The sequence below is a fragment of the Streptomyces sp. NPDC020875 genome, from assembly GCF_040641415.1.
Classification (GTDB): domain Bacteria; phylum Actinomycetota; class Actinomycetes; order Streptomycetales; family Streptomycetaceae; genus Streptomyces.
Window position 1 is genome coordinate 1 of record NZ_JBFADP010000044.1, and the last position, 57,671, is coordinate 57,671.

A 57,671-nucleotide genomic window follows, 5' to 3' on the forward strand; every position below is an offset into this window, starting at 1 on the left:
CTCGGCCGACTCGGCGTCGTCGGGGTCGTACGCCGCCCCGCCCCGCCGGGGGCGGGGGGGGGTGCCCCCCCCGCCCGGGGGGGCGGGCCCCCCCCGGCGCGTTCCGTTTCCCGGCCGGGGCCCGGGTTACCGGATCGCCGGTCCCGCCAGCCGGGCCGCGGCCGTTCCCAGCCCGGTGGGCCGGCCCGGCCGTACGGTCCCCGCGCCGCGCGCGATGTCCTCGGGGCCGTAGCGGCGGACCGACCGGTGCCAGTGCAGTACGCCCGCCAGCCAGTCCTCCAGCTCCCCGACATAGGCGGAGAGCGCCGCCCGCTCCGCCGCCCCGAGGCCGAAGTCGTCGCAGACCAGCGGCAGCTCCTCCGCCTTGACGTGCAGGAACTGCCGCAGCCGCCCCCGCATCAGATCCGCCACGATCCCCACGGCCTGCGGACAGTCGCAGCCGAAGAAGGTCTCCACGACCAGCACCGCGTTGTGCAGATCGCCCTCGGTCTCGATCTCCTTCTGGTACGAGAACAGATCGTTCAGCAGGCTTGCGTAGCTGACGGCCGCGGCCACCAGGCTCGTCACCGGGCCGCTGCGGAGCACCGCCGCCGGTACGCCGCGTTCGTGCCGCAGCCGGCTGAGCAGCATCGTCAGATCGGAGCCGAAGGTGGCCCGGCGCATCTCCAGATAGTCCACCGGGTCGGGGACGCGGTGCTGGGTCAGATTCCCCAGCTCCCAGAGCCAGCTGTCCAGCATCGCCCCGATCGCGGTCCGCAGCTCGTCCCGCGCCCCGGGTGGCATCGGCCCGGCGGTACGGCCCCAGAGCTCGGCCAGCGCGCGTTCCATCGGGCTCACCGCGAACGCCGGGGCGGCGGCCGGGTCGTCGAGCGGCAGACAGGCCATCAGCCGTTCGTTGGTGAGCCGGACGCCCGCCGGGTCGCGGGGGCGGCCGAAGACGACGGAGTAGTAGTCGTCGGCATAGGTGCCCCAGGTCAGCCAGAGGGCGCTCAGCTCCAGCTCCTCCGGGGTGGCGTCCGGGTCGATCCCCGCCGAGCAGAGCGCGAAGTCGAAGCCGCGCAGCATCCGGGCGTCCCAGATGTCGCCGAGCAGCCCCATCCGTTCCGCCCAGGCGATCGACGCCTCCAGGGCCCGTCCGTGGTGCGGATTGAGCCGCAGGGGGAACGGCAGGGCCAGTTCGGGCAGGAGCGAGGGGCCGGTCCGCCGGTACGGGGTGTGCGAGAGGGCCCGCAGTCTGGCCTCGGCGGGGCGGCCGAAGAGGTTGCGGACGTCGAACGCCGAACCGCCGAGCGGGCCGCCGGAGCGGGAGCCGGTCCCGGCCCGCTCGTTCATATAGCGGCTCGACCGCAGATGCCAGGCGTGGCCGCCGGACTGCCAGTCCTGGAGCCCCTTGACGTAGCGGGCGACCGCCGTGACCTCGTCCGGGGTCAGGCCCCGCTCCAGACAGAGCGCCGGGACCTCCGTCACCGCGGTGTTCTCGAACTGGTGGAGCCGTGAGGTGAGCAGATCGTTCACCGCCTCGGCCGCCTCCTGCGTCGGACAGCCGAGAAACGTCTCCAGGACCAGGACGCCATTGCTCAGCTCACCCTCCTCCTCGACCTCCCGCTGGTAGGAGAAGAGGTCGTTGCGGAGATGGACGGCGTCGGCGAAGCACTCGGTGAGCACCCGCAGCGGACGGGACCGGGCCGCGGACGCGGGCAGTTCGGCTCCCGCCGCGAACTCCACCAACTGGGCCGACCAGGGGGCGCCGCCCACCTTGCGGCGCATCTCGATGTACTCGACCGGATTGGCCACCCGGCCCTCGTTGATATTGGCCAGCTCCCAGTCGGACTCGTTGAGCAGATCGCGGGTGGACTCGGTGAACCGGGCCAGCCACCCCGGCCCCATGGCGGGCACGGTCCGCCGCCACAGATCGGCGAGCCCCGCCTCCACCGGATTGACCGGCTCCGGCGGCTCCGTACCGGGCTCCACGGGCATGAACGCGGCCAGCCGGTCGAGATGGACCCGGCCGCCCCGGCGGTCCCGGGGCCGCTTGAACATCTCCAGGAAGTGGTCGTCGAAGAAGAAGACCCAGACGTACCAGTCGGTGACCAGGGCGAGGGTCTCCGGGTCGCAGTCGGGGTGGGTGTAGGCGCAGAGCCCGGCGTAGTCGTGCGCCTCCAGGTCCGGCTCCTCCCAGACGCCCGACCCCTCCAGCATCCCCATGGACCGGGCCCAGGCCCGGGTATGGGTCCGGGCCGACTCCACGGCCGGGTTGAGCCGGGCCGGCCAGGGCAGATAGAAATCGGGCAGGACAAAGGGCTGAGCCATGCGTGCCGGGCCTTTCGGATCGGGCGGGACGTTCTCGCCGCCAGTGTCTGCCCGTCCCCCGGACGGAGCACGCCCCGAACCGATTAGTCATATCAACGTACGAACGCATCGCCGGGGCGCACGGGTCGGCCCCGACGCGCCCCTGGATGCCGCGCACGCCCCCTCCCAGCAGCCATCGGACCCCCGGCCCGGCCCCCGCCCGGCCGGACTGCCCGCTGTCACGTATCACCCCTGGGCCCGATCCCTCGAACGCCCTTGCGAAATGCCCGTATCCGTCCGGTCGTACGGCTCCCCGGCCCGGCCGGACCGTCCACCGGGCGGCCCTGTCGGGGGAACCGCCGCCGCCTTGCCTCCCCGGGCTGGCCGACGCCCCGTCATACGTCGCTGACCGGCTGGAAGTCGAAGATCGGTTCCCAGTACAGGTGTTCGTCGGTCCGTGTACGATCTGCCGGGTCGTCCGTACACCACCACCCGTGCAGCGCCGCACCGGGGAACGGCAGTGGGGGAGCAGATGCAGAGAGTCAGAGTCCCGCACGACGTCACCGAACTCCTCGCCGGCGCCGTCCGCGACCGCGGCTGGACGGGCCCCGCCCACCACGCCGTCGGCGGACGGGAACGCAACGGATCCTGGCGCCAGGCGGCCGCCATCGGCGCCGTCGCCCTGCTGGTCGGCACCCTGACGACCTGGGGCCTGATCCAGGTCCGGGACGAACTCGACGGCCGGGTCGCGCTCGGACTCGGCTTCGGCTATCTCATCACCCTCATCGTCGGTCTCGCCGCCGTCGCCCACCGGCCGGGACCCGAGCGCCCCGCCGTCTGGATCCAGCTCTACGAGGACGGGCTCGCCCACTACCGCCAGGGCGCCCACCGGCCCACCGTCCTCGCCTGGGACGAGATCCAACGGGCCGACCACCACATCACCCGGATCGAGGACTCCTCCGGCCGGGAGGTCCGCCGCGTCCACTCCCTCAGCGTGACCCCCGTACCGGACCCGGTCCGGCGGGTCCGGCGCGGCACCGTCGCCCTGCCGCCCGGCTTCCCCGACGCCGAGGTACTGGCCAGGTACATCACCGGCCGCACCCGCTGACCGGCGGAACCACCCCGCCTTCCGCACCGCCCCCGGCCCGCACGCCGCGGGCCCGGTACCGAGGTACCGGGCCCGTCGCGCCGATCGTCCACCCGGCCCGGGGAAGCGCCCCGGCCGGTGCCCTACCGCGTGCCGACCGCCGCCCGGACCGCCCGGCGGGCCATCGCGCAGTCGTCGTGCAGCCGCCGCAGCAGCAGCCGCTGCACCTCACCCGCCGAAGGACCGCCGGACCCGCCGGCCGCCGCCCCGCTCACCGACGGGGCCTCCCGCATGGTCCGCTGGACCGCCGTCTCGTAGGTACGGATCTCCCGGGTCAGTACCAGCATCAGATTGACCAGGAACGCGTCCCGGGCCGCGGGCCCCTTGCGGCCCGCGAGCTGACTGATCCGCCGCCGCTCGCCCGGCGCGTCCCCGAGCACCGCCCACAGCGTCGCCAGGTCGTATCCGGGCAGATACCAGCCCGCGTGCTCCCAGTCCACCAGCACCGGACCGGTGGGGGAGAGCAGGATGTTGGAGAGCAGCGCGTCACCGTGGCAGAACTCGGCCACCGGACCCCGCCCGCCGGTGGACCACGGGCCGCGCAGCAGCTTCTGCAGATCGCCCAGATCACGATCGGTGAAGAGACCGAGTTCATGGTGGCGGGTGATCCGGGACGCGTAGTCCAGCGGCGCGTCGAAGAGACCGGCGGGCGGGCGCCAGTCGTTGAGCCGGACGATCGCGCCCACCGCGGCCCGGACGTCCGGCCTCGGCGGAGCCTCCGCCGGATGCCTGCTCAGCGCCGCCGCCCGGCCCGGCATCCGCTCGATCACCAGGGTGCAGTTCTCCGGATCGGCGGCCACCAGCCGCGGTACCCGGACGTCCTGGGGGCGGTGCCGGACGAAGGTGCGGTATGCCGCTATTTCATGCCGGAACCTTTCGGTCCACACCGGCGAGTGGTCCAGCAGGCACTTGGCGACGGCGGTGGTCCGCCCGGTCGTTCCGACGATGAGTACGGAACGCCCGCTGCGCCGCAGCACCTGCACCGGATGGAACTCCGGGCAGATCCGGTGCACCGACGCCACCGCCATCCGCAACTGCGCGCCCTGCGGGCCGGAGAGATCGATTCTGCCGCTGAGCGGCTGGCCCACCGAGGGAACCGGGCGCCGCAACCGGCCCGCGGCGGGCTTGGGATCGAGATACGGTCCGGTACCGACCGGCACGGCGGGGCGCTGCGGCCGGATCGGGGCGGACACGGAGGACGATGCTGTGTACATGGGGAGAGCAGATCCCTTCGTGCGCCGACGGATTGCGCGCACCGCCCCGGCCCGTCGGCCCCGCACCCTGGGGAGTGCGGCCGAGGGAAGGACCGGGGTGGCGCGTTCCTACGTCACACCAGCGCACGGGTGGCACACCATGTGGCGGACCCTGGCGAACCCTGGCGAATAGTCGCCACCCCCTCGGGCGAGCACTACCGTTGAAGCAGCCGAGAACCTGGGGGCTTACGTGTCCGGAGGACCCAACACCCGTCTGAGCGACCTGTTCGGCATGGCCGGCTGGTCCAAGGGCGAGCTCGCGAGGCTGGTGAACCGGCAGGCGGCGGCCATGGGCCATCCGCAGCTGGCCACCGACACCTCACGGGTGCGGCGGTGGATCGACATGGGGGAGACCCCGCGCGATCCGGTGCCGAGGGTGCTGGCCGCCCTCTTCACCGAGCGGCTCGGCCGTGTCGTGACCACCGAGGACCTGGGCTTCGTCCGGAACGGCAGAGCGGGCAGGCGCAAGGGCGCACGGGCCGCGGAGCACGCGGCGAACCCCGACGGCCTTCCCTGGGCGCCGGACCGGACGGCGTCGGTCCTCACAGAATTCACGGGAATGGACCTCATGCTCAACCGACGCGGGCTGGTGGGCGCGGGCGCGGCGCTCGCCGCGGGCTCCGCTCTCACCGGCGCCATGTACGACGTGTTGCACAATGAACCCGCACTCGTGACCGACTCCTTCACCACGACCGCCGCCTACGCCGATACCGCCGGATACGACCGCTACGAGGCGGCGCCCATCGGATCGCAGGAGATCGCGGCCCTCGAACGGTCCGTCGAGGTCTTCCGGGCCTGGGACGCCTCCCGCGGCGGCGGACTCCAGCGCAAGGCCGTCGTCGGCCAGCTCAACGAGGTGGGCGGCATCCTCGCCTACCACCATCCCGAGCACATCCGGACCCGGCTGTGGGGCGTGGCCGCCAATCTCGCCGTACTCGCCGGATGGATGTCGCACGACGTCGGCCTCGAACCCACCGCCCAGAAGTACTTCGTGATCGCCGCGCACGCCGCGCGGGAGGGCGGCGACCGGCCCCGGGCCGGTGAGGCGCTGTCCCGGGCGGCCCGGCAGATGGTCCATCTGGGCCGCCCCGACGAGGCCCTCGATCTGATGAAACTCGCCCAGTCGGGTTCGGGCCTGCAGACCCTGCCGAGAACCCGCGCGATGTTCTGCACCATCGAGGCATGGGCCCAGGCGGCCATGGGCCAGGGCCAGGCCATGCGCCGCAAACTGGGCGAGGCGGAGCAGCTCTTCGTCTCGGACCGGACCGATGTGCCGCCGCCGAGCTGGATGCAGATGTTCGACGAGGCGGATCTGCACGGGATGGAGGCGCTTGCCTACCGCACCCTGGCCGAACACGATCCCTCGGCCGCCCCCGTCGCCCAGGGCCATGCCCGTAAGGCGCTGCGACTGAGGGAGGGCGGACGCCAGCGGTCGAAGATCTTCGACTACATCTCCATGGCGTCGTCCTGCTTCATCTCCGACGACCCGGAGGAGGCCGACCGGTACGCCCGGCTGGCCCTGGTGTCGATGGGGGAGACCTCCTCGCACCGGACCTGGGACCGGCTGCGGGAGATGTACCGGCTGACCGGGCGGTACGCGGAACACGCCGGTATCGGCGCGCTCCGGGAGGAGCTGGAACGGGCCCTGCCGAACAGTCCGTCCCGGAGGGCCGGGCTCGCCGTGACCTGACCCGGCCCGCCGCCGGAGCGGGGGTCAGGCACCGACCCGGGCCACCAGGACACAGGCGTCGTCCTGCCGTCCGGCGCCGCCGAACGCCTCGGCGACCAGCCGTACCCCGTCCTGGGCGTCCCGGGCCCCGGACAGCACGGGGGCCAGCCCCAGCAGCCGGGCGGTGCCGGACTCCTCGGCGGCGCCGTTCCTGGTCAGCCCGTCGGTATGCAGCACCAGCAGATCACCGGGGAGCAGCTGGACGTCGTTCTGTTCGTACTCGGGGGCCGAGGTCGCCCCCAGCAGTACGCCGTCCGGGGGCGTCAGCGGCCACCCCGTCCCGTCGCGGAAGAGCAGCGGGGCCGGGTGGCCCGCCTGCGCCCAGGTGAGGGTCCGCCGGGCCGGGTCGATCCGGCAGCAGACGGCGCTGCCGAGGGTCGGCTGGACGGAGGTCTCCAGCAGATGGTTGAGATGGCCCATCACCGCCCCGGGGGCCACCCCCGCGACCGCCATGCCGCGCAGCGCGCCCAGCAGCATCGCCATGGAGGACGTGGCGGCCACGCCGTGGCCGGTGAGATCGCCGACGCTCAGGACGTAGGCGCCGGTCGGCAGCTCCAGCGCGTCGTACCAGTCGCCGCCGATCAGATCCGCGTTGCCGGACGGGAAGTAGCGGGCCGCGACATCGAGTTCGGCGGGTCCGCCGACGGGGAAGGTGAGCGAGCCGCGCCAGGGCGGGAGGACCGCCTCCTGCATCTCGACCGCCATCCGGCGCTCGGCCCGCTCGGCGTGGAGTCGCCGCCGCAGGGTCTCCTGGCTCTCGCGGACCGCCCGCTCGCTCCGGCGTAACTCGCTGACGTCGCGGAACACCGCCCACATCGAGGCGGTGGAGCCGTCGGGGCCTAGTACCGGTTCGCCCATCATATGAACGGTCCGCGTCCGGCGGTCTGGGCGGACGACCCGGAACTCCCCGTCGATGGGGCGCCCGTCGACCAGACAGCCCGTCACCAGGGTCGTGAGCAGCGCCTGGTCGTCGGGGTGGACCACGGACGGCAGTTCGTCCAGGGTCATGGCGCCGCTGCCGACGGGCCGCCCGAGGATGGTGTACAGCTCGTCGGACCAGCTCACCGCGTCCGTCAGCAGATTCCACTCGGCGCTGCCGACCCGGCTGAGCAGGGTTCCCGAACTCTGGGCGTGATCGGCCTCGTGCCCGGCGAGTGCGGGCGCGTCGTCCGGCGGTCCGGGTAAGGCCCGTTCGAGGATTCCGGCGTACGGTACCGGGGCCGTACCCCGGTCCTCGCCGAAGAGCTCGGGGCAGTCCGTGTGGGTCCTGTCGGCCGTGTCCTCGGAGATGCCCCGGCGCAACTGGCCGAGCTGGGCGCCCAGATCGTCGAGCTGATGGACCGCCAGCTCGCACAGGGCCCGCTGCCAGCGGCCCGCCGGATGGCTCTCGTCGGCGACGGTGTCACGGCGGACCCGGTCCACCGCGCCCCGGAGCCGGCGTGTCCGGTGGATCAGCGCGTCGACGGCGACGGAACCCGTGCCGGATCCGTCCTCCGGCAGTTCCCCGGAACGGTCCTCGAACACGTGGGACGGCATGTCGTACTCCGATGCAGGCGTGGCCTCGGGCCGGTCTGGGGCACGGTCGGAACAAGGGTCGCTACGACTGTCGCACAGGGAGCGAGAGCTCGTAAGGCATTTGGCAACACTCGACCAGCCGATGCTGTTGGCATATGCCAACAGCTGGCGCGTCGTGTGCCGCCGAGGGGTGATCAGCATCCTGTGTACCCTGCCGGGCGCGCCGTACGGAAGGGGCGCAGGAGTGAAGACACCCGTGCGATCGATGCGCTCCGCACGAACTTTCGGATGCCGGGTGGCTGTCCGGTCCGGGCCCGGAACGGGGCCCGCGCGCCGGGCCGCCGAGCCGGGCCCGGGACCGGGCCAGCGGTCCGGCGCGCGGGCCGGGCGGGGGAGTACGCGAAGGCCGCGCCCGTCCCCTCCGCGGGCGCGGCCTCCTCCGGCGGGCGGGGTCAGCCGCCCGCGGCCTCCCAGCGCTCCCGGCGCAGAAACGCCAGCCTGGCCCGCTTCTCCGGCTTCTCGATCTCCGGGCCCGCCTCGAAGCCCGCCGCCAGCATCCGGGCGATCGCCTTCTCGTTGCGGGCGTCCGGCTCGACCACGACCCGGCGGTGCGCCGGGTCCGCGAAGACCAGACCGAACAGCGCCGTCATCAGCCCGGCCGTGAAGCCCCGTTCACCGGCGGCGCCGCCGGACGCCGGGCCGATCAGCAGATGGACGCCCACATCTCCGGGGAGGACGTCGTAGCACTCGCCGAGCGGGTCGGCGGCCGGTTCGTACGTCTGGAACAGCGCCACCGGGTCGCCGTCCCGCTCGACCACGAAGGCGTGGTGGGTGGTGAGGGAGTCCACATACGCGTAGATCTCCCGGACCTGCTCCCGGCTATGGCCGACCATGCCCCAGAACCGGGCCCGGTCCGCCGTCACCCAGCCGTGGACGAGGTCGAGGTCGGCGACCGGGTCGAGCGCGACCACGCGTACGGTCCCGAAGCCGGACACCTTCTCCTCGTGGACGGTCGCGCGGTCGGCGCGCGGGACCGGCGGCGCGGTCGGCGCGGCGGCGGGGGATTCAGCGGTCATCGTGCGGGGTCTCCTCGGTGAGCTTGTGCCAGTCGGTGACGACGGGGGCGAGCGCCCCCGTCAGCCACAGGGGGAGCTGGTCGCGCTGGTGCGGATCGCCCGGGGTCCCCGAGGCGCCCAGCGGCACGATCCAGCGGCTGTTCTCCCGGCGGGCCAGATCCCAGACATAGCGCGCGGAGGGCCCGCGCCAGCTGAGATCCGTGACGCCGGGGACACTCGTGGTGGCGAGTACGCAGTCGTGGTCGCCCGAGAGGCCCGGCCAGCCGCCCTCGGGCGCGGTGTCGTACCGCCCGCCCGGCAGCGCGTGCCAGGGGGCGAGCCGGTGCCGGTCGCCCCAGACGGGTTCGCGGCGTCCACTGCCCGCCCGCTCCGCGGCGACCTCCTCCAGGGCGCCGCGGACCGCCGCGGTCACATCACCCGGCGGCAGGAACGCCGAACCGAGCAGCTTCTCCAGGGCGAACCCCACCCGGGGCGTGAACGCCGTCCACGGCAGCAGCTCGTCGGGCCAGTCCCCGTCGGCGACGGCCTTCGCGAGCCCGTCGAAGAAGGGGTGCGCGGCGAGCCGACGGACCACGGCGGCCCGGAGCTCGGCGTAGAGCGCGGCCTCGGCGCTGTTGGCGTCCATCCGCCGGTCCCACTCCGCCAGCCGGGACCGGACCCCGGCCGCGGCCTCGCCGAGACCGTCGAGCCGGTCCACCGCGGCCAGCAGGGGTCGGACCGAGTCGAGCCGGGTGTCCATATGGACCGACGCCATCCCCTCGGCGGTCCACATCCGCCGCGCCCCGAGCAGCTCCCGGATCCGCGCGGCCCGGTGCGGAGCGGCGAACTCCACCCCCAGGGGCTCCGCCACCCCCCGCTCGTTCGCCATCACGGCGACCGCGCCGACGGCGGCCCGGGGCAGGGCCCGCCAGCCCCGCCAGACGTACGCCGCCTCCCACGCGGGCACGGTCCGCAGCAGGTTCTCGCGGGGGCGCCGGGGCACCCGGCCCGCGACCCGGTGCAGCAGTCCGCCCGCGGTGTCGGCGGCCAGCACCACGTTCACCGGCTCCGCCCAGCCGTCCAGCGCCCGGTCGACATCGCCGGTGGTACGCGCCCGCAGCAGCGCGGGCAGCGCCGCGAAGCCGAGATCCGAGGTGACCCGGGGCGGGGTGCGCAGACTGAGCACCTCCACATCGCCGCGCCCGCCGACGACGACCGGACCCCGGTCGGTCTCGAGTACCTCGATCTCCTGCGGGTCCTCCCCGGCGACCTCGACGGTCTCGGTATGGGCCCGGACGGGCCGCCAGCCCTCCGGGCCGAGGGCCTCCAGCCCGCCCCCGGGGGTCTCGCGCAGCCGCTCCCGGTACAGATCCTGGTAGTCGGCCATGGCGTTGGTGATGGCCCAGGCGACGGATCCGGCGTGACCGAAGTGCGCGATCCCGGGAACTCCCGGCACGGCGAGACCCAGTACGTCGAACTCGTCACAGGCCAGCCGGATCTGCTGATAGACCCCGGGGTCCTCGACCGGCCGGTGCGGATCCCCGGCGATCAGCGGGGCGCCGTGCGCGGTCCGGTCCGCGCCGACCAGCCAGCCGTTGCTCCCCGAGCCGTTCGCGCCCTCCGCCGAGAACAGCTCGACGGCGTCGTCGCCGAGGGCGCGGGCCACCTCCTCGCGCCAGATCTTGGTGGGGAACCCGGCGAAGAGGACATGGGCCCCGAGCCAGATCCCCAGCGGCACCCACGGCTCCCACGGACGGGGTACGAGCCCGGTCTCGGCGAACTGGGGCGCGCGCCGGACCCCCTCGGACATCCCCTCGTTCACCCCGGCCACGTAGTGGCGGACCCAGGTCGCGGTGGACTCGTCCAGCGCCTCGAAGCAGCGCCGCGCCGTGTCGTCGAGACGGGCCTGCCGGGCGAACCGGTCCCAGCCGGCGGCGGAAGCGCCCAGGAAGGACGCGGACGTGCCCTGGAAGCGGTTCCGCTCCACCTCGATCTGCCAGGCCCGGTCGACGGCGGCGTTCCACCCCTGTGCGCGGGCGAGCGCGTCGGCGCTCCCGGCCCGCAGATGCGGAATCCCCCAGTCGTCCCGGTAGACCTTGAAGTTCACCCGTCCCCCTCGCTGACAACGGCCCACCTCGTTTAGGTTAGGCTGGCCTAAGTTACTGCACGGGCGTTCGGATGAACAAACGCCATTGAAGGGGAAGGAGTCGGGCGTGGGGCATGGCTGGGAAGGTGTGGTCCTCAAGCTGATGCGGGGGAAGGACTTCCGGTTCACCGTCACCGGAACCGAGGCGGTCGGAGACCGCTTCCACCGCGTCCACTTCACCGACGGCGGCATGCTCGCCCAGACCGGAGCCCACCCCACCATGTGGGTCCGGGTCTGGTTCGACAACGCGGGCAAGCCCCACCAGCGCGCCTACACCCTGGTCGACCCCGACCCCGCGAACGGCACCTTCAGCCTGGAATTCGCCCTCCACGAAGGACCCGCCTGCGACTGGGCGCGCGCCGCCCGCACCGGCGACACCATCGAGGCCACCCTCCAGGGCACCGGCTTCACCACCCCCGAACCCGCCCCCGGACGCATCGTCGCCGTCGGCGACCCCGCCTCCCTCCCGGCGATCAACTCCCTGCTCGACGCCCTCCCCGGCGTCCCCGCCACCGTCTTCTTCGAGACCGGCCACCCCTCCGACGCCGAACTCCCGTTCCGGCTCGACCCCGACCACCACGAACTGCGCGCGATCCCCCGCGAGAACGGCGGCGCCCGGCTCGTCGCCGAGGTCAAGGCCGCCCTGCCCGCCCTGATCGGCGACCCCACCACCGCCTACGTCTGGATCGCCTGCGACACCGCCACCACCCGTACCCTCGCCTCGTACGCCCGCAAGGAACTCGCCCTCGCCAAGGACCGGGTCAACGCGCTCGGCTACTGGCGCGCCACGGCCTGACCCCGACCGGCCGGGGGCCGACCACCGGAGGCCATGCCGTGACCCCGTACCCCCGGCCCGTACTCGCCACCGTCGTCCTCGACTGCGCCGACGCGCCCCGGCTCGCGGAGTTCTACCGGCACCTCCTCGGCTGGGAGACCCGGGCCGCCGAACCCGACTGGATCCTCCTCCAGCCCCCCGGCGGCACCGGTGTCCGGCTAGGGCGTGTTGCGAAAGTCCCGCCTGGCCCGCGACGCCCGGCACGCGCATTCTCCCCCGTAGCCCTTCGGGCACGGGGGTGCCCCCAGCGTTGTCGGGATTTCCCGAGTACGTCCAGTACGAGGGAAACCGCCCCCTGGCTCCGCCGGGGGGACCCCCACCGCCATCGCGGACTGCACGCACCGGACGCCGCGGGCCCCGCCCTTCGGGCGGACGGCGCCACTTTCGCAACACGCCCTCGCCCTCCAGGGCGAACCGGGATACGAACCCCCGGTCTGGCCCGAGCGGCCCGGCGCCCAGCAGAAGATGCTCCACCTCGACCTCCATGTCGAGGACCTCGCCGCCGCCGCCGCCCGCGCGCTCTCCCTCGGCGTCCGCGAGCCGGACCACCAGCCGCAGGACGACGTCCGGGTCCTCCTCGACCCCGCCGGGCACCCCTTCTGTCTCTTTCTGCGCGACTGACCCACATGTAATACTCACTACATGAGTTCACCCATGACGGCAGCGGCCCCGGAGCCCCGTGCCGACGGCATCCGGATCCGGCGCGCGACCGGCGCCGACTCCCGCCGCCTCACCGCGATGGCCCGCCGCTCACGCGCCTACGAGGGCCACTACGCCGCCATGGTCGCCGGGCTCACCGTCGGACCCGTCTACATCGAGACCCACCGCGTCCATGTCGCCACCGACGCCGACGGCACCCCGCTCGGCTTCTACGCCCTGCTGCTCGACGCCGCCGAACTGGACCTGATGTTCGTCGCCGACCGCGCCCAGGGCCTCGGCATCGGACGCCTGCTGATCGACCATATGACCGCCGAGGCCCGCGAACACGGCCTCGATACCGTCCGGGTCGTCTCGCACCCGCCCGCCGAGGGCTTCTACCGCGCCGTCGGCGCGGCACGCACCGGCACCGTACCCGCCGACCCCCCGGTCGTCGGCTGGCCCCGCCCCGAACTCCACTTCCGGCTGACCCCGGAGGGCTGACCCCGCCGGGGCCGCCGCCCGGCGACGGCGAGCCACCGGTTCCCGGGCCGTTCCGGCCGTCGGTGCACTTTCTCGACAGGTACGGCCCCGATCCCGCCGACGGCCGCCCGTGGCGGCGGGCCCGGAGGACGGCCCGGCCCCGTACCCGGTCGGTGCCGCCCGCGACCGCCTCGTACGGACCGGACGGCCCTACGACCCCACCACCGTGAGGCACCCGCCCCGGTGCCGCGGCCGGACCCGAACGACCCGGCCGCGCCCCGGGGCCCCGGCTCAGACCACCGCCCCCGAGGGGTTCCGGTCCCGCGGCTTCACCGGCGCCGGACGGGCCCGGTCGCGGCGCCGGGAGGTCAGGATCACCGCCAGCGGCATCGCGGTGAAGACCGTCGACGCCACCCCCGTCACCACCCCCGCCAGCAGCGCCACCGAGAAGTCCGTCAGCGAGTCGCCGCCCAGTACCGCCAGCGCCATCAGGACGAACAACGCGCCCATCCCCGTATTGACGGTCCTCGGCAGCGTCTGCGCCACCGCCAGATCCGCCAGATCGGACCAGGCCGCGCGCGGCGCCGACCGCCGCAGCTCCCGCAGCCGGTCCAGGACGACGACCGAGTCGTTCACGGAGTAGCCGACCACCGTCAGCAGCGCCGCCAGGAAGACACTGTCCACCGGCTTGCCCAGCCAGGCGAACAACCCCACCACCAGCAGCACGTCCTGTGCCATCGCCACGACCGCCGCCACCGCGAAGGTCCAGCGGAACCGGAACGCCAGATAGGCCAGCTGCGCCGCGATCGCCACCGCCAGCGCGATCAGCGCCTGGGACCGCAGCTCCGACCCCAGACTCGGCCCGATCCGCTCGTCCCGCTCCACCCGGGCACCGCCCGCCGCCTCGCCCAGCGCCTCCCGGATCCGGTTCTGCTCGGCGTCGCTCAGCTCACCGGTCCGTACGGTGATGCCGCCCTCGCCGGACTCCTGGACCACGGCCCGGGGGAACCCGGCGTCCGAGACCGCCCGGCGCGCGGTGTCCGCGTCGACGACGCGCCCGGTGACGTACTCCGTCTGACGGCCGCCGGTGAACTCCACCCCGAAGTCGAGCCCCCGCACCCCGATCCCGGCGACCGCCGCCAGCAGCAGCCCGCCGCAGATTCCCAGCCAGAGCTTTCGGCGCCGCATCAGCCGGGGCGGGCGCTTCTCCAGCCGGGTCCGCAGCCGACCCTTGGCCGCGATACCCGTCAGTCCCGGCCGGGCCCGGACCCACGAGCGGCTCAGCGCCCACTCGGCGAACAGCCGGGTGATGATCATCGCGGACACCAGCGACGCCAGGACCCCGATCGCCAGCACCACCCCGAAGCCCTTCACCGGGCCGGTGGCGAAGGCGAACAGCAGGCCCGCCGCCAGCAGGGTGGTGATATGCGAGTCGGCGACCGCGCTCCACGCCTTGTCGAAGCCGATCCGGAGCGGACGCCGGGGATCCACCGGATCCCGCCCGGTCCGCGGGAACTCCTCCCGGGCCCGCTCGAACACCAGCACATTCGCGTCGACGGCGATCCCGATCGCCAGCACGAACCCGGCCAGCCCCGGCAGCGTCAGTGTCGCGCCGAGCGCCACCACGGCGGCGTACGAGATCAGCCCGTACAGCGCCAGCGCGACCGTCGCGAGCAGCCCCAGCAGCCGGTACACCAGCACGATAAACGTACCGGTGCACACCAGTCCGATGATCGCGGCCCAGAAGCTGGCCCGGATGGCGTCGGCGCCCAGGGTGGGGCCGACGGTGCTCTGGTGCACGGTCTCCACCGGCACCGGCAGCGCCCCGCCCTTGACCAGAGCCGCCAGCTCCCGCGCCCCGTCCCGGTCGAAACCGCCGGTGATCTGCGCCGAACCACCGGTGATCCCCGAGCCGCAGGTCACCGTGCGCTCCATCCCGGGCGCCGAGACGATCCGGTCGTCGAGCACGATCGCGACCCGCCGGGCCGGATCGCCCGGCGCGGCACACGCCGCCTCACCGGTCATCCGCGCCCAGTCCTTCCCGGCGTCGCCCCGGAACGCGAGATCCACGATCCAGCCCCGGCCCGACGAACTGTCGAGCACGGCCTCGGCGTCCTTCACCCCGTTACCGGTCAACGCGGGCGGCGCCAGGGCCAGAAAGCTGCCCGGCGCGTCAGGGTCGGGCAGCACACGGGCACCGTCGCCGCCCTTCTCCGGCGCGGTCGCCGGACCGGCCGAAGCTCCGGTCACCGGATGGAAGGTGAGCTGCGCGGTCCGGCCGATGGCGGCGGCGGCCTCCCGGGGATCGCGCACCCCCGGCAGCTCGACCACGATCCGCCGCTCCCCGGAGCGGGCCAGCGACGCCTCGGCGACGCCGAGCGCGTCGACCCGCTGCCGCAGCACCTCCAGCGCCCGGTCGGTGGCGGCGGCGTCCGCCTTCACGGTGGGGGAGTCCCGGGTCTCCAGGACGATCCGGGTGCCGCCGCGCAGATCGAGCCCGAGCCGGGGCTCGATGTTCAGGGCGACGAGTACGGATACGGCGACGACCACCAGGGACGCGATCGCGCGCCACCAGGTGCCTCGGGATTTACGGGGCCTGCCCGCGGAACGGCGGGCGGGCGACGGACGGGAAGGCATGGGTGCTCCACGGCTGGGACGCGGACGCCAAGCGCCCGCGCACAGTAAAAGGGGGCCGGTCCGGGGCCGCCGCCACCAGGGCGGACGAGAGCGCGACCGGTACCGGAGGGCACACGTCCGGCGCCCGGCCCGCCGTCACCCGGATACGGATCCGGGTACGGCTGCGGGCGGCGCGTACGGACGCGGCACACCGAGGCGTCCCGCCGCAGGGGCGGTCGCCGGGGGTTCAGCTGCCGAGGAGGTAAGGGGGAGCGCGGGTACGGGTGGAGTCACCGTCCCGGCACGGCGGCGCGCGCTCCTGCCGGGGGTCGGCGGGCTCGTGCCCGGCCGGCGGGGCGGGGCATCCGGCGCGTACGGGCCCCGGGGCCGCGAACGGCGGTCCGGCGGGGCGCTCACCGGTATCCGTGGCCACCACGGACGCGACGGCGGTCACCGCCGTACGGCGGGGGTCGGGCCGGGCCGCCGATTGGCGCTGCCCCTCGTAACGGACGGGGGAGGCCGGGGTGGCCGCCACGCCCGTAGCGACGGGCGGTCCGGAGACCGGAGTACCGCCGGTGAACACGGTCAGCAGGGCCCAGACTCCGAGCAGGACCGCCGAGAGCAGAGCCGGGAACACCGCGCGTACCCGCTGCCGCATGCCGACCCCCTCCCGGTCGTGGACCCTCCGCCGGGGACAGCCTAGCCCGTGCTCCCGCGACCCGGTCCGGAACCGGGGTCGCCGATCGGGCCGGTGGTCCCCCGCCGACGGAGGACCACCAGCCGGGCCCGGGCGGCGGCGGTGGCGGACCGGTCGGACACCGGGCCGGAACGGCGGGGCGGGGACGGGCCGGCCGTCCCCGCCCGGACCGGTACCGGCGGCGGAAGCGATGAGTGCCGTCACGGACACCGTGCCCGGGGCACGGCCTGGGCCGTACGGGCCGGGAGGCGCCGCTGTGGGGGGACGGACACTCGGGTCGGCGTGCTTCCCGCCGGTGGGGTCAGGGCCCGTTGGGGGGCGGGCCCTCGGTGCGCGCCGACGGACGGGAACCCGGGGACTCATCCGGGTCATGCTCCTGTCAATCGGGGTGCGTAGGAAGCCTGCCCTCAGTGCCGCCACCGGAACAAGAACATCTTTAGGCCGGGTCCGGGGTGCCGGGGAGACGTTCCGCGCGGGTCCCTGCGGGCGCGGCGGGGGAGCCGGCGGGGCCGCGCTCCGGCCGGACGGCCGCGCCCGGCGGCGGAAGGCGTTCCGCTGATCGCCCGTTCAGTGTCGTCCGGGCTCCGTCGCGGATCGCGGCCGGAAGGATTGTTCGAGCGGCGGCGCCGGATCTCGCCCCTGTACGGCCCGGGGGAATCGAACAGAATTCGACGTACGGTGAATTGACGGTGCCTCGCGTTTTTCCGGGCCGTTTCGGCGGGGCGCGGCCGGACGGGCGCGGCTCCGGCGGTCGGTGGCGCCCGTCCGACCTGGTACTACCCAGTAGTGCGTGGTTCCGCCGCGGGCTCCGGCGGGTGGCGTGCGTCTCACTCCGCTACGGCCCGCCCCAGGGATATCGCCGGATTCACTCCATATAAGAGTCTGGCCGAAAAGCATCGCCATGCGGGTGACGGACGGGAACCGGAAGGCGTCGAACGGGACCGGCCGGGCGGAACCCCGGCCGTACGACCCGGCTCCGGTGCCCGGTATTCGGTGTCCCCTGTTCGGTCAACTCCGGCCCCGGCCGGCCTGGTCGGTGCGTACGGCCCGTCCCGGCGGCGGCCCGGGGCGTAACGAAAATATGTTTGCCGCCTCTCCCGGCGGTCGGATAATGTCACGGCCGTGACTACCGGGTCGGCCATGCGCCATGATCACAAGGGTTGCCCGGCCTCCGAGTGAGGCCGTGGCGGGCACGCGCCCCGCCCTCAGCTCTTCTTCCTCCTGTATCCCCACCGCCCCCGCGACGGGCGCGGACCGGCCGTGCCCGGTCCGTGCGGACCGCCGGGGCGTCCCGCACCGCACACGGAAGAAGCGCATGCCCAACGAGTTCAATACGAAGATCATCGAAGAGTTCCGGGCCAACCGGGGCAGGGTCGGCGGCCCCTTCGAAGGCGCCCGCCTGCTGCTGCTGACCACCACCGGGGCCCGCAGCGGCAACCGGCACACCACGCCCGTCGCCTATCTGCCCGACGGCGACGGCCGGGTACTGGTCATCGCCTCGGCCGCCGGAGCCGCCCGCCATCCGGCCTGGTACCACAATCTCGTCGCCAACCCCCGGGTCACCGTGGAGAACGGCGTCTTCACCTATGACGCCGAGGCCGCCGTCCTGCGCGGCGAGGAACACGACCTGGCCTGGGCCCGCGCGACGGAGACCGACGACGGCTGGGCCGAATACCAGGCCCGGACCGCCCGGAAGATCCCCGTCGTCGCCCTCGACGCGATCGAGGACGGCCCGCCGAACGTCTCCGGCGAGACCGACTTCGGCGGCGTCCTCACCCGGATCCACGACGGACTGCGGCGTGAGATCGGCCTGATCCGCGAGGAGGTCGCCGCCTCGGGCAGCAGCCTCGGCGTCCAGCTGAGGACCAACTGCCTGACCCTCTGCGCCGGACTGCACAACCATCACACCGGCGAGGACCAGGGCATGTTCCCGATGATCGCCGACCAGTTCCCGGAGATGGCCCCGGTCGTCGCCCGGCTCGCCGCCGAGCACGAGAAGATCGCCGCCCTGCTGGAGGAGCTGCGGCGGACCGTCACCGCCGAGAACCCCGACCCCGGGGCCACCCTCGCCGAGGTCGACCGGCTCGCCGCCGAGCTGGACGCCCATCTGGTCTACGAGGAAGAGCAGTTGATCCCCCTCTTCACCCAGTAGCCCGCCGACCGGTACGCACCCCCGCCCCGGGGGGTGCCGTACGCGGACGGGGCGCCGAGGCGCGCGGGGAACCGCGCGCCCGGGCCCGTACGGCAGGAGGCCGGCTCCCGGGCCGTGCCCCGTACGCCACCGGGTCAACGGCCCGGTACGCCACCGTCCTCCGCGTACGCCTCCAGCGCCTCCAGCACCGGCCGGACCCCGTCCTCCCGGGCCAGCAGGGCCGCGAGGGACCGGGCGCGGATCCGCGGCCCCTCGTCGCCCGTGGCCCGGCGCAGCGCCGAGGCGAGCGCCGGAACCGTCAGCCGCCGCAGCGGTACGGGCGCGGGCGCGACCCCCAGCGCCGTCAACCGGGCCGCCCAGAACGACTGGTCGAACTGGACCGGCACCGGCACGGCGGGCACCCCCGCCCGCAGCCCGGCCGCCGTCGTCCCGGCACCGCAGGCATGGACCACCGCCGCCATCCGCGGGAACAGCGCTTCATGCGGCATCTCGCCGATGGTCAGCATGTCGTCGCCGTCGGCCCGCAGGCCCGCCCAGCCGGACTGGATCACCCCGCGCAGCCCCGCCGCCCGCAGCGCCCCGGTCACGATCGCGCTCACCCGGGCGGGATCGGCCACGGTCGCGCTCCCCAGCCCCACGTAGACCGGTGCGGGGCCCGCCGCCAGAAAGCCGGTCAGCCCGGTCGGCAAGGCGTACCCGGGAGGGCCGTACGGCCACCAGTAGCCCGCGACCCGCAGGCCGGGCCGCCAGTCAGCGGGCCGCGGCACGACCCGCTCGCTGAAGCCGTGCAGCACCGGCCAGTCGCCGTCCTCCCGGGCCCGCCGGGCACCCCGGTCACAGGTCGGCGGCAGCCCGAGCCGGGCCCGCGCGTCCCGTACGGCGCCGGTGAAGACGGCGTCCACGGCCGCGTTCACCGCCCGCGCCGCCAGCCGGTTCACCGGCCGCCCCCAGGACCCCGGCCCGGCCATCGGCGGCGCGAACTCCCCGGTGACCGCGTGCGGCTGGAGATAGACCCCGAGGGACGGCAGCCGCAGCCCCTCGGCGATCGCCAGACCCAGCGGGGCGACCGCCGCCGACAGCAGCAGTACGTCGCTCTCCTCGGCCGCCGCGATCAGACCGTCCGTCAGATCCCCGGCGACCGAACGCGCCAGGGCCACCATCCGCAGCAGCTTCCCGGCATGCGTACCACTGCGGTGCAGCCCCCGCCCGGCCACGGAATCCAGCTCGGCCCGGGGATCGACGGGAAGCGCGTGGAACCCCAGCCCGGCGGCGTCCGCCAGCGGAGCGAACCGCCCGTGCGTCACCAGGGTCACCCGGTGCCCGGCCTCCGCCAGTCCGTGTCCGAGCCCGGTATAGGGGGCCACATCACCCCGTGATCCCGCCGTCATCACCGCCACGCGCATGATCGGCAGTATGCCGCCCGGTACGAAGCCCGGGGCCGCGGCGCGGCGGGATCCGGCCGCCACCCGGCCCCCGGCACCCTGTTCGAACACACCGGGACCCCGCCGACGGCGATCCGGCCCCCCGGCCGGACCGCCCCGTCCGCTGAACGGCGCCGCAACGGTACAGCGGCCCGGGCCGCCCCCGTACCGTCGTGGACGCCTTCAGGCCAACGGCCGGTACGCCCCCGGCGGCCGCCGCTCACTCCGGGACGGCGCCGCGCCCACCGGCCCGCCCGCGTACCGCGAAACCGGCCGCCGTCACCGCGTACACCGACGCGAAGAGCGCGAACAGCACACCGTGGCCGGTGAATCCGGCCGCCGCGCCGTACACCCCGTACACGACCAGCGTCGACGCCTCGGCCCCCAGCCCCGCCAGCGATGTCACCGTCGCCCTGGCCGAACCGGGGAGCGCGTCCTGGAGCCGGGCGTCCGCGACCACGTCGATCAGCTGGAACACCAGGAACGCCGGGGCCAGCAGGACGAATCCGGCGGGTGTACCCGACAGTCCGCCCGCCGCGAGGAGTACCGACGCCGCCCCCAGCAGGGCCGCCGCCCGGACCGGCGCGATGCCCCCGGCGCGCGAGGCCAGCACCCCGCCGAGCGCCACCCCCGCGTAGACGCAGAGCACCAGCAGCGGTACGTCCCGGATCGCCGCCCCGGTCGCCGCCGCCAGCAGCGGCACGTACTCGTCGAGCGCCCCCCAGACGCTGGTCACCACCACCACCGTCAGCAGCGCTGACCGGACGGCGGGCACCCGCCGCACCTCCCCGAGCCCGGACCGCAGCGTCGCCTTGTAGCCGCGGCCGTCCCCCTCGTCCCCGGCCGCCGCCCGGCTCTCCCGGTGCTCGGGCAGCACCGCCGCGGCCAGCGCGCACAGCACGCACACCGCCGTACTCGCCAACCCCAGCGCCAGGAAGCCGCCCACCGCGAACACCGGCGTCGCCAGGGCGGTCGCCACCGCCGTCGCCAGCGTCAGGGCGGCGGCGGTACGACCCATCAGCCCCGGGTAGCGCGCGGTCTCGCCCAGCCGCTCCAACTCCTCGTACACCAAAGCCTCCAGCGCGCCCGAACCCAGCGCGCCGCCCAGACCCCATAGCACGAAACCCACCGCGAACGCCGGATACGACGGCAGCAGCGTCCACAGCGCGAACCCGGCGCCCGTCATCAGCGCCCCCACCACCAGTGGCAGCCGCCGCGACACCGTGTCCGCCCACACCCCCGACGGCACCTCCGCCAGCAGCCCGGTGAGCGACCAGAGGACGAAGAGGGACGAGATCTCGGCGGTTTCCAGACCGTGTTCGGCGAAGAGCAGGGCATAGACGGGATAGAGCAGCACCAGGTCCTTCAGCCCGGCATAGGCGTACAGCCGCAGTTCCAGGCGCCGCACCGCGCGCGAGGGCGGCGGAGCGGCACCGGGGCGGCCGGGAACGGACCCGACGGTGGAGAAGAAGGGCAGGAAGAAGCGCATACGGAGACTCCGGAGGCGTGTGACGGGTGTCGGACGGCACGGGCACGCCCCGCGGGTGGTCCGCGGTCACACACTCCGGCCGCCGCACCGGCACGCCCCGGTCCGGACGGAGGACCCTCAGTGGAGGATCAATGTCGTCGTCTCACCCCGCCACCCTACGGCCCGGCGGTACGACCGGGCACGCGCGAAGGACCCCGATCGCCGCCGAAGAGGTCGGATCATATGACCGGACGGCACGCTCCCCGGCTCGTACGGCCGGTCATACGAACGGCCGTCAGCCGGGGGAGACCGCCCCCGCGACCGCCTCGGCCCCGGCCCGCTCCACCGTCGTCTCCGCCCAGACCCGCTTGCCCCCGGCGAACGGCAGCGACCCCGAATCCGACGCCAGCGCCCCCACGATCAGCAGCCCCCGGCCGCCCGTCGCCTCCAGATCGAGCGACGCCGACCGCACCGGCCCGCGCGGCGACGCGTCGTTCACCGCGATCCGCAGCCGCTCCCCGCTCAGCGTCAGATCCAGCCGGATCCGCCCCCGGGTATGCGTCACGGCATTGGTCACCAGCTCGGAGACGATCAGCAGCGGGACATCCACCTCACCCGTGACACCCCACGACCGCAGCGTCCGCTCGGTGAAACGCCGGGCGTGCACCACCGCGTCCGGCAGCCGCCACACCGGCCAGCGGGCCCGCAACGGCCGCCCGGCGGTGCCGTCGTACCGCAGCAGCAACAGCGCCACATCGTCGTCCCGGCGCTCCGCGTTCGCCAGCAACTCGTCGGCCGTCCGCCCCAGATCCACCGGATCCGCCGCCGACAGCAGCGCCCGCAGCCGCGCCATCCCGTCGTCCAGCGGCAGCCGCGCCGACTCCACCAGACCGTCCGTCAGCAGCGTGAGCACCGTGCCCGGCTCCAGAACGGCCTCCGTCATCGGATACCGCGCCTCCGGCAGCACCCCCAACGGCGGCCCGCCCCGGACCTCGACCTCCTCCGCGGCCCCGTCCGGCCGCCGCAGCACCGGCGACGTATGCCCGGCCCGGACCAGCAGAGCCGACCCCTGCTCCAGATCGAGATCCACATAGCAACAGGTGGCGAAGAGATCGGTCTCCATGCCGGTGAGCAGCCGGTTCGCCAGCCCCAGCACCACATCGGGCGGATGCCCCTCGACCGCGTACGCCCGGATCGCCGTCCGCATCTGCCCCATGATCGTGGCGGCCTCCGCGCTGTGCCCCTGCACATCGCCGATGACCAGCGCCACCCGGTGATCCGGCAGCGGTATCACGTCGTACCAGTCACCACCGACCTCCAGCCCCACCGTGGCCGGCAGATAGCGCGCCACGGCACTCCCGCCGGGCAGATCGGGCAGCTTCCTCGGCAGCAGACTCCGCTGCAGGGTGCGCGCCAGCTCGGCCCGCGCGTCGAGGGCGTGCGCCCGCGTCAGCGCCCGGCCCACCAGACTCGCCGTCGCCGTCAGCAGAGACCTTTCCTCCGGGACGAAACGATGCTCCTCGTCCCACCCCACCAGACACACCCCGACCACCCGGCCGTCGGCCTGCAACGGCAGTACGGCGAGACCACCGGGCCCGATGTCCAGCAGCCCCGGCTCCAGATCGGCGCCCGGCAGCCAGGCCGTGACCGTACCGTCGCGCAGCGCCCGCCGCAGCGTCGGCAGCTCGTTACTGGGGGCGTCGGGCCACTCCGAACGCCACTCCGAGCGCCACAGATCGGGCCAGGCGTCCGGCTCCGGCGGATCGAGCAGGGTGACGATCAGCCGCTCCGCCTCCACCTCCGCCACCGCGACCCGGGTCGCCCCCAGCGGATCACGGAGCGCCGCCGCCACGGTCTCACTGACCTCCCGGACCGTCGTCGCCCCCGCCAGCTCCGCCGACAGCCGCTGCACCCGCGACACCTCGTCGGCGCTGGGCCGCAGATAGGAGGCGTCCGCCACCACACCCAGCATCCGGCCCGGGGCGCCGTCGCCCGCCGGAACGATCCGGCAGCGCAGCCCCAGCCACCGCAGCTCACCGCTGAGACAGCGGACCCGGAAGGCGAGCTGATGCTCCGACGACGCCCCCTGCCCCGGCTCCACCACCGACATCAGCGCCGGTACGTCGTCGGGCACGGCACAGGCCACCAGGGTCGTCGCCCGCCCGTCGAACTCCCCGGGCGGTAGCCCCAGCAGATCGAGCATCTGCCCGTCCGCGGTCATCGCCCCGGTGTCCAGCTCGACGCAGAAAGAGCCGCTGCGCGGCGGCACCAGACCCCTGCCCCCGTCCGGTACCGGCTCGCCCCGGCGCAGCAGCCGCGACTGGGACGCCTCCACCCGGGCCGAGACCTGGTCCGCGTACAGCTCCAGCAGTAATCGCCGGTCGGCGTCGAACCCCTCGGGAACCACCCCCGCCACGACCAGGCAGCCGCGCCGCCCGGCGTGCCCGCCGAGCGGCAGCACCGCCAGAGCCGTCCCGTCCGGCCACAGCTTGACCCGGTCCCGCAGCCCGTCACCGGACGTCTCCGATAAGGAGGAGTCCGGACCGCCGTCCCCGGCGGAGTCGTCGGCGGTACGGGCCGCGAGCGCGGCGGGGCCGAGCCAGTCGGGTCTGCCGGTCCGGAACGCCTCGGCCACGGGCGAACGTCCGGCCAGCGGAAACACCGAGGGCATCCCGTACCCGGCACCCGCCGCCTCGGCGGACTCGGCGAGCACCAGTCGGTCCCCGTCCTCGCCCAGCAGATAGACGGCCGCGCACCCGGCCTCGCAGAACGCAAAGTCTTGCCTGGTCAAGGCCCGTATCGCCCCCAAAGCCACGGCCTGCACAGTGCCACGGCCCCCGCCGTGGCCGCCCACTCTATGGTGCCCGCCCCACCCTGGGGGAGTGTTGTCCTGGTGAATCCCGGCCACCGCGACCAGCCGTGCGGTTCCCGGGTCGCGGGGCGGCCCCCAGGCGAGCCGGGGCGCCAAGGAGATAGGGAGTCCCTCCCCGTCGCCGAAGGCACAGGGGGCGGGGAACCCCGCGGTCGACCCGCTACGACCCGCGGACGGCGGACGCGGCACCCCCGGCACCGCCCCCGACACCCCGAGTCAGAGCCGACCCCGCCGCCGTTCCCCCAGGATGAGCAGCCCGAGATACGCGCCGCCGATCGCCATCGTGTAGATCCCGACCGGCAGATTCTCGAACAGCGGCAGCTGCTGCGCGCACAGATCGGCGACCACCAGCAGCAGCGCCCCCGTCACCCCGGACAGCAGCAGATGCGGCCCCGGCAGCCGGGTCAGCCGCTTGGCGACCTGGGGCGCGGTCAGGGCGATGAACGCGATCGGCCCCGCCACGGCGACCGCCCCCGCCGCGAGCACGATCGCCAGGACCACGGCGCAGGTCTTGGTGCGCCGTGGTTCGGCCCCGAGACCCTGGGCGATGTCGTCGCCCATCTCACCCGCGCCCAGCGGCCGGGCGAGCAGCAGCAGCGGCACCGCCGCCACCAGCAGGACCAGCCCGATGGTCGTCGCGTCCTCCCAGGAGCGGGACGACAGACTGCCGTTGATGTACGCCGTCAGCGCCGACGCGTTGTCGCGCTCCATCGCGTAGACGACGTACTGCGTCGTGGCCTGGCAGATCGCTGCGACCCCGATACCCGCGACGACCAGCCGCCCCGGATTGCGGAACCCGGTACCCGTCGACAGATAGACCAGCACCATCGCGAGTACGGCCCCGACGAGCGCCCCGACCGGAACCGGCACGGTCCCGGTGAGGAAGAGCGCGGCGGCCGAGGCGCCCGCCCCCGCCCCCGCGGCCACACCGATCACATCCGGGCTGCCCAGCGGGTTACGGGTCGCGGACTGGAACAGCGCCCCGGAGAGCCCGAGGGCGCAGCCGGTGCCGAGGGCGACCACGAGGCGGGGCCCCCGCAGCCGCTCCAGGACGAACGCGTCCCGGCCCTCGGCGCCGCCGGAGAGCGCCGTACCGAGTTCGGCGAGCGGAATCCCGAGCCGTCCCAGGGTCAGGGTCGCCACCGACGCCACCACGGTCAGCGCCAGCAGCCCGAGGGCCACCACGACGGCGCGCGGCCGGACCGCCACGGCCACCGGCCCCAGCCGTACCAGCCCCTTCGGCCGCCCGGCCCGCCCCCGAGGACCGCCGGGGCCCGCGGGCGAGGGCCCGTCCGCCGTACCGGCGTCCCGGACCGGAAGCTCCCGTACGGTCATGCGTTCCCCCTCATCCGCCGGACCGCGACGAGCAGCGCGGGCGCGCCGATGAACGCGGTCACGACGCCCACCATCAGCTCCTGCGGCCGCATCACGACCCGCCCCACCACATCCGCGAAGAGCAGCAGCGTCGGCCCCGCGACACAGGCGAAGACGATCTGGTGCCGGAAGTCGACCCCGACCACGGCCCGGACGACATGCGGCACGGCGAGCCCGATGAATCCGATCGGCCCGACGGCCGCGGTCGCCGACGCGCTGAGCAGCGTCGCCGCGATCAGCCCGCCGGAGCGCACCAGCCACGGACGGGCCCCGAGGGCCGCCGCCGTGGCGTCGCCGAGGGCGAGCGCGTTCAGCCCGCGCGCCAGGATCACCGCCAGCAGCAGCCCGACGGCCGCGAACGGCACCATCGCCCGGAAGACGTCGAAGTCCCGGCCGCCCAGCGCGCCGACCACCCAGTAGCGGTAGCTGTCGAAGACCTGCGGCTCGGTCAGGGTCACGGCCTGGATATAGGCCATCAGTACGGCGGTGAGCACCGCGCCCGCCAGGACCAGCCGGACCTGGCTCCGCCCGGAGCCCCCCGATCCGATGACCAGGACCAGCACCCCGGCCACGAGCGCCCCGGGCAGCGCCCACCACATGGCGGCCGTGCTGCCGGTCGCGCCCAGGAACGCGGTCGCGGTGACGATACTCGCCGACGCGCCCGCGTTGATACCGAGCAGTCCGGGCTCGGCGAGGGCGTTCCGGGTGACGCCCTGCATCAGGGTGCCCGCGACGGCGAGCGCGAGACCCGCCAGGACGGCGAGCGCCGTCCGCGGATAGCGGCTCTCGACGACCGCGGTGACCTGAGCGTCGGCCGTGCCCGACAAGACGTCGACGACCTCCCCGAAGGAGGTCGTACGGCTGCCGAACATCACACTGGCGAAGAGCGCGAGGGCGAGCAGCACCAGCCCCGCGGACATACCGGCAACGACCCGCCGGGCGGCGCCCCCCTCTCGGGAGGCACCGCCCGGCGGGGCCGATGAGATCGTGGCCATGGTGGTGGCGCGGCCCTACTTCTTCGCGGCGGCGACGGCCTTGTCGATCAGCGGCAGATACCGGTCGATCGTCCAGGGCACGGTCAGCGGGTTGATGATGGAGGAGGCCGTCACGAAGGAGTTGTCGTTACCGACGACGACCGCGCCCTTCTTGACCGCGGGGATGCCCGCGTACAGCGGCTGCTTCTCGATCTCCTGGCGGTTCTTCTCGTCCGTGTAGAAGGTGAAGAGCAGATCGCTGTCCTTCAGCTTGCCCGCGTTCTCCAGACCGATCAGCGCCGAGTCGGTGCCCTTGGTCTCCGGGAACTGGTTCACCACCGGGTCGACGGTCAGACCGAGCGACGAGACCATCTTGACCCGCTGCTCCTCCGGCTTGAACACACCGAGGGTGCCGGGGCCCGTGTTGTAGACGTACGAGAACTTCAGGTCCTTGTACTGAGGACGGGTGGCCGCCGCGTCGGCGAGCTGCTTCTCGATCGTGGAGATCAGCTTCTTCGACTCCTCCGGCTTGCCCATCGCCTTGGAGATCGTCTCGATCTGCTGGTCCCAGTTGGTGCTCCACGGCAGGTCCGGGTAGGCGACCGTGGGCGCGATGTCCTTGAGGACGTCGTACTGCTTCTGCGTGATACCCGACCAGGGGGCCAGGATCAGGTCGGGGTCCAGCTCCAGGATGGCCTCGGTGTCCAGCTCCTCGCCGCCCGTGAACTGCTTGGGCAGCTTGTCGCCCTGCTTCGTCACGGCCTCGTGGATCCAGGGGAGGTAGCCGGTCTTGTCGCTGCCCCACGGGTAGCCCTCGATGCCGACCGGGGTGGTGCCGAGGGCGATCGCGGTCTCCGCCGAACCCTGGCCGAGGGTGACGATCCGCTTCGGCTCCTTCTTGATCTCCGCCGTGCCGAGCGCGCTCTTGATCGAGACGGGGAACGCGCCGCCGCCCTTCTCCGAGGAAGCGGCGGAGTCCTTCTTCTCGCCGTCGCTGTCCTTGGAGCAGCCGCCGACGGTGAGGACGACGGCGGCGGCCGTGGCCGCGGCGGCGAGCGCGCGGCGGCGCACGCGGATGAACCCGAGCATGGATGTTCCTCAAGAGTTGACTGTGGAGCGTGAAGCGCGAACGGCGCCGGTCCGACAGGAGGCGGGTTCGAGTTAGGCAAGCCTAAGCTAAGGCTGTCTTGATGTTCAACTCTGGCCGGAAATCGCTGTCGCCGCCCCCTGTTCGTCCGGTCGCCGTCTCGCCGGCCGACGGCCCGGCCGACCGGTTCCGGAACCCCGTCTCACCGGCCCGGACGGGTCCTGTACGGGCCTCGAACGGGCCCCGCCCGGCTTCGCGCCGCCCGCGTGGGGGAGGGGCCCGGGGCGGGGGGATCATTCGACCGCGCCGCCCCCGCCCGGTCCCTACGATGGTCGCCGACCGCTCATGCTCTCGAAGGACGCGGGTGAGTTCTGGATGCAGACCACGTCGTGGCGGCCGGACGCCATCGACACCACGGTGCCGAGCGTGGCCCGGATGTACGACTACTACCTGGGAGGCAGCGACAACTACGAGGCGGACCGGATCGCCAGTGAGGAGTTGTTGAAGCAGGTGCCCAGTACGCGGGTGCTCGCGGTCAACAACCGGCACTTCCTCCGCCGGGTGGTGAAGATCCTCGCCCGTGACTACGGCATCCGCCAGTTCGTCGACCACGGCTCTGGGCTGCCCACCCAGGACAACGTCCACCAGATCGCCCAGGCCGTCGACCCCGCCAGCCGGGTCGTCTACGTCGACAACGACCCCATCGTCCTCGCGCACGGCCGGGCGCTGCTCGACGAGAACGAGTACACCGCCGTCGTCCAGGCCGATATGCGGGACACCGAGGGGATCCTCGGCCACGAGGAGACCCGGCGGCTGATCGACTTCGACCGGCCCGTCGCGGCCCTCTTCGTCTCCGTACTGCACTGTCTGCCGGACCGCAGCGACCCGGCCGCCCTGCTGCGGCGGGTCGCGCGGCGCCTGGCGCCCGGCAGCTTCCTCGTCGTCTGCCAGCTGGTCAGCGACCGGGCCGAGATCCGCGGGTTCGTCACCGACTTCATGGCCGACATCACCGGCGGCACCTGGGGCCGGGTCCGCGAGGCACACGAGGTCCGGGCCTTCCTCGACGGCTACGAGATCCTCGAACCCGGTCTCGTGGAGGTGTCCACCTGGCGCCCCGACAACGAGCTGGCCCCGGTCCAGCAGACCGACGAATGGATCGAATGGGGCGGGGTCGCCCGGATCTCCTGACCGCCGACCGTCCTGTCGACCGCCGACCGCCGACCGCCGACCGCCGATTGCCAACCGCCCGCCGTCCGGCCCCGTCACCGGGGCCGGGCGGCGGTTGCGGCCGGTGGTCGCTCAGCGCGCGCCGAGGACGTCGATTTGCCGGCGCAGGACCCGCGCGGACTCCACCGGGGTCAGCGCGCACGCCCCCAGCCGGTCCAGCATGGTCCGGTACTCCTCGACCACCGCCGGCTTCTGGCTGAAGGTCGAATCCGTCAGATGCTCGATGTACACCGCGTCCTTCAGATCGCTCAGCGCGAACCGGAGAAACGTCACCCCCGTACCGATCCCGATCGTCGCCGACACGTCCAGCGGAGCGATCTGGAGGGTGATCCGGGGCCGCTCCATCAGCGCCAGCAGATGTTCCAGCTGGTCCCGCATCACCGAAGGCCCGCCCACGGTCCGCAGCAGGACCGACTCGTCCACGATCGCCCACAGCCGGGGCGCGTCCGGCAGTTCGAGCTGCCGCTGCCGCTCCTGCCGCAGCTCCACCCGGCGAGCCGTCTCCCGGGCCGGGCGACGGCCGGGCCCCGCCTTGATCACGGCCTGGGTGTACGCCGGGGTCTGCAGCAGCCCCGGGACGTAGAAGGGTTCGTACGTCCGGATCCGCTCGGCCGCGCCCTCCAGGGCGACCAGCGGGGTGAAGAAGTCCGAGAGCACATCGCTGAACGAGCGCCACCAGTCCGGCCGGTGCGACTGCTCCACGAGCCGGATGAACTCCCCGACCCGCTCCTCGCCCTCGACCTCGTACAGCCGGAGCAGCGCCAGGGCGTCCGCCCGCTTGCAGCCGTGCCGGCCCAGTTCGATCCGGCTGGTCTTCGAACGGGAGAAACCGAGCCGGGCGTCCACGTCGGCCGGGTCGAACCCGGCGGCCAGCCGCAGTTCGCGCAGTTTCCCGCCGAGGATCAGCTTGAGCGCCGTGGAGTTCTTCTCGACCGTGCCCAGGGGCCTGAGGAACCACGACTCGTGCGGATCTGCTGATGCCATGGTGTGCTCCTGCGGCGCGAGAAAGTCCTGAACGGTGGAGAAGGGTGGAGAAGGTTGGATAAATGAGGTCGGAACGGCGGCGGCGGAAAAGGAAAACGGCGAATGGGATTCACGCGGCGACCGGGAAACCGGTGGCCGGAGGCGAAGGAAAGAATCCCAGTATCCACCATCACCGCCCGCCCGGGCAGGGCCCCCGCACTCCTGCCCGGGGTTCGTTCAGCCGATGAACGCGTCGAACTCGCCGTCCCGGGCGCCGGCCACGAACGCGGCCAACTCGTCCCGGGTGTAGATCAACGCGGGTCCGTGGGGGTCGCGGGAGTTGCGGACCGCGACCGTGCCCCCGGGGAGAACGGCCAGCTCCACACAGTTGCCCGTGGCGTTGCTATGGCTGCTCTTCGTCCAGGTGACCGAAGGCAGTGCGTCAGTCCGCATGCCGTTGAAGATCCGTTCCACTGCAAGAGCCCCTCTTCGTACGGGTGTTCTGTCGTCCCACTCTCCAATGCCGGGAATCCTGGATGCAATCCCATCTGCAATTGCATTCGGGGGTACGGCCCGGACATACTCGTCCCCCGTATGGCTGTTGACGCCAAGTCGACGAACCGGTGTTCAGGGGGACATGACCCGTGCCGAACCAGCCGTCCGCACCGGCCGGGGGAGGGGGAGCGGACCCGGTACGCCCCGGCCACCCGGGACACCCCACCGGGGACCCCGGGCCCCGGCTCGCGGGATTCGCCGCCTGCGGCCTCGACGGCAAGCCCCCGAACGCCGCCCAGGCCCGCCGTTTCGTCGCCGCCACCCTCGGCGACTGGTCCCTGGACGCCCTGATCCCCGATGCCCGGCTGATCGTCGGAGAACTCGTCGGCAACGCCGTCCGGCACGCCGTCGGCCCCGGGTCGCCCGCCGACGGCGAGTACCCGGTCTGGCTCGGAGTCTTCCTCCGCTCCACCGAACTGGTCTGCGCGGTCGCCGACCCCAGCTCTCAGCCGCCCCGCCCCGCTTCCGCCTGCCACCCCGGCGCAGGCCGGGGACTCGCCCTGGTCGCCGAGGTCAGCGCCGACTGGTCCTGGGAACCGACACCACCCCGCGGCAAAACGGTCTGGGCGTCCCTGCCCCTCGCTCCCGCCGGTCCCGGCCGCGTCCGCCCGGCCGCCGCGCTCAGGACATCACCGGCAGCACCACCACGGTGACATTGTCCTGACCGCCCGCGTCGAGCGCGTACCGCACCAGCGCCCGCGCCTCGCCCAGTGGCGTCCCCGCCTCCCGGACCCGGGGCAGACGGGCCGCCGCCAACCGGGGCGAGTGGCGCCACAACCCGTCCGTGCACAGCACCAGCCGCCCCGCCTCCCGGGCCCGCCGCCCCACCACCTCCGGCTCGCCACCCGGGGCATCCGCCCCCAGCCAGGCCGTCAGCGCCTCGTGCCGTCCGCTGTCGTCCCGGGTCAGCGCCACGACCGGGCCCGTGTCGGGAACCCAGTAGGCCCTGCTGTCGCCGACGGAGGCGGCGAAGAGCCCCTCGGGCCCCACGGCCCCGACGACACAGGTGGTGGCGGGGGCGGGGCCGGGACCGGACGCCAGGGCCGTCACGGCACGGCCCGCCCTCAGCAACGCCTCCCGGAGCGCGAACTCCGGCAGTTCGCCGCCCGTCAGACGGCGTACCGCTACGGCGACGGCGGTGTCGGCGGCCAGCCGGGCCGCGCGTTCCGCGTACGGCGCCATCGACACCCCGTCGGCGACGACACCCACGGTCCACTCCCCGGCCGTCCCCGCCGTCGCCAGCGCCAGGGCGTCGGCGTTGATCTCCCGCCGGAGCCCCCGGTCGCCGACGCCCGCGGCCCCCGACGCGGTGGTGGTCTCCAGCCGGGCGCGGAAGGCCGGCCGGGCGTGACCGCAGTCCCAGCAACGGCCGTCCGGGGCGACCGTGCCGCCGCAACGCGGACACGGCCCCCTGAAGGAGCAGACGAAGCAGACGAGCCGGAAGAGGGGGACGGGGACGGGGTATCGGCCGGAGACGGCGGGGGAGGAGTCATCGACGGGACATGATGCCCGGCCGCGGCCCCGGCCGCCCGGTGTTTTCCCCGGTGCGCCGGGCCCTCCCCGCCCCGCCGTGCGGGCTCACCCGAACGGGCCTAAATTGGGGGAAGCCGTCCCCCTTTCGGCAGGAGGGCCGTCGTGCACCGTTCGTCCTTGCGATTCCGTACCGCCTGTGTCACCGCTGTCGCGGCCGGACTGCTGGCCGTACCCGCGTCCACCGGGCTCGCCCACGCGGCGCCCGGGCCCGCGGCCGTCTCCACGGCCTTCGCCCCGGCCCCGTACGCGACCACGCCACCGCCGTCCCCCGACGGCTTCCCCGTCCTCGACGCGTCGGTCGCCGAGCAGCTGGACGACGCGATCGGCGACGTACTGCGCGAGACATCGGTACCCGGTGTCACGGTCGGCCTCTGGGCGCCGGGCAAGGGCAGTTACGTCCGCTCCTTCGGTATCGCCGACAAGGCCGACCGCACTCCCATGGAGCCCGATCTGTTCACCCGTATCGGCAGCCTGACGAAGACGTTCACCGTCACCGCCCTGCTCGAACTCGTGGACCGGGGCGACGTCGGACTCGACGACCCGATCGGGAAGTACGTCGACGGGGTCCCCAACGGCGACACCATCACCCTCCGCCAGCTCGCGGGCATGCGCAGCGGCCTCTTCAACTACTCCATGGACGACGGCTTCTTCAAGGCCCTGACCACCGACCCGTACCGGCACTTCGGGCCGCAGGAACTGCTGGACTACTCGTTCCGGCATCCGGTGCTGTTCCCGCCGGGGGAGAAGTTCGACTACTCCAACACCAATCTCATCCTGCTCGGCCTGGTGATCGAGAAGGTGGGCGGCCAGCCGCTGAACCGCTTCATCCAGCAGAACGTGATCGACCCGGCCGGACTGGACGACACCGTCTTCCCCGTCGGCGCGGAGTTCCCCTCCCCGCATTCCCACGGCTACACCAACCAGACCGCGACCGGGAAGGTCGAGGACGCCACGAACTGGAACCCCTCCTGGGGCTGGGCCGCCGGAGCGATGATCTCGACCCTGGAGGATCTGCGGAGCTGGGCCCACACCCTGGCCACCGGCACTCTGCTCACCCCCGAGACCCAGGACGAGCGACTCGACTACCAGAGCACCGGTATCGAGGGCACCGGCTACGGGCTCGGCGTCTTCGAAACCGGCGGCTGGGTCGGGCACAACGGATCCCTCCCGGGATACGAGGCGGTCGCCGTCTATCTGCCCGACGCCAGGGCGACCATGGTGATCACCCTCAATACGGACATCCTCCACGACAACGCCGAACCCTCGACGCTCTTCGCCACCGCGATCACCGAGATCGTCACCCCGGACCACGTCTACGCCCTGCCCAAGACCGGGGACACCGGCTCCTCCTCGTCCCCGGCCGGTGAGTCCCCGTCGAAGTCGCCGTCCGAGTCCGCCCCCGAGTCGCCGTCGGAGACGCCCGAGTCGCCCGAGCCGCCGTCCGCGACGGACTGACCCGGCGGACTGATCGACCGGACCGGCCCGGCGGACCGATCCGGTCGCCGCCACGAGACCGAAGCCCCCACCGCCGTACGAAACCCCTCCGGCCCCGGATCACCCGCCCGGCCGCCCGGCCCGCTCCGTCCGCACCCGCATTCGAGCGATCCCGCCCCCGGTACCGGCGTGTGCCGGGGCCCGGCACCCGGCCCCGCCCCACAGTACGGACATGTCATACGAGACCCCGGCCGTGGGCCGCCGCAGACTGCTCCTGATGGCGCCCGCCGCCGCGGCCGCCGCGACCACCGCCGACCCCGCCGGGGCCGCCCCGCTCCCCATCGCCCGTACCACCGGCCACCCCGGCGCCGACGCCCGCGCCGCCCGGATCGACGTACACCACCACTACACGGCCCCCGCCTGGCTCGCCTGGGCCGAACGCGCCGGACTCGTCGACCCCGCGCAACTGCCCTGGTGGACCCGGTGGGACCTCGACACGACCCTCGCCCTGATGGACCGCGCGGGTATCGCCAAGGCCGTCGTCAGCCCCGCGATGCCGGTTCGCGGCTTCACCTCCCCGGCCCAGCGCCGGGAGAGCGTCGCCGTCGCCCTCGACGCCGCCGCCGAACTCACCGCCGCCCACCCCGACCGGTTCGCCTTCTTCACCCCGGTCTTCCCCGACGACCCGGAGACCTCCCGCTGGTCCATCGCCCGCGGCCTGGACGAACTCGGCGCCGTCGGCGTCCAGACCCGCGCCAACACCCGCGGCGTCTATCTCGGCGACCCCTCGCACGACCGGCTCCTCGCCGAACTGGACGAACGCTCGGCCGTGATCAACACCCACCCCCATGAACTCCCCGGCAGCGACCCCGCCAAGCCCGCCGTCCCCGGCATCCCCGCCTTCTACTGCGACTTCCCCCTCGACACCACCCGCGCCGCCGTCAACCTCATCCTCAACGGCACACTCGACCGCTACCCCCGGCTCTCCTTCGTCCTCCCGCACGGCGGCGGCTTCCTCCCCTTCATCGCCACGCGCATGGAGGCATTCGCCCACTTCCTCACCCCGAAGACCGACGCCGCCCGGGTCCGCGCCTATCTGCACCGCTTCTACTACGACACCGCGGCACCCCTCGGCGAACCCGCCGCCTCCGCCCTGCTCGCCGTCGCCGACCCCACCCGGATCCTCTACGGCAGCGACTGGCCCGCCAGCCCGGCCGCCACCATCACCGACATCGCCGGACCGGCCCTCGACCGGGACAGCGGACTCACCCTCCTCCAGCGCCGCCGGATCAACCGCGACAACGCCCTGCGGCTGATGCCCGCCCTCGCCGACCGCCCCCGTACCCCCGGCCGCTGAACCCGCCGCCCGCTCCCTCAGACCTCCGGCCGCGGGGGAGCGGCGGGCGGCGGCCCCAGCGTCGTCGTCCCCGGTGCCGCCCGGTAACCGAGCCCCGTGCGGTACGCGTCCATCGCCGCCTCCACCCGGCCCGTGCGGCGCAGCAGATCCCCCAGCAACCGGCAGAGATCCGCCAGATCACCACTGGCACCGCTGCGCTCCAGCAGCGCCAGCGCCTTCACATAGTGCTCCTCCGCCGCCTCGGCGTCACCGCGTTCCTCCGCGATCAGCCCCAGCAGCCGGTGCGCCCCGCCCGCGTGCACCGCGCCGTGCCGGTCGTCCAGCCGCAGCAGCGTCCCCGCGACCTCGGCCGCCTGCTCGTAACGGCCCATCCGCCGCAGCACATCGGCCAGCTCGACCTCCACCTGCGCCGTGAACAGCGCCGCCCGCCGCGCGCTGAGCATGTCCCGGGCCGTCCGCAGCTCCCGCTCCGCCAGCGCCAGTTCCCCGCCCTGCGCGTGCACATAGCCGCGCATCCAGTGGCAGTGCGCCAGATCCGTACCCAGCCGCAACTGCCGGTAGATCGTCTGCGCCTTCGCCAGCGACGCGTCCGCGTCCGCGATCCGGCCCTCGGCGAGAAACGTCCGCGCCACCTGCCGGTGCATCCCCGCCACCAGCGCCGGATCGCTCACCCTCGGCGCCAGCGACAGCGCCAGCTCCGCCGCGTGCGCGGCCCGGGCGTGCGCCCCCATGTCGATATAGGGCCCGATGACCGCCGCGTACAGCAGAACCAGCGCCTCCGGATCCGCGAGCCCGCTCTTGCCCAGCTCCTCGATCGCCGACTCCAGCAGATAGCAGGCGTACCGCAGCTCCCCGGCGAGCAGATGCGCCACCGCGCGCCCCCGGACCGCGCGCGCCCGCCGGGGCAGCGGCGCGTCGGCCAGCAGCCCCTCGGCCTCCTCGAAACATCCGAGGGCCCGCTCCAGATCACCGGTCTCCAGCGCGCAGTCACCACGCCCCAGCAGCGCCTCGGCCCGCTCAGCCGCCAGCTCCAGCCGCCCGGCCTCCGCCGCCAGCCGCTCGAACAGCTCCGCCGCCTCCACCGCCGAGCCGGTGGCCAACTCCCGCTGGGCGTCGGTGAGCGCGAGCCTCAGTTCCGTCGCCAGCCGCGCGGGCCGCCCGGTCGTCAGCTCCTCGACCGAGGTCCCCAGCCGCCCGGCCAGAAACCGCAGCGCCGCCTCGGACGGCCTGACCCGACCCGCCTCGACGGTGGAGATATACGCCGGGGTGTACGAGGGCTCGGCCAACTGGCGCTGCGTCAGACCCAATTGTTTGCGGAGCCGCTGTACCCGGCGGCCGATCCCGTCCTGGTCGTCCATCGAACCGCCCTGCACGTCGAACCCCCCCTGATCGCTCGGACTCCCAGTATCCGTCGTCGGCGACCATTGCGCGGGCCGTCAGCGGAGCCCTAGCTTAAGCGTGCCGATCATCGGATTTAACGCGTTGCTTAATTTCCTCAGGGGAGGGGCCCCATGCCCTCGTTCATCAGACGCGGAGCCATGACGGCGGCCGGAGTCGCCGCCGCCGTCACCGCCGCCCTCGCCATCGCGCCGGGCGGCGCCGTCGCGGCCGACGGACCGACCGTACCCCCGCAGGTGGAAGTGGAGATACCCGGCCCGGAGCAGGGCACCGCCGCCGGTTCCGGCCACACCCTCGTCCCGGCCGAGGGCCGCGACCGCCCCGCCCCCCGGCTCTCGGCCGCCGAGACCGCCGCCGACGGCCGGGTCACCCGGCTCGCCGGAACCGGCTCCACCGACGACCGGCTCGACATCGTCGTCCTCGGCGACGGCTACACCGCCGCCGAACTGCCCCGATTCCACGAAGACGCCCGCAAGATCTGGGAACAGACCGCCGCCGTCGAGCCGTACACCACCTACCGCGGCCTCTTCAACGTCTGGGCCGTCGACGCCGTCTCCAACGAATCGGGCGTCACCGGCGACCCGGACCGCGCCACCGTCCGCGACACCGCCATCGGCTCCTACTTCTGGTGCGCCGACATCGAACGGCTCCTCTGCGTCGACCAGACCAAGGTCGACCGCTACGCCGCCAAGGCACCCGAGGCCGACCTCGTCGTCGTCCTCGCCAACAGCGCCAAGTACGGCGGCGCCGGTTACAACGAGCCCAGCCAGAGCCTCGGCTACGAGGGCATCGCCACCGCCTCCGCGGGCAACCCGCGGTCCGGACTGGTCGCCATCCACGAGACCGGGCACTCCCTCGGCAAACTCGCCGACGAGTACTTCTACCCCGGCTACCCCGGCTACGAGCAGTACACCGGATCCGAACTCCCCGATGTCAACATCTCCACCCTCGGCGCCGACGCCATCGCCGCCCAGCGCGTCAAATGGCACCGCTGGCTGGGCGAGCCGTCCCCCGACGGCGGCACCGTCGGCGCCTACGAAGGCGGCGGATACTTCGTCAAGGGCATCAACCGCCCCACCGACAACTCGATGATGCGCTCGGTCGACAAGCCGTTCAACCTGCCCGGCACCGAGGCGATGATCGCGGGCTTCTACCGCCACGCCGAGCCCGTCACCGCCGTCACCCCCACCGACCGCGTCCTCCGGCTCCGCCACACCGCCGAGGCCGCCCCGGTCGAACTCGCCCCCGCCGACGGCCGCCAGCTGACCGTCCGCTGGTACCTCGACGGCAAGGAACTGCGCCGCTTCGCCGGCCGCGACCAGGTCAGGATCGCCTCACTGACGCCCCGCCTGCTCGATCTGCGGGCCCACAAGCTGACCGTGAGCGTCGAGGACCGTACGCCCTCGGTCCGCGACCCGAAGATCGCCGCCACCATGAAGGCGTCCATCACCTGGACCGTCCGCCTCTGACGGCGTGCCGGGACCGGTGATCCCCGACCCGGGCCCGCCCGGCCGGACTTCCCCTACCGGCCCTTCCCCACTGGTGTTCCGTCCCGCGCCGCCCGCCGCCCGGGGCGGGACGGAACACCAGTCCATTCCCGGGCAGGCATACGCGCCCGTCCCCACCCCCGGGTAGCGCCGCGCCGTTTCCCCTCCCCGGCCCGCCCCGCTTCCGTACCGTGACCCCCAGTGGGAACGCGGCGGACCGCGTCGCGCACACACGGGGAGGACCGCGTGGACAGGGAAACCCGCCGGGAGCTGGCCGCCGAGATCCACACCGAGCGCGAACGGCTGCTGCCGCTGCGCGCCAGGGCGACCAGAACGACGATCGCCCTGGTCAGACAGAACACCGAACAGCCACCCGAACTGGTGCCCTACCTCAATCTCGCCTTCCTCCTCGGCGTCCGCCGCACCCAGGGCCCCGACGCCGTCCTGGCCTTCGCGCTCTCCCTCGCCAACTGGGCCGTCGCCACCGTCGACGAGGTGGCCCGCTGTACGGGACGCACCGCCGAGCAGGTCATCGACCAGTACGAGACCGACATCATGGCCGTCCACGCCGAACCCGACGACGGCTGAGACCCGGGGACGGCACGGACGCGACCCGGGCGGGCTTGACTTCGAGCGCACTCCAGCAGGAAAGCTCCATGACGAGCCCGTGGGAACACCGCACGGGCCGGGGCCGCGCCCGGTCGCGCCCCCGCAGAGCCCACCGGAAGCGAAGGCCCCATGGAGTACCGCCAGATCGGCACCGACCCCGCGACCCGCCGCACCGTGAGCGTGCTCAGCCTGGGCGCGATGCTGTTCGGCACCCGTACCGACGAGAAGACCGCGTTCGCCGTCCTGGACCGCTACGTGGAAGCGGGCGGCACGTTCATCGACACCTCCAACAACTACGCCTACTGGCTCGACGGCAGCCAGGGCGGCGCCAGCGAGCGACTTCTGGGCCGCTGGCGGCGCAGCCGGGGCGTCGGCGACGAGATCACCATCGCCACCAAGCTCGGCGCCCGCCCCCTCGCCCCGGGCACGGGCTGGATCGACAACGGCGAGGGACTCTCCGCCGAAACCATCAGGACCGCCGCCGAACAGAGCCGCGAACGCCTCGGTATGGAGCGGCTGCCCCTCCTCTACGCCCATGTCGACGACCGGGTCACCCCCGTCACCGAGACCGTCGAGGCGTTCGCCGCCCTCGTCGCCGAAGGCACCGTCGGACTCCTCGGCGTCAGCAACCACTGGTCGTGGAAGGTCGAGCGGGCCCGCGCCGTCGCCGCAGCGAAGGGACTGCCCGGCTACGAGGTCCTCCAGTACAGCCACAGCTATCTCCGCCGCCGTACCGACATCCCCGACGCCGCCTCCCAGGACGGCCCGTTCGGCGTGGTCGCCGGAGACTTCCTCAGCTACCTCCGCGCCGAGCCGGATCTCGCCATGGTCGCCTACAGCCCGCTCCTCGGCGGCGCCTACAGCCGGGACGACCGCCCCTTCGGCGACGATCTGAACCACCCCGGCACCCCGGCCCGGCTCGCGGCCCTCGACGCGGTGGCCGCCGAGACCGGCGCCACCCGCAACCAGGTCGTCCTGTCCTGGCTGATCGGCGGCGAGATCCCGTTCATCCCCCTGGTCGGCGCGTCGTCCGTGGCGCAGCTCGACGAGAGCCTGGCGGCGGTCGACCTCACCCTCACCCCCGACCAGCGCACCCGCCTCGACACGGCCTTCTGACCCGGGGAGCGGGGGAGCGGGGGGAACCGTACGATCAGCCGGCCGAGGCGGTTGCCCGGCGCCCCTGCCTCACCCGCATACGTCACCCGATCGCACCCAGCCGCCCAGATTCTCGTCGTCCGTGCCCAGCACGGCCGTGGACGCGTCCGCCCCGCAGGCCACCGCCTCCACCTTGTGACCGCCGAACACCCCCAGCCGGACCGGTCGCTCGCGGAGGTACGGCGACGGCTCCCCGTCCGTACCCACCCGCACCCGGCCGAGGTCGTACACGGCGCTGCGGAACGGCCCGTCGTCACCCGGGTCGGAAGCCGCGGCCGTCACCAGCCGCCCCGTGACGGTGATATCCGCGTCGCTGATGTGCCGTACCCGCTCCGACGGGTACGGCACCGTCACCTGCACCGAACGCGGAACTCCGAAGCGCAGCCCCGGCCACTCCAGCCGGGCCAGCCGGAGCCCCGCCGGATCTGCGTCCTGACCCCGGTGCGCCCAGACGGCGATCAGCCGACCGCCCTGCCGCACCAGGGCGAAGGACTCGTAGTTCTCCCCCTTCTCCCCGGTCTCCCCGGCGGCGACCCCGGGCACGGTGAACTCCCGCACCACCCGGACCGAGCGGGGCCGCAGCCGCAGGTGATAGCCCCGGCCCGAACTCTCCAGCGCGACGAACTCGCCGGGACGGCCCGGGACATCGCTCAACGCCTCCAGATCGACCGGGAGCCGGGGTCCGTCCCACCGCAGCCGCCGGACCTCGGCGGCCCCGGCCGCTCCGATCCGCAACCGCGACACCCGGGGCTCACCCGCGTGCTTGTTGTCGTGTACGGCGAGCAGCTCACCGGATCCTCTCCCCGGGTCCACCTCCGCGATACCGCTGATCCCGGAGGTGATCCCCGGGCCCGTGACCACCCATCCGTCGTCGGCCGCGGCCGGACCGGGGGCCGCGCAGGCCACGGCGACGACGGCGGCGACGGCACACCGGCCGAAGAACTGAAGGCGTGTCATACGCCGCACCGTAGGGCGGACCAACTCCTTCCGGGCCGCGACAGCCCGCCCGGTCCTCCCAACGGCCCCGACCCGTCACCCGCCCCGCGCAGCCGACGGAGCCGTACGGGATCACCGGGGCGATGCCGTCACACCGGACGGTGCTGCGGACGGCTCTCCGCCGGGGCCGCCCCGGTCCGCCGGGCCGCCACCGTCCGTGCCGCCCCGGCCACCACGAGCGCCAGCGCCACCAGCGCCGCGCTGGACCACGGGGCCGACCGGTAGCCCAGCCCGGCACCGATCGCGGCACCCGCGACCCCGGGACCGATCGCGGCACCCGCGTTCAGCGCCGCCGTGGCGTACGAACCGCCCAGCGTCGGCGCCTCGGGCGCCGCGTACACGGCCAGGGTGATCAGCGTCGACCCGACCGCGAACGACAGCAGCCCCAATACCAGGACCAGGACCAGCGCCGCCGGCCCGTACCCGGCCGACAGGGCGAAGACGGACCAGCCCGCGAGGAGCCCCGCGCCCCCGGGCACCAGCAGCCGCATCGGACGGCGGTCGGCCGTCCGGCCGCTGACGGTGACCCCGGCGAACGCGCCGACACCGAACGCCACCAGCACGACCGGCATCCAGTGCTCGGCGAACCCGGCGACATCCGTCATCACCGGCGCCAGATAGGCGAAGGTGGCGAAGGTGGCCGCGTTCATCAAGGCCGCCACCGCCAGGGTCACCAGCAGCCGGGGCCGCCGCAGCGCACGCAGCTCGCGCCGGGCGCTCGGCACCCCGGCACCGCCGACGGCACCCACCGCGCCCCCGGTCCCGGCCGGGCTCTCCGCCGAGCCGTCCGTACCCGGCCTCCCGCCCGGGATCGACCGGACGATCGCCAGGACCACGGGCAGACAGATCAGCGCCACCGCCCAGAATGCCGCACGCCAGCCCCACAGCTGACCGAGTACCGCGCCCGCGGGCACACCTGCGACGATGGAGAGGGTGATCCCGGAGACCAGGACCGACACGGCCCGCCCCTTGGCATCGGCGGGCACCAGACCCGTCGCGGTGGCCATACCGACCGCGATGAAGCCCGCGTTGGCCAGCGCGCCGACCACCCGGGTGGCCAGCAGGACCCCGAAGTCCGAGGTCAGCGCGCCCACGACATGGGCGGCGACGAAGACCGCGAGAAAGACCAGCAGCGCCCGCCGCCGGGGCCAGCGCAGACTCAGGACCGCCATCAGCGGTGCGCCCGCGATCATTCCCATGGCGAAGGCCGAGGTCAGCGCCCCGGTCGCGGCCACCGACACATCAAGGTCGGCGGCGATGTCCGGGGCGAGCCCCGAGAGCATGAACTCGGACGTGCCCTGCGCGAACACGGCGAGCCCCAGCATGTAGACAGCGAATGGCACAGCACACTCCACAACCCGGACCGGGTCGTCGACAGGCCGCGGCGCACCGCGCGGCCACCCCGGGCCGGACCGGACGGGGGCCGCCATGACGACAACCGTCCGCCGCGCCCACTCGGACGCGCGCGGTGTCACCACGGGAAGGGAACCGGCGACGGCACGGCGGCACCGCCCGTACCCGTGGGCACGGCGACACCCGGACGGCCGTCGTCCGGTAAGAGGGAAGCCCGGGACTCCGGAAGAGATCCGGGACACCGGGGGAGAAGCCCGTGGCGAGGGGCGCTCCGAGGCCGGCCCGACCGGTACGCCGGCACACCGTCCGGATAAAACAGGGGACGGCGGGGTCACACGGCGGGGCGAAAGGCCACCGGAGAGCCGGTGGCTAGCGTCTGGACGCCTCGGGGCTGGACATGCGGCCCACCCTAGTGAGCGGCGTTGCGATACGTCCACCGAATAAAACGACGGGAGGGGGTACGGCCCGAGCCGTACCCCCTCCCGCGCGCTTCCGGCCGGGCGACCGCACCGGATCAGCGCAGATTGTCTCCCCAGCCGCCCTGGATCATGGTCTGGAAAGCCCACTTCCCGCCCTGCCTGACCAAGATGTCGGCATACCGCAGCCGCTGGGTGGCGCCCTGCGCGGTCATGGTCGAGTCGGTGAAGACGACGGCCATGGCGGCGCTGAGGAAGACGGGCGTACGGACCGACTCGAAGCTGATGTCCTCCGAACCGTCCCCCATGACGTAGGTCATGGTCTCGATGAACTGGCGCCGGTCCCACTGGGCGGTGGCGGCCTCACCGGCTTCGTCGTCGCTGACGAGATTGAGAGGGAAGACCGCCCGGTCGGCCATCGCCTCGACATCCCGCCGGGCGGCGGCCGCGTCGTAATCGGCGAACCAGGCGTCGATCGAGGCGAGGTCGTCGGCGGTCGGGGTGTATCCGGCGTCGGGCAGCTGGACCACGTAAGCTCCTCACAGTGCTGTTCAAACTTGACTACGTCACTCTAGCCGCCCGTTCTCGCTCTAGTCAAACTTGATTAAGAGATGGGGGTGCGACCGTGCCGGTCCCGGTCCGCGTTTCGGCCGTGGACCCGGTGGGGACGGGGACCCACATGGCCACCACCCCCGCCCCCGGTACCCCCGCCGACCCCGCAGGTCCCGCCGCCGACGGCCCCCGCGATCCCGCCGCCGCGTTCGACGCGATCGGCGCCTCCTACGAGGACGCCTTCGCCGAAACCCCCGGCCGCCGAGCCTCCCTCGACGAACTTCTGACCCGGCTCGCCCCCGGCAGCCGTGTCCTCGACGTCGGCAGCGGAACCGGCCGCCCCACCGCCGAGGCCCTGGCAGCGGCAGGCCACCGGGTCACCGGCGTCGACATCTCGCCGGTGATGACGGAACTCGCCGCCCGCCGGGTCCCCGGCGCCGACTTCGTCCATGCCGACATCCGCGAACTCGACCTCCCCGAGGGGACGTACGACGCCGTCTGCGTCTACTTCGCCCTGCTCCAGATGGACCGCGCCGAACAGGCCCGGCTGCTCACCCGGCTCGTCCGCGCCCTCGCCCCCGGCGGCCATCTCGCCGTCGCCACCGTCGCCCTGGACGTGGAAGAGCTCGACGTCGTCTTCCTGGACCAGGCGATCCGGGTCACCAGCTTCGGCGCGGCACCCTTCAAGGACGTCGTCGGCGCGGCGGGCGCGACCGTACTGTGGGAACACACCGACGTCTTCACCCCGCCCGGCCCCGGCGCCACCACCGAGGAGCATCTCTTCCTGGTCTGCCGCCGCGACTGAACCGGCCACTCCCGGGCCCCGATACGGCGGCGGCCCTCAGCGGCAGAGCGCCAGTACGTCGTCGGCGAAGGACGGGAACTCCGCCCGCGCCCCGGCTATCACCTCGACCGCCCCCCGCCGGGCCGTCGTCGCGAACCGCTCCGCCACCCCGCCCGGCCCCGCACCGACCCGGACGCCGGGATCGTCGTACGACACCGCCTCCACCGGGCCGACCCCGTCCGCGAGCACCCACAGGAAGTCGGAGAGACACCCCGCCACCACACCGCACTCGCCCTCCGACCCCAGGAACACCACGGGCTGCCCGGCCGGGCCCCGGCCCGGACGTATCAGCCACAGCGCCGCCTGCCCGCCCGTACCGTCCCGGCCGAAGACCCGGAAGACGTCGCCGTCCACGTCGTCGTTCCCGGTCCAGTCCCGCAACCACTCGGTGGTGTACGCGGCCGAGCGGAAGGAGCCGTACATCTCGAAGTCGATCCGGTGCCCGGCGAAATCCACCCCGCCCAGCGCGGCCAGCGCCGCCGGGAAGGAGCGGCCGTCACCCTCGTGTTCCGTCATACCCGCAGGCTAACCACCGCCACTGACACCACCCGGGGCCCGCCCCACGGCAAACGGCCCGCCGAGGAGCCCGCCCCGGCGCCGCGGCCCGCCGTCCCCAGGTCACCGCCCCATCGGTCACCCGTCTGATACGGTGGCCAACCCCGTGACCGTGAACCGAGGAGCGGCAGACATGGCAGGCGTGGCAGGAGACGACGACATCTCCGGGTGATACCCGGATCGAGAAGCCGTCGGCAGATGCCCTGAGCATCGTCGATACGGCCCGTCGTCCCCCTTTCCCACCGGCGCCCTCGCGCCGGTGCGCCGACCTTCCCGTCTTCCGGTGCGGAGCGCCGTCTCCGTCCCGTAACCCCCTCACGAGGTATCCACCGTGTCCGACGCCTCCGTCGTCTGCTCCGACCTGTCCTTCGCCTGGCCCGACGACACCCCCGTCTTCACCGGGCTGTCCTTCACCGTCGGCCCCGGCCGCACCGGCCTGGTCGCCCCCAACGGCTCCGGCAAGAGCACCCTGCTCCGCCTCGTCGCCGGAGAGCTGCGGCCCACCGCCGGAACCGTCACCGTCGGCGGCACCCTCGGCTATCTGCCGCAGACCCTCCCGCTCACCGGCGACCTCACCGTCGCCCGGGTCCTCGGCGTCGACACCGTCATCCGCGCCCTCGACGCCGTCGAATCCGGCGACGTCGACGAAGCCCACTTCACCGTCATCGGCGACGACTGGGACATCGAGGAACGCACCCGCGCCCAGCTCGACCGGCTCGGCCTCGGCGGCCTCGCCCTCGACCGCACCCTCGCCACCCTCAGCGGCGGCCAGATCGTCACCCTCGGCCTCGCCGCCCAACTGCTCCGCGCCCCCGACGTCCTCCTCCTCGACGAACCCACCAACAACCTCGACCTCGACGCCCGCCGACGCCTCTACGACGTCCTGGAGAACTTCACCGGCACCCTCCTCCTCGTCAGCCACGACCGAGCCCTCCTCGACCGGATGGAACGCATCGCGGAACTCGGCCCCACCGGACTCCGCCTCTACGGCGGAGACTTCACCGCCTACGAGGAAGCCGTCCGCGCCGAACAGGACGTGGCCGAGAAGAACATCCGCAACGCCGAACAGGAACTCAAGCGCGAGAAGCGGGAACTCCAGCAGGCCCGCGAACGCGCCGACCGGCGCGCCAGCAACGCCGCCCGCAACCTCAAGAACGCCGGACTCCCCAGGATCTTCGCCGGAAACATGAAACGCGGCGCCCAGGAGGCCGCGGGCCGCGCCGGACAGACCCACGCCGCCCGCGTCACCGACGCCAAGGCCCGCCTCGACGAAGCCGAACGCGCGCTCCGCGACGACCAGCGGATCGCCATCGACCTGCCCGACACCACCGTCCCCGCCGGACGGAACCTCTTCCACGGCGAGAAACTCCGCATCCGCCTCGGCGACCGCGACGTCCTCGGCGACACCGGCACCGGCCTGACCATCCGCGGCCCCGAACGCATCGCCCTGACCGGCCCCAACGGCGCGGGCAAGACCACCGTCCTCCGGCTGATCAACGGCGACCTCGACCCCGACGACGGCACCGTCACCCGCGCGGCCGGACGGATCGCCTACCTCTCCCAGCGACTCGACCTGCTCGACCTCGACCGCACCGTCGCCGAGAACTTCGCCGCCGCCGCGCCCCACCGCCCCGAAGCCGAACGCCTCACCCTGCTCGCCCGCTTCCTCTTCCGCGGCGCCCGCGCCCATCTGCCCGCGGGCGCCCTCTCCGGCGGCGAACGGCTGCGCGCCACCCTGGCCTGCGTCCTCTGCGCCGACCCGGCGCCCCAGCTCCTCCTCCTCGACGAACCCACCAACAACCTCGACCTCGTCAGCGTCGGCCAGCTGGAGAGCGCCCTCGGCTCCTACCGGGGCGCGTTCGTCGTCGTCAGCCACGACGAGAGCTTCCTCGCCCGGATCGGCGTCAGCCGACGGCTGCGCCTCGCCGACGGCACCCTCACCGAAACCGGCACCCCCGGCGCCTGACCCCGGACGGCCGGGCGGCCCCACCGCCCGGCCGCCCGCATTCCCCCGTACGGCCTAGACTCCGTGATCACCCGAACCACCCAGGGGGAGTTGACACCACATGGCACACCACGAGCAGAGCCCGGCGGACCGGATCGACACCGGCCAGGCCCACTCGGCCCGCGTCTACGACTACATACTCGGCGGCAAGGACCACTACCAGGTCGACGTCGCGGCGGGCAACGCCATGTGCGCCGAATGGCCCGCCCTCCCCGTCCATATGCGGGCCAACCGCGCCTTCATGCACCGCGCCGCCCGCCACCTCGCCCGGACCGAAGGCATCCGCCAGTTCCTCGACATCGGCACCGGCCTGCCGACCTCCCCCAACCTTCATGAGATCGTCCAGGCGGAACGCCCCGACGCCGGCATCGTCTACGTCGACAACGACCCCATCGTGCTGGCCCACGCCCGCGCCCTGCTCACCAGCTCACCCGAGGGCCGTACCGCCTATGTCGACGCCGATATGCGCGACACCGAGGCGGTCCTCGGTTCCCCGGCCTTCCAGAACATCCTGGACCTCGGCGAACCCGTCGGCCTGATGGTGATCGGCATGGTCCACTTCATCATGCCGCCCGACGACCACACCCTGGTACGCCGCCTCCTCGACCCCCTCCCGTCCGGCAGCTTCCTCGCCATGACTATCGGAACCGCCGACTTCGCCCCCGACGAGGTCGGTCGTGTCGCGGGCGAGTACGCCCGCCGCGGCATGCCCATGAAGCTCCGGAACCGTACCGAGGCCGAGGCGTTCTTCGCCGGACTGGACCTGGTCGACCCCGGCCTGTGCCAGGTCCACCACTGGCGGCCCGACGCCGACGTGCCCGACTGCGACGACCGCGATATCGCCATGTACGGGGCAGTCGCCCGCAAGCCCTGACCCGCGCCCGCCCCGGCCGGGCCACGAGCCGTCCGCCCCGGCCGCGGGCTCCCGTCACAGCCGCCCGGCGGCCCGGTGCGGCACCCGGCGGGCCCGCCGGACCCGCCCGGCCAGTTCCGCCGCGTACCAGCAGACCGCGGCGGCCGTCGCGCCGAGCGCCGTCCCCAGCGCGTTCATCGCCAGATCACCGGAGTCGCAGCCCCGCCCCAGCCGGGGAAGCAGCGCCTGAGCCGTCTCGATCAGCGCCGACAGCACCGTCCCCGATACGACGACGGCGACCGGCCGCCGTACGGCCAGCGCCCCGAAGAACCCGACGGGTACGAACAGCGCGACATTGAGCCACCCTTCGGCGAAGAGGATCCGCCGCACCGGATCCACCGTGGTCTCGCAGGTGACGGCGGTATGCGGGGCGGAACCGACCGGCGGCAGCGTCAGCATCAGTACGGCCGCCACGGCGGCGGTGGCCAGCGCCCGGGCCACGGGCCTGCCGCCGCGTCTCCGCGCCACCGCGTAGACCGCGACCGTCGCCGCCACGGCGGCCAGTACCGCCGCCGCTACGAACGCGGGCGGCACATTGGCGGAGAGATAGTCCACGGAGAACCACTTCGTGCAGGATGCCGCGAACGACGGCACCGGAGAGGGAACAAAGGAGACACGGAACGGCCGGGGGAGTCGCGCTCACACCCGCCCGGCGGAGACGGGGGCGCCGCCCCGTCCGGCGGCCGACGCCACCGAGGCGACGACGGCCAGCAACAGCAGCGCGGCGAGCGGCGCGAGCGGGGAACGCCAGGCGAGCCCGGCGTCGGCGGCGAACGGCACCGCTGCCGTCGCCCCCGACGCGACCGCGAGCCGGGCCCCGCCTCCGTACTCCCGGGCCGTGAGCCCGCCCGCCCAGCCCAGCACCAGGAACGGCCACACCGCGTAGTCCGTCGACACCGGCAGCCGGTCCAGCGCCAGAGCCGTCAGCGGCAGCCAGACCGCCGCCCCGGCCGCACCCGCCAGGAGCCGTGCCCGCCGGACCGGGAACACCTCCGGCGGACAGGCCGCGAGCAGCGCGGCGGCCAGCAGCCCGGCGCCCCCGGTGGCGATCCCGTCCGGGGTCGCGCCGTCGACCGCCAGGACCAGCACCCCGCAGAGGGCCTGTGCGGCGGCGGCCCAGAGCCGTCCGGCGGCCCACCGCCCCGCCAGCGCCAGTACGGCGGAGACCACCAGAGCCGCGGCGGCCGCCGCCCGCGCCATGTCCCCGGCGAAGAAGGCGGGCGGACGGCCCTCCGCGCGCACGGCCGTGGCGTACGCGGCGAGATCGGCGAGTTCGAGCCCCGCGTACGCGGCCGACGCCGCCAGCACCAGCGGCGCCGCAGCCCCGCACAGCCGCCCCGCGGGCCGGCCAGAACCCAGCCCCGCCCGCAGCCGCAGCGCGTGCACCACGAGACCGAACGCCTCACGCCCCCGCTCGACGCGTCCGGCCCCCGCGGTCATCTCGTGGTAGACCGCCGCCACCTCGTCGCCGTACGCGTCCCGGAACCCGGACGGATAGAGCCGTATCAGACGGGTCATCAGGCACCGGCCGCGCTCGGGCCCAGCCGTCGTACCGCTTCCCGGGCCGTGGCGGCGAGCCGCTCCGCCTCGGCGGCCAGCACCTCCCGGCCCCGGTCGGAGAGCCCGTACGAACGGCGCAATCGGCTGTCGACGACCTCCTCGGCCCGGACCTCGATCAGCCCCTGGGCCACCAGCCGTTCCAGGGCGCTGTACAGCGTCCCGGTCCGCAGCGCGACCCGGCCACCGCTGATCTTCGCCACCTCCTGGATGATCGCGTATCCGTGCCGGGGCCGGTCGGCCAGTGCCGTCAGCACCAGCAGGGTCGGCTCCTGCATCGCCCGTTCAGTCATATCGACAACATATGCCGACCATCGGCATATGTTCAACTCCGGCCCGTGCGGCAGCCCTTGCCCGGTTCCCCACCGGCGCGGTCCGTACGGCGGCCTGCGATGGCACGGCGGGAAGCCGCCACCCCCGCCCGAGGAGCCGCAATGCCGTCGGTCCGCCGGTCGGCGCTTCCCGGGCCGGGCCCGCCAAAAGCCCCGCGACCGTACGCCCCCGGCCGGCCCGGACGCCGGATCCGCCGAGACCCTCCGCGACGAGGCCGTCGCCTGCGCCCGGGCCGTCCGGCGGGCCGGAGACAAAGCCCAACTCCCGGGATCAAGCCGAGTGGACCAGAATCCGCCAGGCGGCCGTACCGCAGACGGTCGTGACGGCCAGCGCGGCCAGCGGACGGCTCCACCGCGAACGCCCGGCCCTCGGCGCATCGCCCGTGTTCCGCGCCGTACGGTCCGCGCCGCCCGCCCCCACCGGGGCCTCCCGCACCCCCGCCACGACCCCGTCCCGGGCCCGCAGCCACTCCCGTACCGTCTCCTCGTCCCGGGTACAGGCCCGGACGAACGCGGCCAGCAGCTCCGCCCGCGGCAGGGTCCCGCGGGCCAGCGCCCCCGCCGCCGTACTGGACGGCAGAACGTCCCCCGAATCCCGTGCCCGCGTCGCGATCTGCCGGTACGTCAACCCGGACTCGTCCTTCAACCGGCGCATCCGCTCGACCAGCTCCTCCGGCGTCGAAACGGTCTCCGGACCCATGAGGCTGTTCACGACCATCAATCCCTTCCCGGACCGGCCGGCCCCGAGGCCCCGGCCCGCGCGCCCGACGGCGCCCGCGCACGCGAGCCCCGTCACCACGCGTCCCACCCGGCCGCCCCCGTGGCGGCCGGGTGGTCTCACACGCCCCACGGCGGTACGACCGTTCGCGTCGGCCGGGTGATCTCGTGACGCTCCCGCGTCCCCGGCCCCACGTTCCCCCGTCCGGTCCGCACCGCACCGTGGCGGAGCCGTGAACCCCGGCTCCGCCACCTATGCAACAGTCCTGCACATTGTTCGAGAACCCGACTTCGAGCTGTCCGAACAATGGTCTGGCGAGACCCCGCCCGGCGGTGTCGGATGGGCCCCGGGGGGCTCGTGCGCATACGGGCCACTGACAAGGGGGTATGTCATGGCGGGACGTCGAGAGGTGCCGGTCGACCCGGAAGCGGGCCCGGTCCAGCGATTCGCCTACGACCTACGGAAACTGCGGGAATCCGCCGGCCGCATGACCTACCGGGACATGGCACGCCGCGCGGGATACTCGGTAACGACCCTGTCCCAGGCCGCCGCGGGCGAACAACTCCCCTCGCTTCCCGTCGCCCTCGCCTACGCCACGGTGTGCGGCGGCGACCCCGACACCTGGGAGGCCAACTGGCGACGGGCCGCCGACGCCGTCGAGGAACGGACCGCCCGCGTCGTCCACCGCGACGCCACCGGGGCACCGTACCGGGGACTCGCCCGGTTCGAACCCGGCGACCACGACCTCTTCTTCGGCCGCGACACCCTCGTCACCGGCCTCACCGGACTGCTCGCCGCCCACCGGCTGGTGATGGTCACCGGCGCCTCCGGCAGCGGAAAATCGTCTCTCCTGCGGGCGGGCCTGATCGCCCGCCTCCGGCAGCCCTCCGACGGTGAATCCGCCCCGCCCTGCTCCGGCATCCGGATCCTCACCCCCGGCGCCCGCCCCGCCGCCACCCACACCCCCGTCCTCACCCCGCGGCCCCCCACCACCCCCGGCGAACCGGAACCCAGCCGTCCGAGGCCGGGTGACACGGTGATCGTCGTCGACCAGTTCGAAGAGGTCTTCACCCTCTGCCACGACCCCGCCGAACGCGCCCGCTTCATCGACCTGCTGCTCGCCGCCCGCGCCCCCGGCAGCGGACTCCGCGTCGTCGTCGCCGTCCGCGCCGACTTCTACGGCCACTGCACCGAACACCCCGAACTCGTCGACGTCCTCCGGGAGGCACATCTCCTCGTCGGACCCATGACCCGCACCGAACTGCGCCAGTCCGTCGTCGGCCCCGCCCGCGCCGCCGGACTGATCGTCGAACGCGAACTCACCGACCGCATCGTCGAGGAGACCGCGGGCGAACCCGGCGCCCTCCCCCTGATGTCCCACGCCCTGCAGGAAGTCTGGCGCCGCCGCCGAGGCCGTACCCTCACCCTCGCCGCCTACGAGGCCGTCGGCGGCGTCCGGGGCGCCGTCGCCGACACCGCCGAGGAGACCTACACCCGCCTCACCCCCGAACAAGGCCGCTCCGCCCGCCATATGCTGCTCCGGCTGATCACCCCCGGCCAGGGCTCCCAGGACACCCGCCGCCCCGCGCCCCGGGCCGAACTGGAGGACATCGGCGCCCTCGGCGCCGCGACCGTACTCGAAAGCCTCGCCCGCGCCCGGCTCGTCACCCTCGACGGCGACACCGCCGACCTCGCCCACGAAGCACTCATCACCGCCTGGCCCCGCCTGCGGTCCTGGATCGACGAGGAACGCGCCCGCCTCGTCGCCCACCGCAGACTCACCGACGACGCCGCCGCCTGGGAGGAACTCGACCGCGACCCCGACGCCCTCTACCGGGGCACCCGCCTCGCCGCCGCCGAGGAGGCGTTCCCCCCGCCCCACGACGGCCTCACCCCCACCGAACACGCCTTCCTCACCGCCGGCACCACCACCCGCGACCAGGAGATACGGTCCCGGATCCGGGCCGACCGCCGATTACGGCGGCTCATCGGCATGCTCGCCGTCCTCCTCGTCCTCGCCCTGGCCGGCGGCCTCACCGCCTGGCAGCAGAGCCGCGACATCGCCCGCCAGCGCGACAACGTCATCGCCGCCCAGGCATCCGCCCTCGCCCGGCAGCTCACGGCCCAGACCATCGCCCTCTTCGAGAGCAACCCGGAACTCGCCTCGCTGCTCGCCGTCCACGCCTACCGCCTCGGCCCGACCGCCGAAGCCACCGGCAGCCTCTACCGGATCGCCGAGTACCCGTTCCTGAGCCGGCGCCGGGTCGACGCCGCGCCCACCGCCCTCGCCGCCCTCGCCCCCGACCTGGGGTCCGTGACCTACGCCGCCGACACCCGGAGCACCCGCGTCTACGGGATCAGGTCCGGCCACCGCGACCTCACCCACCCCGGCGGCCCCGAAGGACCGGCCACCGCCCTGCGGATCGCCCCCGACGGCCTGACGTCCGCCACCGCCGCCGGCCCCGCCGTCGCCCTGCGGGACACCAGGACGGGCCGACTGCGCGCCCTCCTCACCGGCCACCGGGGGAGCGTCGAGATCCTCGCCTACGCACCCGACAGCCGTACCCTGGCCGGTGCCGACACCGACGGGACCGTCATCCTCTGGGACACCCGTACCGGACGCGCCCTCACCCCCCGCCCCGCCGTCCCCCCGGCCCCCGTCACGGCCCTCGCCCTCAACGGCACCACCCTCGCCACCGCCGACGCCGACGGCACCGTCCGCCTCCTCGACACCCGTACCGGACGCGCCCGCGTCCTCACCCGCGATGCCACCCGCCCCCGGAACACCACGACCACGGAACGGAACACCCCCCTCTCCTTCAGCCCCGACGGCCGCACCCTCGCCGTGGGACACCAGGACGGCGCCACCAGAATCTGGTCCACCACCACCGGCCGGGTCGACGCCACCTTCCCCGGATTCGCCGGCAGCCCGCAGTGGAACCTCTTCAGCCCCGACGGCAAGGCCCTCGCCATCGCCGACACCCTCACCAACACCGTACGACTCTGGGACGTATCGGAGAAAATGGTCTACGCCGTCATGGTGGGCCACGAAGGCCGCCTCACCACCCTCGCCTTCAGCCGCGACAGCGAAACCCTCGCGACCGTCGCCACCGACCGCACCGTCCGCCTCTGGCGCGCCCTCAACCAGCAGCGGCACGCCATACCCACCCGCGGAACGAGCATCGGCGGCCTCGCCTTCGCCCGCGACGGAAAGACCGCCGTCGCCGTCACCGGACTCGCCCCCGGCCGCTTCGACAAACCGCCCCGTACCTCCGGCATCCACGTCTGGAACAACCGGACCGGCACCCTCCGGCACATCCGCTCGGACCTCGACGCCGCCTCCGCCGTCACCCTCGCCGCCGACGCCGGGACCCTCGCCTACGCCGACCGCCGCGGCCTCGTCCGGATCACCGACACCACCACCGGACGCACCCGCCGCACCCTGCGGCACCCCGGGCCACCCCCGACCGTCGTCGCCCTCAGCGCCGACGGCACCCTCCTCGCCACCGGCAGCGGCCACACCGTCAGAATCTGGCACACCGCCACCGGAACCCTCCGCCGCACCCTCACCTCCCCCTCGGCGGGCCGACTCGTCTTCGACCCCCGGGGAGCCACCCTCGCCGCCGACGGCGCCGGAGCCGTCCGCCTGTGGGACCTCGCCACCGGCACCACCCGCCACATCCTCGACGTCCCCGAGACCGGAGACCTCGTCTTCAGCCCCGACGGTACGACCCTCGCCACCGGCGGCGGCTCCGTCCGCCTGTGGAACACCACGACCGGAACCCTCCGCCGCACCCTGCTCCGCCACACCCAGCCCTCCGTCGTCCTCGCCTTCAGCCCCGACGGCAGAACCCTCGCCATGAACGGCTTCCGCGCCCCCTACCTCTTCCGTGTCGCCCTCAGCGGCCAGGACTACGTCCACCTGTGGGACGTCGCCACCGGCCAGGCCCGACGAAGCTTCATCACCACCGACGCGGCACTCACCGCCCTCGCCTTCAGCCCCGACGGCAAAACCCTCGCCACCGGCGGCTCCCACGGCACCATCCGCCTGTGGCGGGTCTCCTTCCCCACCGTCACCGCGGCCATCGACCAGATCTGCGCCGCCGTCAACCGCGACCTCACCCCCCGCGAACACCGGAACTACCTGCCCGGCCGCGGCTACACCCCGGCCTGCCCCAAGACCGCCAAGGACTGACCGGCCCCGGACGGCCATGATCTACTGACGATCACACCGGACACCGCGCCCGCCCGGGAAGCCACCCGGCCACCCGGGAAATCAGGCGGAGACAAAAAAGGGGAGCCCGCGATCACCACGGCACCACACCACCCGCGACCGCCCGGCGGCCTCATCGTCTTCCTGAACGGCACCTCCAGCTCCGGCAAGAGCAGCATCGCCCGGGCCCTCGCCACCCACCTCGGCGAGCCCTGCTTCCACCTCCCGGTCGACGCCTTCCACGCCATGCGCTCCACCCCCGAACTCCCACCGGACGAACTCGCCGCCGTACTCCACCGCACCTGGCGGGGCTACCACCGCGCCGTCGCGGGCATGGCCGCGGCGGGCAACACCGTCATCGTCGACCACGTCCTGAGCGAACCCTGGCGCCTGCGCGACTGCCTCGACCTCTTCCACCCCCAGGACGTCGTCCTGGTCGGCGTCCACTGCCCCCGGCCGGAACTGGAACGCCGCGAACGAGCCCGCGGCGACCGCCCGCCCGGCCTGGCCGCGCGCCAGCTCGACCAGGTCCACGCCCACGGCGACTACGACCTGGTCTGCGACACCTCACAGGCCACCGCCGACGAATGCGCCCGGGCGATCGTCCACCACCTCTGCACCCGGACCCCGCCCACCGCCTTCCAGCGCCTGCGCGCCGCCACCCGAACCTAGGACGGCGTACGGGACCGGCCCGCCCCCGCGCCCGTACGCCCCCCGGCCCGCCCCCAGCCGTACGCGCCCCGCCGCGCCGGTCACCCGGTGTCGGCGGCGGCTCCGGACCACCCCTCGTCCGTTGCCCGCCGAATCACCCCGTGATCACCCCCCGTAAGCCGGTACGCGACGAGTCCGACACCCGGGACAGAGACGCCGCACGGCCCCTACGGCCGGGCGGCTACCGGCCCCAGATCCGTCCGCAGGGTCACCGTCCGGGACGCGAACCCCTGCCGCTCGTAGAACCGGACCGCCCCCGCGTTGGCGGAGTACGCCGTGACCTCCGCGGTCTCGGCACCCGCCGCCGAGGCCCACCGCAGAAACTCCCCGGCCAGCCGCTCCCCGACCGCCTGCCCCCGGAACGCGGGCCGCACATACATGCTCACCAGGGTCGCCGTCCTCACCGGCCGCATCGCCGACGGCTCCACCAGCGCCCCGGCGAGATGGCCGACGACCTCGCCGAGGTGATCGGCCACCAGGAGCAGCCGCCCCGGATCGTCCACCCCCTCGGCGAACCGGGCCGGCCCGTGCTCCCCGGGCCATCCGATGTCGATCTGCGGGTCCCGAGTCCCGGCGTCCTCGGCGAACAGCGCGCTGCTGCACGCCACGAGCCCCTCCACATCCCCGTGCCCGGCCCTGCGGACCACTACGTCCCCCATGTTCTCGCTCATGCATTCGATATTAACTCCGCGCGTCCCCACGCCACTTGGATAATTCCCACCGCCTGCCGCGGCTCGGACCCGCCGTCGGCACCCGCCCGGCCGGGCACCGGGCTCCGCCGTACGGGGGAGGAGCGGTTCGTTCCCGCGCGTGACGGCGACGGACCCGACGCGCAGGAGGATCGAGATATCCGAACACCCGCCGAGCGCCCGGAAAGGCCACCATGCCGACATCACCCGTACGATTCGCGGTCCCCCTCGTCGTCGCCGTCGCACTGATCGGCGTGGCGGGCCCCCCGGCCGCCGCCGACACCGGACAGCCGGCCGAACGCCCCGCCGTCACGGCACCCGCCGCCCCGGCCCTGGTGGGCGTCAGGGGATGGGCCCGGATGGACTACCCCGTCAAAGAGGAGGAGATCCGGATCTTCGTCGACGCCCGCGGCGTCGTCGGCCCGCGGAGCGAGAACGGAGGCGCCGCGCGCTCCTGGGGCACCTTCCGGATCCAGCACCTCATACCCGGGACCGACGGCCGCCCCCCGATCTTCAACTGGGGCGACTTCGCGGTCGACTGCGTCCGGGTCGACGGCTCCGAAGCGGCGGTCACCGGCCGGATCGTCGCGGCCGGACCGTACTGGCAGGAGTACCTGGAGCGCCGGCCGTCGGCACGGATGGGGCTCGGCTTCCGCATCCCCGCCGACGGCACCGCGCCCACCAGGGTCGGCATCACCGCCCCCACGGCGGCGGGCACCCCCGAAGTGGGGAAGTGCGCGGCGAAATCGCCGGACGCGGACGTCATCGAAGGCGGCTACCGCCTCCTCGACACCCGCGACTGACCCGCACATGCCCCACCGGCCGACCGGGTCCGACGAAACCCCGGCCGGACACGGGGGAGGCCGGCCGAACCGCCCCCGCCGCTACTCCGGCAGCGGCGCCAACCGGTCGAGCCGGTCACGATGAGCCCCGGACAGGACGAGATCCCCCGCCGCGACGTTCTCCTCCAGATGAGAGATCCGGGCGGTCCCGGGAATGGGCAGCATCACCGGCGAGTGCCCCAGCAGCCAGGCGATCGCCACCTGGGTCGGTGTCGCGCCGGCCTCCGCGGCCACCGCGGCGATCTCCGCCCGCGCACCCGAGTCACCCCACATGACGGGCCGCCACGGCAGAAACGCGATCCCCGCCGCCTCGCACGCCACGAGCACCGGCTCGTGCTCACGGTCGAGCAGGTTGTAGCGATTCTGTACGGTCGCGATCTCCACGATCTCCCGCGCCTGAGCGAGCTCCCCGACACCGACCTCGGAGAGTCCGATCCGGCCGATCTTGCCCTCGGCCCGCAGCTCCCGCAGAGCGCCGACCTGGTCGGCGAGCGGCGTCTCCGGGTCGATCCGGTGCAACTGCAGCAGCTCGATCCGCTCGACCCGCAGCCGCCGCAGAGCCTCCTCGACCTGAGCCCGCAGCACCTCCGGCCGCCCGTCGAGCCTCCACTCGTCCGACGCCTCCGCGAAGGAGACGCCGACCTTGGTGGTGACCAGCAGCCCGTCCCGATAGGGATACAGAGCCTCCGCCAACAGCTCCTCGTTGGCGCCCCGGCCGTACATGAACGCGGTGTCGATCAGATCGACCCCCAGTTCCACGGCCCGCCGCGCGACCGCCAACGAGTTCTCCCGGTCCCCTCCCGGCTCCGTCGGCAGATGCATGGCCCCGAACCCCAGCCGCCGTACTTTCAGATCGCCACCGACAAGAAACTCGGCCGATGTCATCAAACGCCCCACCTCCGTTTGATCGGCCACCCTAACAAGGGCGTTGAGGCGGAAAGCCGCCCGGCGGACCGGACACCCCCACCCCCGCGGCCCCGCCCGGACCACCCCCGACACCAACACCCCGGGGGCGCGGAGACGTACACCGAACCGCTCCCGTGCGCACGGGCGCCGCTCCCGAGCCGCCCACGCCCTCCCCGCGCACGCCACCCGGTCCCTAGCCTGGGTGCCCCACCCTCACGATCGCGCGCCCCCACCACTTGTATCCGTGTCAGGGAGGAAACCCATGCTCCGCTTACGACTCTCCGCCGCTGCCGCCGCCGTGACCGCCGCGGCCCTCCTCACCGGAGCCGGAAGCGTCACCACCGCCTCGGCCCAATCGACCCGCTTCCACGACGGCAGCTTCGAGTACCCCACCGCGCCCGCCAATCTCTTCACCCCCTACTTCCCCGGGCAGCTCATCGGCCCCTGGCAGGTCACCGACGGAGCCGTCGATCTGATCGGCGCCGGAACCTGGCAGGCGGCCGAAGGCGACCAGTCCGTCGACCTCAACGGCACCGGCGCCGTATCCCAGACGTTCACCACCACCCCCGGCGCCGGCTACACCGTCACCTACGCCCTCGCGG

The 57,671-nt window shown here is 73.7% G+C and carries 46 protein-coding genes and 2 pseudogenes (1 of these 48 running past the window's edge); 21 read left to right on the forward strand and 27 right to left on the reverse strand.

Translation table 11 applies throughout. The annotated features are described in order from the left end of the window. Nucleotides 1-126 precede the first annotated feature (126 nt). Nucleotides 127-2,310, reverse strand: a complete 2,184-nt coding sequence (locus AB0G74_RS24055) for a terpene synthase family protein (RefSeq protein ID WP_361149735.1) — start codon at nt 2,308-2,310, stop codon at nt 127-129. A 511-nt stretch (nt 2,311-2,821) separates the two neighbouring features. Here AB0G74_RS24055 and AB0G74_RS24060 point away from each other — a divergent pair. Beyond that, nucleotides 2,822-3,397, forward strand: a complete 576-nt coding sequence (locus AB0G74_RS24060) for a hypothetical protein (RefSeq protein ID WP_361149737.1) — start codon at nt 2,822-2,824, stop codon at nt 3,395-3,397. A 122-nt stretch (nt 3,398-3,519) separates the two neighbouring features. Here AB0G74_RS24060 and AB0G74_RS24065 read toward each other — a convergent pair whose 3' ends face one another. After that, complete coding sequence (locus AB0G74_RS24065) at nt 3,520-4,650, reverse strand: aminoglycoside phosphotransferase family protein (RefSeq protein WP_361149740.1); 1,131 nt, start codon at nt 4,648-4,650, stop codon at nt 3,520-3,522. Nucleotides 4,651-4,879: 229 nt separating this feature from the next. On the opposite strand from AB0G74_RS24065, the gene AB0G74_RS24070 reads away from it, so the two are divergent. Next, a complete protein-coding gene (locus tag AB0G74_RS24070) occupies nt 4,880-6,379 on the forward strand; it encodes a hypothetical protein (protein ID WP_361149742.1) in 1,500 nt (499 codons plus the stop codon). Nucleotides 6,380-6,403: 24 nt separating this feature from the next. Here AB0G74_RS24070 and AB0G74_RS24075 read toward each other — a convergent pair whose 3' ends face one another. The 3 genes from AB0G74_RS24075 to AB0G74_RS24085 form a co-directional block, all read right to left on the reverse strand. Further along, nucleotides 6,404-7,954 carry a SpoIIE family protein phosphatase gene (locus tag AB0G74_RS24075; RefSeq protein WP_361149745.1) on the reverse strand — a complete coding sequence of 517 codons (1,551 nt, stop codon included), beginning with the start codon at nt 7,952-7,954 and terminating at the stop codon, nt 6,404-6,406. Nucleotides 7,955-8,385: 431 nt separating this feature from the next. Beyond that, nucleotides 8,386-9,009 (reverse strand): GNAT family N-acetyltransferase, encoded by a 624-nt coding sequence (locus tag AB0G74_RS24080; RefSeq protein ID WP_361149748.1) that lies wholly within the window; start codon nt 9,007-9,009, stop codon nt 8,386-8,388. Beyond that, nucleotides 8,999-11,095, reverse strand: coding sequence for a penicillin acylase family protein (locus tag AB0G74_RS24085; RefSeq protein WP_361149751.1), 2,097 nt, complete (start codon nt 11,093-11,095; stop codon nt 8,999-9,001). The genes AB0G74_RS24080 and AB0G74_RS24085 overlap by 11 nt, the downstream gene beginning before the upstream one ends. A gap of 106 nt (nt 11,096-11,201) precedes the next feature. On the opposite strand from AB0G74_RS24085, the gene AB0G74_RS24090 reads away from it, so the two are divergent. The 4 genes and pseudogenes from AB0G74_RS24090 (at nt 11,202) to AB0G74_RS24105 (ending at nt 13,109) form a co-directional block, all read left to right on the forward strand. Beyond that, a complete protein-coding gene (locus tag AB0G74_RS24090; protein WP_361149754.1) occupies nt 11,202-11,930 on the forward strand; it encodes a siderophore-interacting protein in 729 nt (242 codons plus the stop codon). A gap of 38 nt (nt 11,931-11,968) precedes the next feature. Then, nucleotides 11,969-12,094: pseudogene (locus AB0G74_RS24095) on the forward strand (VOC family protein); the annotation flags it as partial. A gap of 271 nt (nt 12,095-12,365) precedes the next feature. Then, nucleotides 12,366-12,590 (forward strand): annotated as a pseudogene (locus AB0G74_RS24100) (VOC family protein); the annotation flags it as partial. Nucleotides 12,591-12,611: 21 nt separating this feature from the next. Then, entirely contained in the window at nt 12,612-13,109 is a 498-nt protein-coding gene (locus AB0G74_RS24105) for a GNAT family N-acetyltransferase (RefSeq protein WP_361149756.1), read from the forward strand. Nucleotides 13,110-13,379: 270 nt separating this feature from the next. Here the strand turns inward: AB0G74_RS24105 and secD are convergent, their stop codons facing one another. Together secD and AB0G74_RS24115 are read right to left on the reverse strand one after the other, a co-directional pair. Next, nucleotides 13,380-15,725 carry a protein translocase subunit SecD gene (gene secD, locus AB0G74_RS24110; protein WP_361149758.1) on the reverse strand — a complete coding sequence of 782 codons (2,346 nt, stop codon included), beginning with the start codon at nt 15,723-15,725 and terminating at the stop codon, nt 13,380-13,382. 226 nt (nt 15,726-15,951) lie between these two features. After that, nucleotides 15,952-16,362, reverse strand: coding sequence for a hypothetical protein (locus tag AB0G74_RS24115; protein WP_361149760.1), 411 nt, complete (start codon nt 16,360-16,362; stop codon nt 15,952-15,954). A 1,354-nt stretch (nt 16,363-17,716) separates the two neighbouring features. Here AB0G74_RS24115 and AB0G74_RS24120 point away from each other — a divergent pair. Further along, nucleotides 17,717-18,553, forward strand: coding sequence for a nitroreductase/quinone reductase family protein (locus tag AB0G74_RS24120; RefSeq protein WP_361149762.1), 837 nt, complete (start codon nt 17,717-17,719; stop codon nt 18,551-18,553). Between the two features lie 134 nt (nt 18,554-18,687). On the opposite strand, the gene AB0G74_RS24125 is transcribed toward AB0G74_RS24120, so the two are convergent. From AB0G74_RS24125 to AB0G74_RS24150, 6 genes are all read right to left on the reverse strand, one after another. Beyond that, nucleotides 18,688-19,956, reverse strand: a complete 1,269-nt coding sequence (locus AB0G74_RS24125; RefSeq protein WP_361149765.1) for a glycosyltransferase — start codon at nt 19,954-19,956, stop codon at nt 18,688-18,690. A gap of 238 nt (nt 19,957-20,194) precedes the next feature. Further along, nucleotides 20,195-21,463 (reverse strand): MFS transporter, encoded by a 1,269-nt coding sequence (locus AB0G74_RS24130; RefSeq protein WP_361149768.1) that lies wholly within the window; start codon nt 21,461-21,463, stop codon nt 20,195-20,197. 274 nt (nt 21,464-21,737) lie between these two features. Further along, complete coding sequence (locus tag AB0G74_RS24135; protein WP_361149771.1) at nt 21,738-24,233, reverse strand: SpoIIE family protein phosphatase; 2,496 nt, start codon at nt 24,231-24,233, stop codon at nt 21,738-21,740. Between the two features lie 297 nt (nt 24,234-24,530). Next, the gene (locus AB0G74_RS24140) at nt 24,531-25,649 is read right to left on the reverse strand and encodes an iron chelate uptake ABC transporter family permease subunit (protein WP_361149773.1); all 1,119 of its coding nucleotides are present in this window, start codon (nt 25,647-25,649) and stop codon (nt 24,531-24,533) included. Next, nucleotides 25,646-26,683 carry an iron chelate uptake ABC transporter family permease subunit gene (locus AB0G74_RS24145; protein WP_361149776.1) on the reverse strand — a complete coding sequence of 346 codons (1,038 nt, stop codon included), beginning with the start codon at nt 26,681-26,683 and terminating at the stop codon, nt 25,646-25,648. Before AB0G74_RS24145 ends, AB0G74_RS24140 begins: the two co-directional genes overlap by 4 nt. Before the next feature lie 15 nt (nt 26,684-26,698). After that, entirely contained in the window at nt 26,699-27,751 is a 1,053-nt protein-coding gene (locus tag AB0G74_RS24150) for an iron-siderophore ABC transporter substrate-binding protein (protein ID WP_361149779.1), read from the reverse strand. Between the two features lie 373 nt (nt 27,752-28,124). On the opposite strand from AB0G74_RS24150, the gene AB0G74_RS24155 reads away from it, so the two are divergent. After that, on the forward strand, nt 28,125-28,937 hold the full coding sequence (locus tag AB0G74_RS24155; protein WP_361149881.1) for an SAM-dependent methyltransferase: 813 nt from the start codon (nt 28,125-28,127) through the stop codon (nt 28,935-28,937). A 111-nt stretch (nt 28,938-29,048) separates the two neighbouring features. Here the strand turns inward: AB0G74_RS24155 and AB0G74_RS24160 are convergent, their stop codons facing one another. Together AB0G74_RS24160 and AB0G74_RS24165 are read right to left on the reverse strand one after the other, a co-directional pair. Further along, nucleotides 29,049-29,960, reverse strand: a complete 912-nt coding sequence (locus tag AB0G74_RS24160; protein WP_361149782.1) for a helix-turn-helix transcriptional regulator — start codon at nt 29,958-29,960, stop codon at nt 29,049-29,051. 216 nt (nt 29,961-30,176) lie between these two features. Further along, nucleotides 30,177-30,392 (reverse strand): DUF397 domain-containing protein, encoded by a 216-nt coding sequence (locus AB0G74_RS24165; RefSeq protein WP_361149785.1) that lies wholly within the window; start codon nt 30,390-30,392, stop codon nt 30,177-30,179. Between the two features lie 191 nt (nt 30,393-30,583). On the opposite strand from AB0G74_RS24165, the gene AB0G74_RS24170 reads away from it, so the two are divergent. After that, nucleotides 30,584-31,147 (forward strand): ATP-binding protein, encoded by a 564-nt coding sequence (locus AB0G74_RS24170; RefSeq protein WP_361149788.1) that lies wholly within the window; start codon nt 30,584-30,586, stop codon nt 31,145-31,147. Here AB0G74_RS24170 and AB0G74_RS24175 read toward each other — a convergent pair. After that, nucleotides 31,116-31,817 (reverse strand): PP2C family protein-serine/threonine phosphatase, encoded by a 702-nt coding sequence (locus tag AB0G74_RS24175; protein WP_361149884.1) that lies wholly within the window; start codon nt 31,815-31,817, stop codon nt 31,116-31,118. The genes AB0G74_RS24170 and AB0G74_RS24175 overlap by 32 nt on opposite strands. Before the next feature lie 327 nt (nt 31,818-32,144). Between AB0G74_RS24175 and AB0G74_RS24180 the strand changes: the two genes are divergently transcribed. After that, nucleotides 32,145-33,482, forward strand: coding sequence for a serine hydrolase domain-containing protein (locus AB0G74_RS24180; RefSeq protein WP_361149790.1), 1,338 nt, complete (start codon nt 32,145-32,147; stop codon nt 33,480-33,482). Between the two features lie 211 nt (nt 33,483-33,693). Beyond that, nucleotides 33,694-34,818, forward strand: coding sequence for an amidohydrolase family protein (locus tag AB0G74_RS24185; RefSeq protein ID WP_361149793.1), 1,125 nt, complete (start codon nt 33,694-33,696; stop codon nt 34,816-34,818). A gap of 17 nt (nt 34,819-34,835) precedes the next feature. Here AB0G74_RS24185 and AB0G74_RS24190 read toward each other — a convergent pair whose 3' ends face one another. Next, nucleotides 34,836-36,176, reverse strand: coding sequence for a helix-turn-helix transcriptional regulator (locus AB0G74_RS24190; protein WP_361149795.1), 1,341 nt, complete (start codon nt 36,174-36,176; stop codon nt 34,836-34,838). 153 nt (nt 36,177-36,329) lie between these two features. Between AB0G74_RS24190 and AB0G74_RS24195 the strand changes: the two genes are divergently transcribed. The 3 genes from AB0G74_RS24195 (at nt 36,330) to AB0G74_RS24205 (ending at nt 39,428) form a co-directional block, all read left to right on the forward strand. Continuing rightward, nucleotides 36,330-37,685, forward strand: coding sequence for a M64 family metallopeptidase (locus AB0G74_RS24195; protein ID WP_361149798.1), 1,356 nt, complete (start codon nt 36,330-36,332; stop codon nt 37,683-37,685). A 264-nt stretch (nt 37,686-37,949) separates the two neighbouring features. Next, nucleotides 37,950-38,291: a hypothetical protein gene (locus AB0G74_RS24200; RefSeq protein WP_361149800.1), complete on the forward strand. Its 342-nt coding sequence runs from the start codon at nt 37,950-37,952 to the stop codon at nt 38,289-38,291. A gap of 150 nt (nt 38,292-38,441) precedes the next feature. After that, nucleotides 38,442-39,428, forward strand: a complete 987-nt coding sequence (locus tag AB0G74_RS24205) for an aldo/keto reductase (RefSeq protein WP_361149802.1) — start codon at nt 38,442-38,444, stop codon at nt 39,426-39,428. A gap of 69 nt (nt 39,429-39,497) precedes the next feature. Here the strand turns inward: AB0G74_RS24205 and AB0G74_RS24210 are convergent, their stop codons facing one another. The 3 genes from AB0G74_RS24210 to AB0G74_RS24220 form a co-directional block, all read right to left on the reverse strand. Further along, nucleotides 39,498-40,424 (reverse strand): hypothetical protein, encoded by a 927-nt coding sequence (locus AB0G74_RS24210; protein ID WP_361149805.1) that lies wholly within the window; start codon nt 40,422-40,424, stop codon nt 39,498-39,500. A gap of 128 nt (nt 40,425-40,552) precedes the next feature. Continuing rightward, a complete protein-coding gene (locus AB0G74_RS24215) occupies nt 40,553-41,806 on the reverse strand; it encodes a Cmx/CmrA family chloramphenicol efflux MFS transporter (protein ID WP_361149807.1) in 1,254 nt (417 codons plus the stop codon). A gap of 524 nt (nt 41,807-42,330) precedes the next feature. After that, entirely contained in the window at nt 42,331-42,762 is a 432-nt protein-coding gene (locus AB0G74_RS24220) for a nuclear transport factor 2 family protein (protein WP_361149810.1), read from the reverse strand. Between the two features lie 149 nt (nt 42,763-42,911). On the opposite strand from AB0G74_RS24220, the gene AB0G74_RS24225 reads away from it, so the two are divergent. Then, a complete protein-coding gene (locus AB0G74_RS24225; RefSeq protein ID WP_361149812.1) occupies nt 42,912-43,589 on the forward strand; it encodes a class I SAM-dependent methyltransferase in 678 nt (225 codons plus the stop codon). Nucleotides 43,590-43,625: 36 nt separating this feature from the next. On the opposite strand, the gene AB0G74_RS24230 is transcribed toward AB0G74_RS24225, so the two are convergent. Next, complete coding sequence (locus AB0G74_RS24230) at nt 43,626-44,144, reverse strand: SMI1/KNR4 family protein (protein WP_361149815.1); 519 nt, start codon at nt 44,142-44,144, stop codon at nt 43,626-43,628. Between the two features lie 370 nt (nt 44,145-44,514). Here AB0G74_RS24230 and AB0G74_RS24235 point away from each other — a divergent pair, with 370 nt between their 5' ends. After that, on the forward strand, nt 44,515-46,149 hold the full coding sequence (locus AB0G74_RS24235) for an ABC-F family ATP-binding cassette domain-containing protein (RefSeq protein ID WP_361149818.1): 1,635 nt from the start codon (nt 44,515-44,517) through the stop codon (nt 46,147-46,149). Between the two features lie 100 nt (nt 46,150-46,249). Next, nucleotides 46,250-47,062, forward strand: a complete 813-nt coding sequence (locus AB0G74_RS24240; RefSeq protein WP_361149820.1) for an SAM-dependent methyltransferase — start codon at nt 46,250-46,252, stop codon at nt 47,060-47,062. Between the two features lie 54 nt (nt 47,063-47,116). On the opposite strand, the gene AB0G74_RS24245 is transcribed toward AB0G74_RS24240, so the two are convergent. From AB0G74_RS24245 to AB0G74_RS24260, 4 genes are all read right to left on the reverse strand, one after another. After that, nucleotides 47,117-47,656 carry a VanZ family protein gene (locus tag AB0G74_RS24245; protein ID WP_361149823.1) on the reverse strand — a complete coding sequence of 180 codons (540 nt, stop codon included), beginning with the start codon at nt 47,654-47,656 and terminating at the stop codon, nt 47,117-47,119. An 84-nt stretch (nt 47,657-47,740) separates the two neighbouring features. Further along, nucleotides 47,741-48,619, reverse strand: coding sequence for a hypothetical protein (locus AB0G74_RS24250; RefSeq protein ID WP_361149825.1), 879 nt, complete (start codon nt 48,617-48,619; stop codon nt 47,741-47,743). Beyond that, on the reverse strand, nt 48,619-48,951 hold the full coding sequence (locus tag AB0G74_RS24255; RefSeq protein WP_361149828.1) for a PadR family transcriptional regulator: 333 nt from the start codon (nt 48,949-48,951) through the stop codon (nt 48,619-48,621). The genes AB0G74_RS24250 and AB0G74_RS24255 overlap by 1 nt, the downstream gene beginning before the upstream one ends. 310 nt (nt 48,952-49,261) lie before the next feature. Next, the gene (locus AB0G74_RS24260; RefSeq protein WP_361149831.1) at nt 49,262-49,702 is read right to left on the reverse strand and encodes a hypothetical protein; all 441 of its coding nucleotides are present in this window, start codon (nt 49,700-49,702) and stop codon (nt 49,262-49,264) included. A 397-nt stretch (nt 49,703-50,099) separates the two neighbouring features. On the opposite strand from AB0G74_RS24260, the gene AB0G74_RS24265 reads away from it, so the two are divergent. Both AB0G74_RS24265 and AB0G74_RS24270 read left to right on the forward strand, forming a co-directional pair. Further along, complete coding sequence (locus tag AB0G74_RS24265) at nt 50,100-53,903, forward strand: helix-turn-helix domain-containing protein (RefSeq protein WP_361149834.1); 3,804 nt, start codon at nt 50,100-50,102, stop codon at nt 53,901-53,903. A gap of 111 nt (nt 53,904-54,014) precedes the next feature. Continuing rightward, on the forward strand, nt 54,015-54,593 hold the full coding sequence (locus AB0G74_RS24270) for an AAA family ATPase (RefSeq protein WP_361149886.1): 579 nt from the start codon (nt 54,015-54,017) through the stop codon (nt 54,591-54,593). Between the two features lie 206 nt (nt 54,594-54,799). Here AB0G74_RS24270 and AB0G74_RS24275 read toward each other — a convergent pair whose 3' ends face one another. Then, nucleotides 54,800-55,303: a GNAT family N-acetyltransferase gene (locus AB0G74_RS24275; RefSeq protein ID WP_361149837.1), complete on the reverse strand. Its 504-nt coding sequence runs from the start codon at nt 55,301-55,303 to the stop codon at nt 54,800-54,802. A gap of 212 nt (nt 55,304-55,515) precedes the next feature. Between AB0G74_RS24275 and AB0G74_RS24280 the strand changes: the two genes are divergently transcribed. Beyond that, a complete protein-coding gene (locus AB0G74_RS24280) occupies nt 55,516-56,124 on the forward strand; it encodes a hypothetical protein (protein ID WP_361149839.1) in 609 nt (202 codons plus the stop codon). Nucleotides 56,125-56,205: 81 nt separating this feature from the next. Here AB0G74_RS24280 and AB0G74_RS24285 read toward each other — a convergent pair whose 3' ends face one another. Beyond that, the gene (locus tag AB0G74_RS24285; protein ID WP_361149842.1) at nt 56,206-57,048 is read right to left on the reverse strand and encodes an aldo/keto reductase; all 843 of its coding nucleotides are present in this window, start codon (nt 57,046-57,048) and stop codon (nt 56,206-56,208) included. 283 nt (nt 57,049-57,331) lie between these two features. Between AB0G74_RS24285 and AB0G74_RS24290 the strand changes: the two genes are divergently transcribed. Continuing rightward, a protein-coding gene (locus tag AB0G74_RS24290) for a choice-of-anchor C family protein (protein ID WP_361149845.1) crosses the window boundary here: on the forward strand, nt 57,332-57,671 show its 5' portion. The gene runs 263 nt beyond the window's last position; 340 of the gene's 603 nt are visible here — the first part of the coding sequence; it begins with the start codon at nt 57,332-57,334; the stop codon falls past the right edge of the window.

Bases quoted from the DNA above. Each gene is read 5' to 3' on its own strand.
- AB0G74_RS24195 (WP_361149798.1), top strand. From the start codon at position 36,330: ATGCCCTCGTTCATCAGACGCGGAGCCATGACGGCGGCCGGAGTCGCC.
- AB0G74_RS24065 (WP_361149740.1), bottom strand. From the start codon at position 4,650: ATGTACACAGCATCGTCCTCCGTGTCCGCCCCGATCCGGCCGCAGCGC.
- AB0G74_RS24115 (WP_361149760.1), bottom strand. From the start codon at position 16,362: ATGCGGCAGCGGGTACGCGCGGTGTTCCCGGCTCTGCTCTCGGCGGTC.
- AB0G74_RS24145 (WP_361149776.1), bottom strand. From the start codon at position 26,683: ATGGCCACGATCTCATCGGCCCCGCCGGGCGGTGCCTCCCGAGAGGGG.
- AB0G74_RS24150 (WP_361149779.1), bottom strand. From the start codon at position 27,751: ATGCTCGGGTTCATCCGCGTGCGCCGCCGCGCGCTCGCCGCCGCGGCC.
- AB0G74_RS24130 (WP_361149768.1), bottom strand. From the start codon at position 21,463: ATGCGCTTCTTCCTGCCCTTCTTCTCCACCGTCGGGTCCGTTCCCGGC.
- AB0G74_RS24140 (WP_361149773.1), bottom strand. From the start codon at position 25,649: ATGACCGTACGGGAGCTTCCGGTCCGGGACGCCGGTACGGCGGACGGG.
- AB0G74_RS24125 (WP_361149765.1), bottom strand. From the start codon at position 19,956: ATGCGCGTGGCGGTGATGACGGCGGGATCACGGGGTGATGTGGCCCCC.
- AB0G74_RS24275 (WP_361149837.1), bottom strand. From the start codon at position 55,303: ATGAGCGAGAACATGGGGGACGTAGTGGTCCGCAGGGCCGGGCACGGG.
- secD (WP_361149758.1), bottom strand. From the start codon at position 15,725: ATGCCTTCCCGTCCGTCGCCCGCCCGCCGTTCCGCGGGCAGGCCCCGT.
- AB0G74_RS24075 (WP_361149745.1), bottom strand. From the start codon at position 7,954: ATGCCGTCCCACGTGTTCGAGGACCGTTCCGGGGAACTGCCGGAGGAC.
- AB0G74_RS24120 (WP_361149762.1), top strand. From the start codon at position 17,717: ATGCCCAACGAGTTCAATACGAAGATCATCGAAGAGTTCCGGGCCAAC.
- AB0G74_RS24190 (WP_361149795.1), bottom strand. From the start codon at position 36,176: ATGGACGACCAGGACGGGATCGGCCGCCGGGTACAGCGGCTCCGCAAA.
- AB0G74_RS24080 (WP_361149748.1), bottom strand. From the start codon at position 9,009: ATGACCGCTGAATCCCCCGCCGCCGCGCCGACCGCGCCGCCGGTCCCG.
- AB0G74_RS24230 (WP_361149815.1), bottom strand. From the start codon at position 44,144: ATGACGGAACACGAGGGTGACGGCCGCTCCTTCCCGGCGGCGCTGGCC.
- AB0G74_RS24060 (WP_361149737.1), top strand. From the start codon at position 2,822: ATGCAGAGAGTCAGAGTCCCGCACGACGTCACCGAACTCCTCGCCGGC.
- AB0G74_RS24280 (WP_361149839.1), top strand. From the start codon at position 55,516: ATGCCGACATCACCCGTACGATTCGCGGTCCCCCTCGTCGTCGCCGTC.
- AB0G74_RS24250 (WP_361149825.1), bottom strand. From the start codon at position 48,619: ATGACCCGTCTGATACGGCTCTATCCGTCCGGGTTCCGGGACGCGTAC.
- AB0G74_RS24105 (WP_361149756.1), top strand. From the start codon at position 12,612: ATGAGTTCACCCATGACGGCAGCGGCCCCGGAGCCCCGTGCCGACGGC.
- AB0G74_RS24285 (WP_361149842.1), bottom strand. From the start codon at position 57,048: ATGACATCGGCCGAGTTTCTTGTCGGTGGCGATCTGAAAGTACGGCGG.
- AB0G74_RS24055 (WP_361149735.1), bottom strand. From the start codon at position 2,310: ATGGCTCAGCCCTTTGTCCTGCCCGATTTCTATCTGCCCTGGCCGGCC.
- AB0G74_RS24155 (WP_361149881.1), top strand. From the start codon at position 28,125: ATGCAGACCACGTCGTGGCGGCCGGACGCCATCGACACCACGGTGCCG.
- AB0G74_RS24210 (WP_361149805.1), bottom strand. From the start codon at position 40,424: ATGACACGCCTTCAGTTCTTCGGCCGGTGTGCCGTCGCCGCCGTCGTC.
- AB0G74_RS24185 (WP_361149793.1), top strand. From the start codon at position 33,694: ATGTCATACGAGACCCCGGCCGTGGGCCGCCGCAGACTGCTCCTGATG.
- AB0G74_RS24160 (WP_361149782.1), bottom strand. From the start codon at position 29,960: ATGGCATCAGCAGATCCGCACGAGTCGTGGTTCCTCAGGCCCCTGGGC.
- AB0G74_RS24255 (WP_361149828.1), bottom strand. From the start codon at position 48,951: ATGACTGAACGGGCGATGCAGGAGCCGACCCTGCTGGTGCTGACGGCA.
- AB0G74_RS24165 (WP_361149785.1), bottom strand. From the start codon at position 30,392: ATGCGGACTGACGCACTGCCTTCGGTCACCTGGACGAAGAGCAGCCAT.
- AB0G74_RS24265 (WP_361149834.1), top strand. From the start codon at position 50,100: ATGGCGGGACGTCGAGAGGTGCCGGTCGACCCGGAAGCGGGCCCGGTC.
- AB0G74_RS24205 (WP_361149802.1), top strand. From the start codon at position 38,442: ATGGAGTACCGCCAGATCGGCACCGACCCCGCGACCCGCCGCACCGTG.
- AB0G74_RS24225 (WP_361149812.1), top strand. From the start codon at position 42,912: ATGGCCACCACCCCCGCCCCCGGTACCCCCGCCGACCCCGCAGGTCCC.
- AB0G74_RS24240 (WP_361149820.1), top strand. From the start codon at position 46,250: ATGGCACACCACGAGCAGAGCCCGGCGGACCGGATCGACACCGGCCAG.